Here is a 55,646-nt window from a genome sequence, read left to right on the forward strand (position 1 = left end):
CTGCGCGCGGGCAGCCCGGGAAGTTCGCCGCTTCGCAACCGCCATGGGTCTCACCCTCGCTCGTCGCCACCACGTCGCGGACGTCATGGGGGATGCAAGGTTGCCGGAGACCGTGAAACGCAGGCCCGGGTCCGTGCTGCCGCCGTCCTTCTGGCGGAAGCGGCTAAGGCTCAACCGTGGCGAAAAAGGGCCTCACAAGAGCCCTTTCGCACGTGACCTGACCATTTCTTGCGGAAAAGTGCCGCTTCCGCAGATCTTCTGCGGAATACTTCGCGAGTGTTGCGCGATTACCACCAGCTCCGCGGCTCAGGCCGGGCGAGCTCCGGCGTCCACAGGCCGGGCTCGCCATACACCTCGCTTTCCCGGTGGGGCGCGCGGGGGACGGGCGCGGCCCGCGGGGCGGCGGCACCGGTCGCCTCGCGGCGGATCGTGCGCAATGCCTGCGGCGCCGTCGGGGTGGCGGCGATGTTGCGCTTCGCCTCGGCGGGCGGCTTGGCCTTGGCCATGGCCGGCGTCGCGGGGGCGAGCCCCAGGGCCGCGCGCATCGGCGCGTCGTAGCCGTAGAGGTCCGGCAGCGTCCGGTAGACGCCGTCATCGTCGACATAGGCCGTGAAGTAGGCGAGGTGCACCGGCAGCTTCTCCGGCAGGCGGATCGTGCGCTCGCCCTTGCCGATCAGCGCCTTCAGGCGGGCGTTCGACCAGTTGGGCAGCACCGCATCGGCGAAGCGGAAGGGGTCGTCCACGCGCACGCAGCCATGGCTCATCGCCCGGTAGGAGGCGCTGAACAGCGACCGGTTCGGCGTGTCGTGCAGGTAGACCGCGTGCTGGTTCGGGAACAGGAACTTGATGAAGCCGAGCGCATTGCGCTCCCCCGGCGGCTGGCGCACCGAGATCGAGTTGCCGCGGCGCACGACCTGGTAGCCGCGCCGGGCGGCGTAGTTCGGGTCGCGGGCGAGGCCGGGCAGGAACTCCTTCTTCAGGATCGAGGGCGGCACGAACCAGGACGGGTTCACCACCGCGTATTCCATCAGCCCGGAGAAGGTCGGGGTGGGTGATTCCGGCTTGCCGACGATGACCCGCGTGGTGTCGCGCTCGATCCCGCCGCGGAAGACGCGCAGGCGGAACTCGGGCACGTTGACGAAGACGTAATCCGGCCCGAGCTCGCCCGGCAGCCAGCGCCAGCGCTCCATATTGACGAGGAGATCGGCTTCGCTGCCCCCGCGGGAGGCGGCGGGCGCGTCGTCCAGGGCGAGGGCGACCACGGTGCCCCGCGTCAGCACGCCGTTGGCCGGCAGGCCGCGGCTGCGCTGGAAGTCGGCGACCGCATCGGCCACCGCCTTGTCGTAGGTCTCGGGCTCGCCGGGGCCGGCATCGAGGGTGCCGGCGGCGCGCTCCTCCAGGCCGAAATGCGCGCGCAGGGCGGGCACCCGGCGGTCGTTCATGCCGATCTTCAGCACCGGGCCGGCGGGCAGGCGCAGGCTCTTGGAGGCGGCCACCTGCGGCGCCGGCCCACGCAGGGCGGCGAGGCGGCTCTTCAGGGCGCGATAGCCGGCGGTCTGCGGGTTGTATTCCTGCAGGATCTGGCCGGCCTTGTCCCCGGAGATGGAGACGCGGGCGAGGGTCAGGTCCGCGCCCGGCAGGTCGAGCTGCGGGGTGATCAGCTTCGAGATCGCGGTCAGGTTGACCCGGCCGCCGCGGGCGTCCCGGGCATAGAGCGCCACCGCGGCCGAGAGCTTCAGCTCCGCCTCCGCCAGAGCGGCCTCGGCGCCGGGCTTGTCGAGGTCCTTCAGGGCGGGAACCGGATAGGCGGCGGGATCGAGGCCGTCCTCGCCTGCGGCCTGCAGGCGGGCGATCACCGACTTGGCGGCGGCGTTCCAGGCGCCCTTCTCGATCCAGACCGGCCGGAAATCGACCAGGGCGTAGAAGGCCTTGAGCGCCTCGCGCTCCTTGCCCGGCAGGCGCGCCAGCAGCGGCGCGGCGTCGGAGAGCCGGGCGAACAGGGCGGCGCCCTGCGGATCGGCGGGGGCCTGGGGCGCGGCCGGCTCCGCGACGACGGGCTCCTCCTTGGGCGCGTCCGTGGCGGAGGGATCGAGCGCCGGGCCGGCCGTGGTCGGCACGGCGCCGGGATCCTCGCCGGCGGGCTTCGGGGCCGTGGAGCCCGTCTCGGCCGGCTTGGCGTCGGCGGGTGCGGGTTCGGCCGGCTTCGGCGCGCCGGTTTCCGCTCCAGGCCGGGCCTGGACGGGCGTCGTCTCGGCGGGCGCGTTCGGCTCGACCGCGGCCTTGCGGATCACCTCCGGCGCCGGGGCCGGAGGGGCGGCGGTCTCGGCCCGGGCAAGGGGCGCCATGGCCACGGACGCGGTGAGCATCGCGGCGAGGGCGAGGGTGGACCGGGCGCTCGTGAGGGCGCGCATGACACTGTCTCCCCGGGATTCGGCGGCGCGGACCGAAGCCCTGCTATGACTATCGTCTCAAGCGCGACCGTACGCAATGACACACGCGTCGAGACCGGCCTTGCTCCCGGCCCCGGCGCGAAAGGCCTTCTCGCCGCCAACCGCGTCGGTTTCGCGACGGGAAAGCGGTCAGGCGGCGGCCTCGTCGCCCTTGTCATCGCCTTCGAGGCCGAGATCCTTCAGCTTGCGGTAGAGGGTCGAGCGGCCGATCCCGAGGCGCCGCGACACTTCCGACATCCGGCCCCGGTAGAATTGCAGCGCATAGCGGATCACCTCCGCCTCCACCGCCTCCATGGTCTTCATCTCCCCGGTCTCCTCGAGCACGAGGGACATGGAATGGGGATCGCGCACCTCGACGCGGACGATCTCCCGCACCGGCTCCAGGCCGCCCCCCGGCAGCAGCGGCTGGCTCGGCAGCGGCGGGATGCGCACGTCGAAGCCCTGAACCTGCGCCGCGATCTGCGGGAATTCCGACACGGTCAGCTCGTCGCCGTCGGCGAGCACCACGGCGCGGAACAGGGCGTTCTCGAGCTGGCGCACGTTGCCGGGCCAGGGATAGCGGGTCAGCAGGGCCATGGCCTCGGGGGCGATGCCGCGCAGGCGCTTGCCCTCCTCCGCCGCGAAGCGGGCGCAGAAGGAGCGCACGAGATCCGGGATATCCTCGCTGCGGGCGCGCAGGGGCGGCAGCGTCATCGGGAAGACGTTGAGGCGGTAGTAGAGATCCTCGCGGAACTTGCCCTGCTTCACGAGATCGAGGAGCGAGCGGTTGGTCGCGGAGATCAGGCGGATGTCGACGCGCACGCTGCGCTTGCCGCCCACCGGATCGACCTCGCCTTCCTGGAGGGCGCGCAGGAGCTTCACCTGGGCCTCGAGGGGCAGTTCGCCGATCTCGTCGAGGAAGAGCGTGCCGCCCGAGGCCTCGACGAACTTGCCGACATGGCGCTCGGTGGCGCCGGTGAAGGCGCCCTTCTCATGGCCGAACAGGGTCGATTCGACGAGGTTGTCCGGGATCGCCCCGCAATTGACGGTGACGAAGGGCTTGCCCCGGCGGTCGCCGGAGCCCTGGATCGCCCGGGCCAGCACCTCCTTGCCGACGCCGGATTCCCCCTCGATCAGCACGGGGATGTTCGACTTGGCGGCGCGCTCGGCGAGCCGGATCACCCGGTCCATGTCCGGGCTCTTCGAGGCGAGGTCCTTGAAGCCGAGGGAGCCGGAGGCGCGGCGGCGCATGCGGCGCACCTCCTCTTCCAACTGGTCGACCCGCAGGGCGTTCTTGATCGAGACCTGGAGCCGCTCGGCCCCCGCGGGCTTGACCACGAAATCGACGGCGCCGGCGCGCATCGCGTTGATGACGGCGTCGATCGAGCCGTTCGAGGTTTGCACGATGACCGGGGTGTCGATGCTGCTCTTGCGCATCTCCGCCATCACGGCGAGCCCGTCCATGCCGCCGGGCATGACGAGGTCGAGGAGCACCACGTCGATGCCGTCGCCGGCCCGCAGCATCGCGAGCCCGTCCGTCCCGGATTCCGCCACCCGCGCCTCGAAGCCGAGGCGGCGCACCATGCTCTCGGCGAGCCGGCGCTGCACGGGATCGTCATCCACGATCAGGACGGTCGTCGTCATCAAGGATCCTCGGGCTTCCCGCTCCCGGCGGCCGCCGGTCCGCCCGGAGGAGGGCGGGATCGGGCGGTTCGTTCGGCGAAGCTGTTTCGTTTCGAAGCGCAGGGTCGCCCAAGAGCGTAAAGCACCGCTTAACGACGTTGCAGGATTGCGCGCGGCCACCCCCGGTTTCCTCAAAGGCGGCACGGAAGCGCCGAGCGGCGTGGCATGCGTGTTGAACCGTGGCGGTCCTCGCTCGATATCAGAGAGACAGGTGAGAACGCGGGCCACCCGGACGCCGCGCAGAAGCCGAGGAAGAGAATGCCGATCCGTGCCCGCGAGACCGTTGTGCCCTTCGCAGCCGTGAGCGGCGCCGAGGCCGCGAGGGCGGTCGATCTCGGCGTGCTCCCGGAATGGAACCTGAAGGATCTCTATTCCGGGATCGACGGGGCCGATTTCCGCGACGACCTCGCCAAGGCGGAGGCCGAGTGCCGCGCCTTCGCCAAGGCCTATGCCGGCCGGATCGCCGAGATGGCGGCCGCCCCCGACGCCTCGGACAAGCTCGGCGAAGCGGTGCGGGCCTACGAGGCGATCGAGGACCTGCTCGGCCGCCTGATGTCCTTCGCCGGCCTCGTCTATTCCGGCGACACCACCGACGAGACGCGGGCCAAGTTCTATGGCGACACCCGCGAGCGCCTGACCGCGGCCTCTGCCGACCTGCTGTTCTTCGGCCTGGAGCTCAACCGCGTCGAGGACGCGGCGATGGACCGGGCCACGGCGAGCGGGCCGCTCGCCCATTATCGGCCCTGGATCGAGGATTTGCGCCGGGAGAAGCCGCACCAGCTCGACGACCGCACGGAAAAGCTCTTCCTCGAGAAGTCGGTCACCTCGAACGCCGCCTGGGACCGGCTGTTCAACGAGACGATCGCGGCGCTCCGCTTCCCCGTCCAGGGCGAGAAGCTGACCCTGGAGCCGACCCTCAACAAGCTGCAGGACCCGGACCCGGCTCTGCGCCAGGAGGCGGCCCTCGCGATCAGCGAGACCCTGCGGGCGAATCTGCGCGTCTTCACGCTCATCACCAACACGCTGGCCAAGGACAAGGAGATCTCCGACCGCTGGCGCGGCTTCAAGGATGTGGCGGATGCCCGCCACCTCGCCAACCGGGTCGAGCCCGAGGTGGTCGCCGCCCTGGTCGATGCCGTGCGCGCGGCCTATCCGCGGCTCTCGCACCGCTATTACCGCCTGAAGGCCAAGTGGTTCGGCGCCGAGGCGCTGCCCTACTGGGACCGCAACGCTCCGCTCCCGAAGGTCGAGCAGCGCACGATTCCGTGGACGGAGGCGCGGGATACGGTGCTTGACGCCTACGGCGCCTTCTCGCCGGACATGGCCAACATCGCCAAGCGCTTCTTCGACGGCGGCTGGATCGACGCTCCGACGCGGCCGGGCAAGGCGCCCGGCGCCTTCGCGCATCCGACCGTGCCCTCCGCGCACCCCTATGTGCTGGTGAACTACCAGGGCAAGCCGCGGGACGTGATGACGCTCGCCCACGAGCTCGGCCACGGCGTCCATCAGGTGCTGGCCGCCCCCAACGGGGCGCTGATGGCGCCGACCCCGCTGACGCTCGCCGAGACCGCGAGCGTGTTTGGCGAGATGCTGACCTTCCGCAAGCTGCTCGCCCGCACCACCGACCCCGTCCAGCGCCGGGCCATGCTCGCGGCGAAGGTCGAGGACATGATCAACACGGTGGTGCGCCAGATCGCCTTCTACAGCTTCGAGCGGAAGGTCCATCTCGCCCGCGCCAAGGGCGAGCTCACCGCTGACGAGATCAACGCGCTCTGGATGTCGGTGCAGGCCGAGAGCCTCGGCCCGGCGATCCAGCTGGATTCGGGCTACGAGCCCTTCTGGGCCTACATCCCGCACTTCATCCACTCGCCGTTCTACGTCTACGCCTATGCCTTCGGCGATTGCCTCGTGAACTCCCTCTACGGGGTCTATGCCCGGGCGGAGAGCGGCTTCGTGGAGCGCTACTTCGCCTTGCTCTCGGCGGGCGGCTCGAAGCCCTATGGCGAGCTCCTCAAGCCCTTCGGTCTCGATGCCAGCGATCCGGCCTTCTGGCAGATCGGCTTGGGCATGATCGAGGGCATGATCGCCGAGCTGGAGGCGATGGAGGGCTGAGGCCCCTTCGCCGTCACACCACGTGGTCGGGGGCGAGCGCGCAGGCCGGGCCCCCGGCCTCCTCGATCTGAAGGGTGGCGTGGGCGATGCCGAAGCGCTGCTCGATCAGCGCCGCGCTCTCCGCCAGGAAGGCGTTGCCGGGAAACCCGCCCGCCATCACGAGATGGGCGGTCAGCGCCGTCTCGGTGGTGCTCATCGGCCAGATATGCAGGTCGTGCACCTCGCTCACCCCGGGCCGCTCGGCGAGGAAGCGGCGCACGGCGCGCGCATCGATGCCCGGCGGCACGGCGGCCAGCGACATCGCCACGCTGTCGCGCAGCAGGCCCCAGGTGCCCCAGACGATGAGCGCGACGATGACGAGGCTCACCACCGGGTCGAGCCAGGTCCAGCCGGTCAGCAGGATGACGAGGCCGGCCACCACCACCCCCGCCGAGACCGCCGCGTCGGCCGCCATGTGGAGATAGGCGCCGCGGATGTTGATGTCGCCCTTGCGGCCCGAGGCGAACAGCCAGGCGGTGGCGCCGTTGATGGCGATGCCGATGGCGGCGACCACCATCACGGTCGCCTCCGCCACGGGGGCGGGATCGTGGAAGCGCTGCACCGCCTCCAGGGCGATGGCGCCGCAGGCCACCAGCAGGAAGACCGCGTTGAACAGGGCGGCCAGGATCGAGGAGCCGCGCAGACCGTAGGTGAAGCGGTCGCTCGGCCGGCGCCGGCCCAGCACCGTCGCGGCCCAGGCCACGACGAGGCCGAGCACGTCCGACAGGTTGTGGCCCGCATCCGCCAGCAGCGCCATGGAATTGGCCGCGACCCCATAGCCGGCCTCGATCAGCACGAAGGCGGTGTTGAGCCCGATGCCGAGGGCGAAGGCCCGGCCGAAGCGCGCCGGCGCGTGGGAATGCCCGTGCCCGTGCGCATGACCATGGCCATGGTCATGCGCGTGGTGGTCGTGCCCGCCGTGACCCGCCTGCGCGTGATGGCCGTGTCCCTGTTCCATGCCTTCGCCGACTCCGCGATGCCCCCGGCCGGCCCTCAGGATCAGGGCGCCTCCGGCTTCATACGACTCCGCGCGGCCCGCGCCATCTCGATCAGCTCCCGGGCCGACAGCCCGCGCTCCGGCAGGGGCTGCGGCGCCGTGAGATCGAGGCTCTCGGCGTGACGGGAGCCCGTGATCCGATCCGGCAGCGGGGCGCTGCGACCCGGCTGCCCCGCGACGCTCCTGCTGAGCCTGACTGCCCGTCTCATGGCCGACCTCTCTGCCCGAATCCGATGGCGTTAAGGATAAGCAAGCTGGGCCGTTCCGAACATTCTTGAACTCGGGAATCGCCGCGCTAGCGCCGGCTGCGGCGGGGCCCGGGCACGCGCCGCCAGAAACATGCGCTTCCGTTCCGGAAGCGTCGCCACCATCTCGGTGGGGGATGGGGCGGGCCGGGACTGCAACCGAGCGTTCAGACTCGTCCCTTGACGCGCCCCCGAAACCGCCCCAGAGTTTGCGCGGAAATCCAAAAATTGATCTATGTGTAGGGACGTGTTCCAGGTCGCGGACGCTCGCAACATGGAATGGTTCTAAGATTTTATTCTTTGTTTACATGGAAAAGTTGGTCGATTTGCTACACTTGAATTCGCGAAATGGATCGGTTTCATTGCTCAACTGAGAGTTGGAAATTCTCGCCTCATATGCGGAACGACATCGATGGACGGGCCTGGAGGCGATTTTTCGAAGATGTTTCGATAGTTTTAATGCAGACACAAACAATGCCGAAACATGCACCAAGTATCGATGCTGTAGGGGGCGATTAGAGGCTAGGCTTGATGCGATCCTGCGGACGAAGAGAACCGATCTTGTGCCTCTGCGGCTGGCGAGGGTTGGCATGAGGCAGGATCAAGTGCGGGCCTTCGACCTTTCGTTTCGCGGCGGGATGGCTTCCCGATGGTAAAGTACTTCTTCAGGTTTGGCCCGAGGACTTGGTTTCAGCGTCCGATCGACCTGGACGACAACGAGGTCGACGAGAGCTTCTACGTCTCGCAATACCCGGATGTCGCCGCTTCGTCCGGGCAGCCGCGCGAGCACTTCTATCGCTACGGCTGGAAGGAGGGGCGCAACCCGTCCGCCTCCTTCAACACGCTCTACTATGCCCGGCGTCATCTGCCCGACGGCGCCCTGACGGAAAACCCGTTGCTGCATTATCGCCGGCTCGGCGGCCGGAATTCGGGCCTGGACACGCGGCCGCTCGACGAGATCGCCTGGCTCGCCTTGCAGCGCGCGGTGATCGCCCCGCATTTCGACGCGGTCTATTACGGCCTGCGCTATGCCGACATGATCGGGTCGATGGACGCCCTCGACCACTTCCTGTCGGTCGGCGGCCGGAAGCGGCTCAATCCGCGGCCGGATTTCGACACGGCCTCCTACATCGCCCACCACGAGCATGTGGAGCGCTCGGGGGCGAACCCGTTCTACCACGCGATCGCGGCGGGCACTCTCGACGCGTTCGGCGCCCAGATGGCCCGCGCCTCGGGGCTGCCCACGGGGCGGAGCCCCGCGTCGCTCGACGTCAAGGCGGGCGGTGTCGGCCTCGGCTTGGACAGGCCGCTGCGCCGTGAGGAGATCCTGCGGCAGATCGCGGAGGCCTTCGACCGGGATTTCTATCTGAGGAAATACGCCGACGTCAGGGACGCCCAGTCCGACCCCCTGATCCACTTCCACGATTTCGGCTGGAAGGAGCGCCGGGATCCCTCGGCCTTCTTCAACACCCGCTACTACCTGGACCGGTACGGCGACGAGATTCCCGCCGGCACCAACCCGCTCCACCACTACGTCGCCGTCGGCAAGGCCCTGGGCTATCATCCGAACCCGATCGGCAGCGTGCCGTGGGATCGCCCGGTCGCGCCCGCGCCGGCAGCCTGGCGGGACGCCATCCCGGCCCGCGGCGAGGATGCGGACGTGGTCGTGATCGTGCCCGTCTATCGCGGCCTCGACGATACCCTGGCGACGATCCACGCGGTCCTCACCCACCGGCAGCGGGCGAAGTTCTCCCTTCTCGTCATCAACGATTGCAGCCCCGAGCCGGAACTGACCGATCGGCTCCGCGCGCTCGCCCGCGACCTGCTCTTCATCTATGTCGAGAACGAGCGGAATCTCGGCTTCGTCGGCTCGGTCAACCGCGCCATCGCGATGGTGCCGAAGGCGGACGTGATCCTCCTCAATGCCGACACTCTGGTCTTCGGCGACTGGATCGACCGCATGCTGGCCCATGCCGCCGCCGATCCCCGCATCGCGACGATCACGCCCTACTCGAACAACGCCTCGATCTGCAGCTATCCGAACGCCAACGAGAAGAACGCCCTGAAGCTCGAATGCGCCCTGGCGCAGATCGACGCCTACGCCGCCGCCTGCAATCCCCTGCGCCGCACCGAGCTGCCGACCGGCGTCGGGTTCTGCTTCTACATGCGCCGCTCCGTCATCGACGCGATCGGTCCGCTCGATCCGGCCTTCGGCCGCGGCTACGGCGAGGAGAACGACTTCTGCCTGCGGGCGATCAAGGCGGGATACCGGAACGTCCTGGCCGAGGACATCTTCGTGTTTCACAGCGGCGAGGTCTCGTTCGCCGAGTTCCGGGAGGCGGAGTACATCCCCGGCCAGGAGGTGCTCATCGGCAAGCACCCCGATTACGCCCGCCGCGTGCAGGCCTTTATCGCCGCCGATCCCGGATGGGAGGGTCGGGCACGGCTCGACCTCTACCGGCTGGCGCGGCGCCTGGGGCCCGGGGCGGCGGTGCTGTTCACCTTCAGCGGCAGCGGCGGGATCGCCACCCACGTGAATCACCTGGCCGGCCGCCTGCGCGAGGCCGGCGCCTCCGTCCTGATCGTCACCGTGGACGGCAACGCGGTTTCGCTGAACGTCTTCGATCCCGACCAGGATCTCTACGTTCCCGCCATCGAGAGCCTGCGCATCGAGGCCGGGACGGCCCTGCTGGAGACGTTCCTCCGCTGGCTGGACCCCGCCATCCTCCACGTCCACTCGTTCACGCATGCGAGCTGGCGGGCGACGGAGAACCTGATGCGCCTGCTCACGCGCTTCGGCGACAGGCTCTACGTGACGCTGCACGACTTCAACGCCGTCTGTCACCGCAGCAACATGGTCACGCGGGAAGGCCGCAGCCGCCACGGCATCGATCTCGAAGCCTGTGCGCTCTGCGTGGCGACGGATCGGGACGTGGCCGATCAGGTGCCGCCCCAGATCCGGATGAGAGCCTGGGAGGACTTCCTGTCCCGCACCCGCGCCAACTTCGCCCCCTCCGAGGACACGCGGGCGCGCTTCCGCAGGTTCTTCCCGAACGTCGCCGTCGCGGTGCGCCCGCACGAGGAGGTTTTCCCGGCGGTCGCCCCGTTCGAGGGCCCGCCCGCCAAGGACGGTCCCCTGCGGATCGTGACGATCGGGGCGATCGGCCCGCACAAGGGCAGCGACCTCATCTACAGCCTAGCCCTGGACGCCAAGGCGCGGGACCTGCCGATCGCCTATTCCATCGTCGGATACTCGGCGATCACGCGCGACATGACCGCCCTCGGCGTCATGGAGACGGGGGAATATCGCTCCGAGAAGGAGTGTCTCGAGATGGTCAAGATGATCAACCCGCATTTCGGGTTTTTCCCCTCGATCTGGCCCGAGACCTACTGCTACTCCCTCTCGAGCAGCTTCTTCCTCGGGCTGCCGCCCGTCGCCTTCGACCTCGGCGCCCAGTCGGAGCGTATCCGGGAGAGCCAGTTCGGGGTCGTCCTGCCGACGACGCTGATGGACGAGCCCCAGGCGATCAACGACGCGCTCCTGGCGCTCTCCGTGGAGGACGAGTGGGCCCGGAACCGGGGCGGGTTCTTCACGCGCTACGCGAACTTCCCCGAGGACTATTACGGTCCCCTGGAAGAGGAGCCGGCGCCGCGCGCTCAGGGCTTCCTAAGGCGCCCTCCGCCGAAGGGGAGGCCGGTTCGGTTCCAGGGCTGCCGCGATTGACAGGCGGGGCCTTGCAGACTATCGGACCGCCACAGCGCGCGGCTTCCTCGACGAAGTCCGCGCGTTTCGCGTTCGCGATTCGAGGCCCCGGGCCCCGCACGCGGATGACCTGAACAAGAAGACGGCCCAGGCCCCTCGCGGCGCCGGAGGCCGGCAGAGAACACGAGAGACAACGATGTTCGCAGTCATCAAGACCGGCGGCAAGCAGTATCGCGTTGCCGCCAACGACGTCATCACCGTGGCCACCCTCGAGGGCGAGGCCGGCGCCGCCGTCACCTTCGGCGACGTGCTGCTGTTCGGCGACGGCGAGACCACCCAGGTCGGCACCCCGCTCCTTTCGGGCATCGGCGTCACCGGCGAGATCGTGCAGCACGGCCGCACGCGGAAGGTCATCGCCTTCAAGAAGCGCCGCCGCCAGAACTCGCGCCGCCGCCGCGGCCACCGCCAGGACTTCACGCTCGTGCGCATCACCGAGATCAGCGCCGGCGGCAAGTCCTCCAAGGCCGAGCCGCGCAAGGCCAAGGCGCAGGCCGCCCCGGCCGCCGCTGCCGAGTAATCGCGCCGGCCCCACGACAATCGAGCATTCGGGAGCAATCCAATGGCACATAAAAAAGCAGGCGGCTCGTCGCGCAACGGCCGCGACTCGGAAGGCCGGCGCCTCGGCGTGAAGAAGTTCGGCTCCGAGGCCGTGATTCCGGGCAACATCATCGTGCGCCAGCGCGGCACGAAGTGGCATCCCGGCACCAATGTCGGCATGGGCAAGGACCACACCCTGTTCGCCCTGGTCGAGGGCCGGGTGCGTTTCGAGACCAAGCGCGGCCGCGAGTTCGTAGCGGTGGTACCGCTGCAGCAGGCGGCAGAGTAACGGCGGGCGCCTTCAGACGGCGAAGCGAAGCGTCCCGCCGGTGTCCCACACCGAACCGGCGGATCGACGTGCGCGGCTTGAGCCGTCCAGAGCGATCGGAACTCGGGGGAGGATGGGGCACCATCCTCCCCTTCGTCGTCTCCGGCGGCGGTCACGCCGCTTCGAGGAGCACGCGATGTTTCCCGATCTGACCCGCGACGACGTCTTCCGCATCGAGACCGCGCGCCTCTGGCTGCGCTGGCCGGTGGCCCGGGACGCGCAGACCGTAGCCCGCCTCGCGGGCGAGCCGGCGATCGCCCGGATGACGGCGCGGATCCCGTCGCCCCTGTCCCTGCACGAGGCCGAGGCCTTCGTGATCCGGGCGCGAGCCTGCAACGCGGCCGGGGAGGGGCTCGTCATGGCAATCAGCCGCCGCGCCGCGCCCGCGGGTCTGATCGGCATCGTCTCCATCGAGCCGCGGCCGGAGGATCCCGCCCCGCATCTCGGCTACTGGCTCGGGCAGCCCTATTGGGGCGAGGGGCTGATGACGGAGGCCGCGACCGCCCTGGCCGAGGCCTATTTCGCCTATGCCGGGGGCGGGACGCTCGCCTCCGCCGCCATGGCCGACAACCCGGCCTCCCGACGCGTGCTCGAGAAATGCGGCTTCGCGCCCACGGGGCAGGACGTGCATTTCAGCCTGTCCCGCGGCAGGGCCGTGGCGAGCGACACCTTCCGGCTCGACCGGGCGGGGTGGCTGGCGGGCCGCGAAACGGGAGACCGCCTGTGAGGACCCGATGGCTGGCCGGCCTCGGCGCGGCCGCCACCGCCCTCGGGCTGGCGGCCTTCATCGCCGGTCTCCGGCCGGAGGCGCCCGTGCCGCCGCCCGAGGCGGAGGCCCTGCCGCCGCCGAAGCCGTCGGGGGAACGCCGGCTCTACTGCGAGTTCTATAACTTCGTGGGCCGCAGCCCGAAGGTCGGGTTCTACTTCGCCGCCCCGGATCCCGAGGCGACGGACTATGCCCAGATCTTCCAGCGGGAGGCCGACGGGGCGCAGACGATTTTCGACACGCGGCCGATCTGGACCTACCAACGCTCCGAGGAGACGCCGACCCTGCGCTCCCCGGACGGGGCGATCCAGATCAACCTCTACGGGGATGCCCGCACCCGGGCCGGCGGCGACTGGTTCGAGGCCGGCCTGCGCAGCGTCCAGTACCTGAACCTCGACGGCCAGTGCCGTCGCACCCATGTCTGATCGCTCAGAGGCGATCCCCGAGACGATGAGAGCCGAGCCGTGAAGTTCCTCGACGAAGCCAAGGTCTATGTGCGCTCCGGCGACGGCGGTCCCGGCTGCGTCTCGTTCCGGCGCGAGAAGTTCATCGAGTTCGGCGGCCCGAACGGCGGCGACGGCGGCCGCGGCGGCGACGTCTGGGTGGAATGCGTACAGGGCCTCAACACCCTGATCGACTACCGCTACCAGCAGCATTTCAAGGCCCGGAAGGGCGAGCACGGCATGGGCTCGAACTGCCACGGCGCCAAGGGCGACGACGCCGTGCTGAAGGTGCCCGCCGGCACGCAGATCTTCCTGGAGGACGGCGAGACCCTGATCGCCGACCTCACCGAGGTCGGCCAGCGCATCCGCCTCGCCAAGGGCGGCAATGGCGGCTTCGGCAACGCCTATTTCGCGACCTCGACCAACCGTGCCCCCCGCCACGCCAATCCCGGCCAGGAGGGCCAGGAGATGTGGCTCTGGCTGCGGCTGAAGCTGATCGCCGATGCCGGCCTGATCGGCCTGCCCAATGCCGGCAAGTCGACCTTCCTGGCGAGCGTGACCGCGGCCAAGCCGAAGATCGCGGATTATCCCTTCACCACCTTGCATCCCGGCCTCGGCGTGGTGCGCTCGGATGCCCGCGAATTCGTGCTCGCCGACATCCCGGGCCTGATCGAGGGCGCGCATGAGGGCGTCGGCCTCGGCGACAAGTTCCTCGCCCATGTCGAGCGCTGCCGGGTGCTGCTCCACCTCGTCGAGGGCACCTCGGAGCATGCGGGCAAGGCCTACAAGCTCGTGCGCGGCGAGATCGAGGCCTATGGCCATGGGCTGTCCGACAAGCCGGAGATCGTCGCCCTCTCCAAGGCCGACGCCCTCGATCCCGACACCCTGAAGCAGCAGGTGGCGCGGCTGAAGCGGGCCACCAAGCGCACGCCGCTGGTCCTGTCCTCGGCCACCCGCCAGGGCGTGCCGGAGGCCCTGCGCGCGATCCAGGCAGCGATCGAGGTCGGCGCCGAGGAGGAGAAGGAGGCCGCCGAGCCCGCTCCCGCCTGGCAGCCGTGAGTGACGCAAGCCCGGCGGCGCGCTAGATTTCGCGGCGCCGATGGAGGGCCGCAGGATGGAGACGCTGATCGTCGAGGACGACGAGGCCTACGCCCTGGCCCGCGCGCTCGCGGAGCGCCGCGGCACCAGCATCGACGAGGCCGTCGTGGCCTCCCTCCGGCAGGCCCTCGACGCGGCCCCGCGCCCGGAGCCGATGCCCGCGAAGACGGCAGCGCTGAGCGTCCCGCCCCTCGAGGCGCTGACGCCGGAGCAGCGGGCGAGCTACGAGCGGTTCATGGCGCTCGCGCGGGAAGGCGCGGCGCAGAAGCTGCCCGGCGCCACTTCGAGTCACGACGAGCTTTACGACGAATTTGGCCTGCCCCGCTGACGGACGCGATGGTCGCGCTCGACACCTCCGCGATCGTCGCGGTGCTTCTCGGCGAAGCGGAAGCTCCGGCCTTCGCCCGAGCCATTGCCGCAAGCGGCGCCGTCGTCGGAGCGCCGACGCTGGTCGAGACGCGTCTCGTCCTGGAAGGACGGCTTCCGGGAACGGCGCAGATGCGCCTGGGAGCCTTTCTCGCGGATCCCGCTATCACTATCGCCGCCTTCGATGCCGGGATGTTCGCGATCGCCTCCGAGGCCTTCGCCCGCTTCGGGAAGGGGCGGGGGCATCCCGCCCAGCTGAATTTCGGCGATTGCCTCGCCTATGCGGTGGCCCGCGCCCATGCGTTGCCGCTGCTGTTCAAGGGCGGCGACTTCGTTCAAACGGACGTGGAAGCCGCCCTGTTGCCGGACCGCCCCGCCTGACGCCATGACGCCCGTCCTCGAAGATTTCCGCCGCGTCGTCATCAAGGTCGGCTCGGCCCTGCTGGTGGACCGCAACCGCGGCCGGCTGCGCCATGCCTGGCTCGCCGCCCTCGCCGAAGACATCGCCGAGCTGCATGCCCGCGGCGTCGACGTGGTGGTGGTCTCCTCCGGCTCCGTCGCCCTCGGGCGCACGGTGCTCGGCCTGCCCCCGGGCGCCATGCGGCTGGAAGAGAGCCAGGCCTCCGCCGCCGTGGGGCAGATCGCGCTGGCCCGGTTCTGGAGCGAGGCGCTGGGCCATCACGGCATCGTCGCCGGGCAGATCCTGGTGACGCCGCGGGACACCGAGGAGCGGCGCCGCTACCTCAACGCCCGGGCGACCGTCCAGAAGCTCCTCGACATGCGGGCCGTGCCCGTCGTCAACGAGAACGACACGGTCGCCACCGTCGAGATCCGCTACGGCGACAACGACCGCCTCGCCGCGCGCGTCGCCACCATGATCGGCGCCGACGTGCTGGTGCTGTTCTCCGACATCGACGGCCTCTATACGGCGCCGCCCCACAGCGACCCGGAGGCCCGCCACCTGCCGGTGATCGAGCGGGTGACGGAGGAGATCGAGGCCATGGCCGGCGGCCCGGCCTCTGAGCTGTCCCGGGGCGGCATGCGCACCAAGGTGGAGGCGGGCAAGATCGCGGTCTCGGGCGGCACGCACATGATCATCGCCGACGGGCGCGGCAAGAATCCCCTGCGGGCCATCCGCGAGGGGGCGCGCTGCACCTGGTTCCTGTCGGGCTCGAACCCCACCGCCGCCCGCAAGACCTGGATCGCCGGGTCCCTCGAATCCCACGGCGTGCTCGTCATCGACGAGGGCGCGGTGCGGGCGCTCCAGGGCGGGGCGAGCCTGCTGCCGGTGGGCGTGAAGGCGCTGGAGGGCAGCTTCGGCAAGGGTGACGCCGTGCTGATCCGGGACGAGCGCGGCCGCATCCTCGGCAAGGGCCTCGTCGCCTATGACAGCGCCGAGGCCGCCCGTATCCTCGGGAAGCCGAGCCGCGAGATCGCCGATCTGCTCGGCTATCCCGGCCGCACGGAGATGATCCATCGCGACGATCTGGCGATCGCGGGCGAGTAAACCGACCTGAGCCTGACAGCTTTTCCACGGCCTCGCTTGTCGCTGCCTTGCCGGTCATGCGATGAGGGCCGTGAATACCGGTCGTTAGCCGGTTTCCTGATGACGGGGTCGATACCGTGCCTGTTCTCAACCTGAGGTCCGATCTCGCCGATCCCGACGACCTGCAGTCGCTGATGCTCGGCATCGGTCGCCGCGCCCGCGCCGCCGCGCGGCAGATGGCGCTGGCCTCGGCCCAGACCAAGGACATTGCCCTGCGCACCATTGCCGAGCGCATCCGGCACAATGCGGCGGCGATCCTGCGCGAGAATGCCCGCGACGTCTCCGCCGCGCAGGCCGCCGGCCAGACCAAGGCGCTGATCGACCGCCTGACCCTGAGCGAGGCCCGGCTCGACGGCATCGCCGCCGCCGTGGAGAAGGTCGGCGCGCTGCCCGATCCCGTCGGGCGCCAGCTCGCGGCTTTCGAGCGGCCGAACGGTCTCCTGATCGAGCGCATCGCCGTGCCGCTGGGCGTCGTCGGCGTCATCTTCGAGAGCCGGCCCAACGTCACCGCGGATGCGGGCGCCCTCTGCCTCAAGGCGGGCAATGCCGCGATCCTGCGGGCGGGCTCGGATTCGCACCGCACCGCCACCGCCATCGCCGCCGCCATGAGCGAGGGGCTCGCCGCCTCGGGCCTGCCGGCGGACGCGATCCAGCTCGTCCCCACCCGCGACCGGGCGGCGGTGGGCGCCATGCTCGCCGGGCTCGATGGCGGCATCGACGTGATCGTGCCCCGCGGCGGCCGCAGCCTGGTCGAGCGGGTGCAGGCCGAGGCCCGCGTGCCGGTCTTCGCCCATCTCGACGGCATCTGCCACGTCTATGTCGCGGCCGGGGCCGATCTCGACATGGCCCGCACCGTTCTCCTCAACAGCAAGATGCGCCGCACCGGCATCTGCGGCGCGGCCGAGACGCTGCTCGTCGACAGGGCCGTCGCCGACACGCATCTGACGCCGCTCGTGACCCTACTGCTCGATGCCGGCTGCGCCGTGCGCGGCGATGCCGCCGTGCAGGCGGTCGATCCCCGGGTGACCCCCGCGGATGAGGCCGATTGGCGCACGGAATATCTCGACGCGATCATCTCGGCGAAGGTGGTGGACGGCCTGGACGCGGCCATCGACCATATCGAGACCTACGGCTCGCACCACACCGACGCGATCCTCACGGAGGATGCCGAGCTCGCCACGCGCTTCCTCAACGAGGTCGACTCGGCAATCGTCGTGCACAACGCCTCGACGCAGTTCGCCGATGGCGGCGAGTTCGGCTTCGGTGCCGAGATCGGCATCGCCACCGGCCGCATGCATGCCCGCGGCCCGGTGGGCGTGGAGCAGCTCACCACCTTCAAGTACCGCGTCCACGGCACCGGGCAGACCCGGCCGGTCTGAGTTCCGCCTCGCGCGATGGGGCCGATCGGCCTGCCGCCCTCCGCGCCGGGCCAGCGGATCGGGCTCTATGGCGGCTCCTTCAACCCGGCCCATGCCGGGCACCTGCATGTGAGTCGCATGGCCCTGCGGCGGCTCGGGCTCGACCGGGTCTGGTGGCTCGTCAGCCCGGGCAACCCGTTGAAGGACCGCAGGGCGCTCGCCGGGCTCGACGAGCGGATCGCGCAGGCCGAGGGGATCGCCCGCGATCCCGCGATCGCGGTGACGGGCTTCGAGGCGGGAATCGGCTCGCATTTTACCGTCGAGACGCTGGAATGGCTGAAAGCCCGGCGGCCGGGGGTGAAGTTCGTCTGGATCATGGGCGCGGATTCGCTCGTCAGCTTCCATCGCTGGCGGCGCTTCCGGGCCATCGCCCGGCTGATGCCCATCGCCGTGATCGACCGCCCCGGCTCGACCCTGCGGGCGGTGGCCGCCAGGGGCGCGCTCAGCCTCGCGCCCTATCGCCGCCCCGAGAGCGACGCCGCAATCCTGGCCGACCTGCCGCCCCCGGCCTGGGTCTTCCTGCACGGACCGCGCTCGTCCCTCTCCTCCACGGCGCTCCGCGCCGAGGCATGAGACTGGGGTAATCCTTCCGTGTTGCGGGCACGATGTTGAAATCGCGCGCAAAAGGATACAAGTTTGATTCCCGGCCGGAGAAGTCTTCGGCTGTTCGACCCACTTTTTTGGGAATTGGACCCCTGAGCGAGCAAGCTGTGCAAGGAGCCGTCGCCTCCGAGAGCCCCGATGCGACCTCCGCCGCCTTGAAGGCACTGGCGCTCGGTTGCCTCGACGAGATGAAGGCCGAGGAAACCATCGAGATCGATCTCACGGGCAAGACCTCGCTCGCCGACACGATGATCATCGCCTCCGGTCGCTCGCAGCGCCATGTCGGCGCCATCGCGGACAAGATCGTCCAGGACATGAAGGCCAACGGCTTCGGCACCGCCCGGGTCGAGGGGCTGCCGGCCTGCGACTGGGTGCTGATCGATGCCGGCGACGTGCTGGTCCACATCTTCCGGCCCGAGGTGCGCGGCTTCTACAACCTCGAGAAGATCTGGGGCGCTGACCGTCCCGAGGCGCGCCTGGTCGGCTGATCCCCGCGCGTCACGCGGCCGAGAAGCTGTAGCGCGTCGACGACGCGTAGTGCTCGTCCGGCCGCAGCACGGCGGAGGGGAAGGACGGCTGATTCGGCGCGTCCGGAAATCCCTGCGTCTCGAAGCAGACCCCGTCGCCGGAGCGGTAGATGCGTCCGCTCGGGCCGATGAGCGTGCCGTCGAGATTGTTGCCCGTATAGAGCTGCAGGGCCGGAAGGGTCGTGGCGATGTCGAGCCGGCGCCCGCTGCCGGGCTCGAACACGCTCGCCGCCGGGCGCAGGCCGCCCCCGTCGCCGCGCAGCACGAAGCAATGGTCGTAGCCCTTGGCGATCACCAGCTGCGGGTCGCCGTCGCGCAGGCGTGCGCCGAGCGGCGTCGCCGTGCGGAAATCGAAGGGCGTGCCCGCCACGGGCTGGATCGCCCCGGTCGGAATCTGGGTGGCGTCGGTCGGCAGGAAACCGTCCGCCTCGATCCGCACGACATGGCCGAACACGTCGGCGCTGCCTTCGCCCGCGAGGTTGAAGTAGCTGTGGTTGGTCAGGTTCAGCACCGTCGGCCGGTCGGTCCAGGCGGTGTAGTCGATCCGCAGCGTCCCGTCCTCGGGCAGGCTGTAGGTGACGGTGACGTCCAGATTGCCCGGGAATCCCTCCTCGCCGTCGCGGCTGCGCCGGTGCAGGACGAGGCGGGTCGCCTCCGCCTTCTGGACGCTCCAGAGCCGCTTGTCGAAGCCGTTCGGGCCGCCATGCAGGGTGTTGGGCGGCGTGTTGACCGGCAGGGCGTAGGTCGCGCCGTCGAGGCTGAAGCGGCCCCCGGCGATCCGGTTGGCGAAGCGGCCGGTCAGCGCGCCGAAATGCGGGCTCTTGCCGAGATAGTCCTCGACCGAGTCGAGCCCCAGCACGACATTGGCGAGATGGCCCGCCCGGTCGGGCGTCTCGATCCGGGTGACGATGCCGCCGAGATCGAGCACCTGCACCCGAAGGGGACCGCGCTCCAGCGTATAGGCCGTGACGGTGTCGCCGCCCTTCGTGCGCCCGAAGGTCTCGCCTGCCATGTCGCCCGCCTCCCGCTGCGCTTGCGGGGGCAACTAGGATCGCTCACGCCAGAGGCGAGGGTTCCGGCACGTCCTCGTGGAGCTGGAGCCGGTGCAGGCGGGCATAGGTGCCGCCGCGGGCGATCAGCGCGTCGTGGCGCCCGGTCTCGAGCACCCGGCCCGCCTCCATCACCGCGATCAGGTCCGCGTCGCGCACGGTCGAGAGCCGGTGGGCGATGACGAGGGTGGTGCGGCCCCGCATCAGCCGGGTCAGGGCGTCCTGGACCAGGCGCTCGGATTCGGAATCGAGGGCGCTCGTGGCCTCGTCGAGGAGCAGGATCGGCGCGTCCTTGAGGAAGGCGCGGGCCAGCGCGATGCGCTGGCGCTCGCCGCCCGAGAGCCGCCCGCCGCTCGGGCCGACCCGGAAGTCGTAGCCCTCGGTCAGCTTGCTGATGAAGCCGTGGGCGGCCGCGGCTTCGGCCGCCGCCTCGATCTCGGCCCGGCTCGCCCCTGCCCGGCCGAAGCCGATATTGGCGGCGATGGTGTCGTCGAACAGCACGACCTCCTGCGAGACCACGGCGACATTGGCCCGGAGCGAGGCGATGGTCGCCTGCCGCAGGTCCATGCCGTCGATCAGCACCCGGCCCCCGGTCACGTCCTGCAGCCGCGGCACCAGGTTGAGCAGGGAGGACTTGCCGGAGCCCGAGCGGCCGACCAGGGCCGTGGTGCCCCCGGCCGGGACCACGAGGTCGATGCCCTCCAGGGCCGGCGCGTCGGGCCGGTAGCGGAAATGCACGCCCTCGAAGCGGATCTCGCCGCGGGTCACCCGGAGCGGCGTCGCATCCGGCGCCTCGCGGATCTGCGGCGCCTCGTCCATGATCGCGAAGTAGCGCTGCAGGGCGGCGGCGGCCTCCTGCAGGATCGCGTTGAGGGTGCCGAGCGCCCGGGCCGGCTGGGCCGCCAGCAGCAGGGCCGCGACATAGCCCGTGAAATCGCCCACCGTGCGGTCGCCGGACATCACCCGCTGGCCGACCAGCACCAGCACCGCGGCCACGGCGAAGCCGCCCCCGACCTCGAGCAGCGGGTCGAGCCGGCCGCGGGCATTGGCGGCCTTCATCTTGAGGCGGCGCACGTCGTCCAGGGCCTGGGCCGCCCGGCCCTTGAGATAGCCTTCCAGCGCGTAGGTCTTGGCGACCCGGGCCCCGGCGAGGCTCTCGGAGATCAGGCTGGCGGTCGCGCCCATCTGCTCCTGGGTCGTGGTCGAGACCCGGCGCAGCTTCTTGCCGATGCGGCCGATCGGGCCGGCCACGAAGGGCACGGTGACGCCTGCGACCAGGGTGAGGACCGGGTCCATCCAGATCAGGGCTGCCACCAGCCCGATCAGCATGGCGACGTCCCGCAGGAGCACCGTCGAGATCCGGGTGAGCGCCTCCTTGATGAAGGCGAAATCCGTGGTGAAGCGCTGGGTGAAGGCGGCCGGGCTCTCGCGGCCGAGCTGGGCCAGATCCGCCTCGATCAGGTGGCCGTAGAGGGCCGCCTGCATGTCGGCCTCGACCCGGGTGACGACGCGGTTCGTCAGCACCGTCTGGCCGTAGAGGGCGAAGCCCCGGGCGGAGGTGACGGCGATCACCACCAGCGGCCCGTAGGTGAGGGCGGCCGGGTCCTTGTGGTCGAAGGCGTCGAAGGCGGCCTTGATCAGGGCCGGATAGAGGCCGGTGGCGGCGCCGACGATCGCGATCAGCACGAGCACCACGGCGAGCGTCGCCCGGTGGGGCGAGAGCCAGTCCCGCCAGAGCCGTCCGATCAGGGGGAGGGTGTCGCCCCTCAGGAGCGGGCGGCGCGCCATGTGGTCCGGGTCTTCTCGCGGGCGGCCCGCGGAACTCGGGGGCGCACGGGCTTTTGCCGCCCCCGCCGCGAGGGATCAAGGAAAACCGGGTTCCCGGGGACGACGCGGGGACAAGGCGGCGGTTCTCCGCCGCCCGGATCGGGCAAGTGGTGGAAATCCGCCACCCCCGGCGGTCATTCCTTGCCTGGGAATTCGGAAAAATTCTTGCGAAACAGTTGCTTGTAGGAAGTTTCGTGCATTGCGCATGGCTGGCATGCACGGTGCAAAAGGCGCTATCGTCAATCAGCACCGGCCGGAGAGCCGGCTATTCGGGAGAAGCGCCTTGCTCAGACCCCTCCGTCTCGCCGTGGCCGCCGCTGCGGCCCTCGCCGCGGGACTCACCGTGCACAACGCCGCCGCGCAGGAGGTGATCCGCGTCGGCAACCTCAAGCTCGCGCATTTCGCCGGCGTCTCCTACGTCAAGGAGATCGCCTCCTCCTGCGGCATCACCGTCGACCTCAAGATCTTCGCCAAGGGGCCGGACATCATGCAGGCGATGCTCGCCGGCGAGCTCGATGTCGGCGCCACCGCCTCGGAGGCCGCCATCTCCGCGCGGGGCAACGGCGCCCCGGTCTATATCGTCGGCGGCTTCGCCAAGGGCGGCGCCCGCCTGCTGGCGACGCCGGAATCCGGCATCAAGTCCGCGGCCGACCTCAAGGGCAAGAAGGTCGGCGTCACCCGCGGCTCGATCCAGGAGGTGCTGCTCGGCGCCGAGATGGCCAAGCACGGCCTGAAGGCCAAGGACGTGAACCTGATCTATCTCGGCTATCCGGACCTGAACCAGGCGCTCCTGCAGAAGCAGGTCGACGCGATCATGCAGACGGAGCCGCAATCGGCCCAGGCCATCGCCCGCGGCTTCGGCGTCGAGGTGGTCAAGCCCTACGACACCCCGGTCGGCACGCCGATCCGCACCCTGGTGATGACCGAGAAGTTCTACACCGAGCACGCGCCGGCCGCGGCCAAGTTCATGGCCTGCTTCGTGAAGGCCCAGAAGACCTTCATGGACGAGCCGAAGACCGCGGAGAAGTTCGTCACCCAGGAGGTCTTCAAGGGCCAGGTCACTCCGGCCGAGTTCCAGGAGGCGCTCGCCAACTCGCCCTACACCCTGGAGATGAGCGCCGACCACATCCAGAAGACCACCGACGTCATGGCCGAACACGGCATCGGCAAGATGGCCAAGCCCGCCAAGGCCGCCGACTGGGTGAAGCTCGACCTGCTCGAGACCGCCAAATCCGCCGCCGGCGCGAAGTGAGGGGACGACCATGACGACTTCCCGCGTGAGGGCGCTGACCGAAGGTCTCGCCGTCCCCGTCGCCATCCTGGCGCTCTGGCAGATCGCCTGCTCGGCGGGCCTCGTGAACCCCCTCGTGCTGCCTTCGCCCGCCGCGGTCGCCGTGCGCTGGTGGGCCTATCTCGCCCCGCTCGAAGCCTATGACCCGGCCCAGGGCTCCTGGCTCGCCTGGGCGGTCTCGGGCGAGATGCCGCACGACGCCCTCGCCTCGCTCTACCGCGTGGTCGTCGGCTTCGTGGTCGGCGCCGGCCTCGCCCTGCCGCTCGGCCTGTTCATGGGGTCGAGCGACCTGATCTACCGCCACGTCAACCCGCTGATGCAGGTGCTGCGGCCGATCCCGCCGATCGCCTACATCCCGCTCTCGATCCTCTGGTTCGGCCTGGGCAACGCCCCGGCGGTGTTCCTCATCGCCATCGGCGCCTTCTTCCCCGTCCTGATGAACACCATCGCCGGCGTGCGGCACGTGGACGGCATCTATATCCGCGCCGCCCGCAGCCTCGGGGCCAGCCGGATGACGATCTTCCGGCGGGTGATCCTGCCGGCCGCCACCCCCTACATCCTGTCGGGGGCGCGGATCGGCATCGGCACCGCCTTCATCGTGGTGATCGTGGCCGAGATGATCGCGGTCAACAATGGCCTCGGCTTCCGCATCCTGGAGGCGCGCGAATACTTCTGGTCCGACAAGATCATCGCTGGGATGCTGACCATCGGCGCCCTCGGCCTGCTGATCGACATGGGCGTCAGCCGCCTCAACTCCCATCTGCTCCGCTGGCATCGCGGCCTGGAATCGTGAGGTCCGACATGTCCGTCCAACCCCATCCCCTCGAAGCCCTCACGGAGCGTGCCGTGCCTGTCGAGGCTACCCTGCCATCCGCCGCCACGCCCCACATCGTGGTCACCGGCGTGGACAAGGTCTTCGGCGTCCCGGGCGGCGAGGTCGTCGCCCTCAAGGACATCGACCTCACCATCAATCGGGGCGAGTTCGTCTGCCTGCTCGGGCCCTCGGGCTGCGGGAAGTCGACGCTGCTCAACGCCATCGCCGGCTTCTCGCACCCGACCCGCGGCGGCATCGCCGTCGAGGGCAAGCCGGTGGCCGAGCCCGGCCCCGACCGCGGCATGGTCTTCCAGGAATATGCCCTGTTCCCCTGGATGACGGTGGCGCAGAACATCGCCTTCGGCCTGGAGATCAAAGGCCAGAAGCGCAGCCAGATCGAGGAACGGGTGAACGGCCTCCTCGACATGCTCAAGCTCACCGACTTCCGCGACCGCTTCCCCAAGGACCTGTCCGGCGGCATGCGCCAGCGCGTGGCCATCGCCCGCGTGCTCGCCCTCGACAGCCCGGTCATGCTGATGGACGAGCCCTTCGGTGCGCTGGACGCCCTGACCCGGCGCTCGCTGCAGGACGAGCTGCTGCGCATCTGGGCGGCCACCGGCAAGACCATCGTGTTCGTGACCCACTCGATCGAGGAATCGATCTACCTCGCCGACCGCATCGTGGTGCTCACCTACCGCCCGGGCACGATCAAGCGGGACCTGCGGGTCGAGCTGCCGCGCCCCCGCGACAGCGCCTCGACCGCCTTCAACGAGCTCAAGCGCGAGCTCTCCGCCCTCGTCACCGCCGAGCAGCACCGCTTCGAGCAGGTGGAGATGAAGGGCCTGACGACGGATTGAGGCCGGCCGGACGGCGCGGCTCGCGGGCTGTTCCCCTCCTCCCTGCGGGGAGGGGACACGCGCTTCGAGCGTCTCCCGTACCCCCACGGCCCCGTGAAGACGATGCCCGTCCCTTTCACCGCCACCCTGCGCGCCTTCTTCCTCGCCGCCCTGAGCGGGGCGACGCTCTTCGCCGTGCTCGCGGCCGGGGAGATCGCGGAGACGCGCGTGGGCGCGAGCCTGGCCGGGGATGCCCGGCAGCGGGCCGAGATCTATGCCCGGAGCCTGGAGGGGGCGATCGAGCGCTTCGGCTACCTGCCGGCGGCAGCCGCCCTCGACCTCAACGTGCGCCGTCTGCTCGAACACCCGGAGGACCCCACCCTCATCGCCACGGTGAACGGCTATCTGGAGACCCTGAACGGGGCGGCGGGGGCCACGGTGCTCTACCTGCTCAAGCCCTCCGGGCTCACCATCGCCGCGTCCAACTGGAACACGTCGCAGAGCTATGTCGGGGTCGATTTCAACTACCGGCCCTATTTCACCGAGGCCATGCAGGGCCGCATCGGGCGCTTCTACGCCGTCGGCACCCTCACCGGCATTCCCGGCTACTTCATCGCCGCCCCCGTCGTGATCGACGGCCAAGTCCGCGGCGCGGTGGCGACCAAGGTCACCCTCGACGCCCTCGAGGCGGTCTGGCGGGAGGGGACGGACCGGGTGCTGGTGACGGATGCCAACGGCATCGTCTTCCTCGCCTCGGACCCGGCCTTCAAGTTTCGCGCGACCCGCCCCGTCGAGGCGGAGGCGCGGCAGGCCATCGCGCGGACGCGGCAATACGAGCGGGAGGACTTTGCCCGCCTGCGCCTGGGCGAGGCCGAGGCGGGCGGCGTGCCCCTGGTGACGAACTCGGACGTCGCGCCCAAGGCGCGGCTGATCGCCGAGGAGAAGGCGCTGCCCCTCTACGGCTGGCGCCTGCTGCTCTTCGCCGATGCCGCCCCGATGGCGCTGGCCGGCCGCAGCGCCCGGCTCGGCATGACCCTCGCCCTGGTCTTGCTCGGCCTGATCGGCCTGTACTGGCGCCAGCACCTGCGCCGCGCCCGGGAGAGCCGGGCGGCCCGCACCGCCCTGGAGGCGGCCCAGCGGGAGCTCGAAGCCAAGGTCGCCGCCCGCACCGCCGATCTCAGCGCCGCCAACGCGAAGCTCGCCGGCGAGATCGAGGAGCGCCGCCGGGCCGAGGGCGAGTTGCGGGCCGCCCAGGACGAGCTGGTCCAGGCCGCCAAGATGGCGACGCTCGGCCAGATGGCCGCCGGCATCACCCACGAGCTGAACCAGCCGCTCACCGCCATGCGGGGGCTTGCCGAGAATGCCGGCGCCTTCCTGCGCCAGGGGCGCACGGAGGAGGCGGAGGCCAATCTCGGCCGCATCACCACCCTGGTGGACCGGCTGGGCAAGATCACCGGGCAATTGCGCGGCTTCGCCCGGCGCTCGGCCCCGGAGAAGGTCGGCGTCGACCTCGCGGGCACCTTGAGCGAGAGCCTCGCCATCCTGGCCCCCCGCATCCGCGCCTCCGGCGCCCGGGTGACGACCGACCTCGATCCGGAGGCCGCGCGGGTCGCCTTCGAGCCGATCCGGCTCTCGCAGATCCTGGTGAATCTCGTCGGCAACGCCCTCGACGCGGTGAAGGGCCGGCCGGGGGCGGAGGTGGCGGTGCGCTCCCGGCGCGAGGGCGGGCGCGTCGTGCTCACCGTTGCGGATAACGGCCCCGGCCTGCCGCCGCCGACGCTCGCCCGGGTGTTCGACCCGTTCTTCAGCACCAAGCCGGCGGGGGAGGGGCTCGGCCTCGGCCTGCCGATCTCCCTCGCCATCGCCCGCGAATTCGGCGCGACCCTCCAGCCGCGCGTCCGGCCGGAGGGCGGCCTCGCCTTCGACCTGACCCTGGAGGCCGAGGCGCCCTCCCATCCCGAGAGGCTCCGCCATGTTTCCTGAGGAGGCCGGGCGCCTGCCGGCGCGGCCAAAGGTGGTGCTCGTCGACGACGAGGAGATGATCCGCCTCACCATGGAGCAGACGCTCCAGCTCGCCGGCCTCTCCGTCGAGACCTTCGCCAGCGCCGAGGAGGCCCTGCCCGCCATCGGTCGCGATTTCCCCGGCGTGGTGGTGAGCGACGTGCGCCTGCCCGGCCGCGACGGACTCGAACTGCTCGCCGACGTGCGCCGGCGCGACCCCGAATTGCCGGTGGTGCTCATCACCGGCCACGGCGACATCGCCATGGCGGTCTCGGCCATGCGCGAGGGCGCCTACGACTTCATCGAAAAGCCCTTCGTCGGCGAGGCCTTCGTCGAGATCGTCCGGCGCGCCCTGGAGAAGCGGGCGCTGGTGATGGAGAACCGCCGCCTGCGCACGGCCCTGGACCGGGGGGACGCCGTCGAGCGCTGCCTCGTCGGCCAGTCCCCGGCCATGCGGCGCCTGCGCGACGACGTCACCTCGCTCGCCTTCACCGCCGCCGACGTGCTCGTGCTCGGCGAGACCGGGGCTGGCAAGGAGCAGGTCGCCCGCGCCCTGCACGAGGGCGGCAACCGCCGGGACAAGCCCTTCGTCGCCGTCAATTGCGGCGCCATCCCGGAGAGCATGTTCGAGAGCGAGATGTTCGGCCACGAGGCCGGCGCCTTCACCGGGGCGGGCAAGCGCCGGATCGGCAAGATCGAGCATGCCAGCGGCGGCACGCTCTTCCTCGACGAGGTCGAGAGCATGCCGCTCTCGATGCAGGTGAAGCTCCTGCGCGTGCTCCAGGATCGGCGGGTCGAGCGCCTGGGCTCGAACACCCCCGTCCCCGTCGATCTGCGGGTGGTGGCGGCCACCAAGGAGGATCTCAGCGCCCTCGCCGAGGCGGGGCGTTTCCGCAAGGACCTGTTCTTCCGCCTCGACGTGGTGAAACTGACTCTGCCGCCGCTCCGCGAGCGGCGGGAGGACGTGCCCCTCCTGTTCGAGCTGTTCCTCGTCCAGGCGGCGGTGAAGTACCAGCGCCCGGTGATCGAGGTGCCGCCGTCGCTTCGCCGCTCCCTGATGCTCGCCGACTGGCCGGGCAACGTGCGCGAGCTCAAGAACGCCGCCGAACGCTTCATGCTCGGCTTTCTCGGCCCCGATTTTGCGGGAGGCACCGCGCCGGCCCCCGGCCTCGACGCCCTGCTCGACCGGGTGGAACGCCTGGTCATCGAGGACGCGCTCAAGGCCGCGGGCCAGCGCGTCGCCGAGGCGGCGCGGACCCTCGGCCTGCCCCGCAAGACCCTCTCCGACCGCATGAAGCGGCTCGGCCTCACCCAGAACGACTGATCGAAATGACGACCACGAAGCAGAGCCCCGTTAGCTGGCAGCCCCTCATCCTGGCCAACGCCCCGAACGGCGCGAGCCGCGGCAAGGCGGACCATCCGAACCTGCCGATCACCCCGGCGGAGCTCGCCCGCACGGCCTCGGAGATCCTGGAGGCGGGTGCTTCCCTCATCCATGTCCATGTCCGCGACCGGGACGGGCGCCACCTCCTCGATGCGGAGGCCTACCGGGAGGCGAGCGCCGCCATCCGCGCCGAGGTCGGCGACCGCCTCGTTCTCCAGATCACCTCCGAGGCGGGGGGGCGCTACGCCGCCCCCGAGCAGATGGCGGTGGTGCGTGCCGTGCGGCCGGAAGCGGTCTCGCTCGCCCTGCGCGAGCTGGTGCCGGATGCCGCCTCCGAGCCGGCGGCGGCGGATTTCTTCGCCTGGGCGCGGCGGGAGCGCATCTTCCTGCAGGTCATCCTCTACAGCGCAGAGGAGGTGACGCGGTACCGCGCGCTGAAGGACCGCGGCGTGCTGGGGGAGGGGCAGGACTTTCCGCTCTTCGTGCTCGGCCGCTACACCGCCGGACAGGTCTCGCAGCCCTCCGACCTGCTGCCCTTCCTCACGGCGGCCGGGGAGGGGACGGCGCCGCTTTGGTCGATGTGCGCCTTCGGGCCGAAGGAGAATGCCTGCGCCCTGGTGGCGGCGGGGCTCGGCGGCCATACCCGCATCGGCTTCGAGAACAACCTGTTCGCGCCGGATGGCCGCCGCGCCGAGGGCAATGCCGACCAGATCCGCCGCGCGGCGGAGGGCGCCCGCCTCCTCGGCCGGCCCCTGGCCTATGCGGATGCGGCCCGCGCGCTGATGGCGTGAAGGGCATTCCGCCCGGCCATTCCCCCGTGCTAGGCTGGCCCCGATGAGCCCGGAGCGCCCCCTCGCACGTCTTCTGGCGGCGGTGATCGTGATGATCGCCGCCTGTCTCGGCGTATCCGCGGCGCAGGCCCATGACGGGCATGTTCATCAGGGCCACGCCCATCACCCGCCCGTGCCGGCCGTGGCTTCCGCGCCGCTCGCCGGTTCGACGCTCGCGGCGCAGGAGACCGTCACGCGCGCCGCGCCGCGCTTCGCCGAGGCGGCTTTGCGCGACGGCCGCGAGGCCGGCGACGATCAGCCCTGCGGCGGTCAATGCTGCAGCCGCGGCATGACCTGCTGCCATTCGGCCCTGACGCCGGGCCTCCTCGTCACCGGCCCGGCGCCGACCCCGTCCGCCCCGGTCGCTGCCCTCCAGCAGGCCCAGCCTCCGGGCCTGCCGCCCGAGGCGCTGCCCAAGCCCCCCCGATCCCTCGCCTGACACCGTTTCCGGCTGCCACGCGCGGTTGAAGCGCACGCTCCGTCATGGCGAGCGGCGCGGCCGCTCCGCGCAGGGCCGTGTCCCCGCGCCCGCGGGGACGCCGCCCCACCGGAAACCCCGTGAGACCCCTGCGCGCCATCGTGTGCGGCCGTCCGCTCCTCCGGCGAGAGATCCCGTTCCATGTCCGTTTTCCTGGCCGCCCGCTGCGTGCCGGTCCTGGCCCTGGCCCTGTTCCTGGCGGGCCTCGCCCCGTCGCGTGCTCATGAGGGGCACGACCACGGCGCCCCCCCGCCGCCCCTGACCGCCAACCTCGCGCCCCGCGGCGAGGCGGCCTCGGAAGCCTTCGAGCTGGTCGCGATCCTGCGCGGCGGCGCCCTCACGCTGTTCCTCGACCGCTTTCGCACGGCCGAGCCGATCGCGGATGCGACCGTCGAGATCGACACGCCGGAGGGTCCGCGGCGGGCCGAGCCCATGGCGGAGGGCAGCTACCGGCTGCCGGCGCCCTGGCTGCGGCCCGGCCGTCACGACCTCGTGGTCACGGTGACGGCGGGGGAGGAGATCGACGTCCTGCCGGTGAGCCTCACCGTCCCGGAGCCCGCCGCGGAGACCGGCTCGGCCGCCTCGCCCCTGTCGCAGGGCGGCCCAAGACGAATCGCGACCCGCGACCCCGTCCTGCTCGCCGTCGCCTCGGGCAGCTTCCTGCTCGGCCTCGGCGCCATGCTGCTGGCGGTGCGCCGCCGGCGCGGCACGGCCCTGGCGCTCGTCGTCTTCGCCGGGACCGTGCTCGCCTCCGCCGCGGCCTTCGCCCATGGCGACGATGATCACGATCGCGGGGCCATGCCCGCCGCCCTGAGCCGGCCGGGGGAGGGGGCGGCGGATCTCGCCCGGCGCCTGCCGGACGGGGCGGTGTTCGTGCCGAAACCCACCCAGCGCCTGCTCGCCCTGCGCACCGCGGTCACCGAGATCGGCCGCTTCCGGCGCAGCGTCGGCCTGCCGGGCCGCGTCATCCCCAACCCGAATGCCAGCGGCGTGGTCCAATCCTCCGTGGGCGGGCGGCTGTCGCCCCCGGCTTCGGGGCTGTTCCCCCGCCTCGGCAGCGTCGTCGCGAAGGGGGAGGTGCTCGCCAGCGTGACCCCGCCCGTGCAGCGGGTCGACGTTTCCGACATGCGCCAGCGCCAGGGCGAGCTCGACCAGCAGATCGCCATCGTGAAGCGCCGGGTCGAGCGCTATGCCCGCCTCGCCCAGTCCGGCGCCGTCGCCCAGGTGCAATACGAGGAGGCGCAGGACGAGCTGAAGGGATTGCAGGACCGCCGCGCCGCCCTCGACGCGATCCGTGCCGAGCCCGAGCCCCTGATCGCGCCGGTGGATGGGGTGATCGCCGAGGCCTCCGCCACCGCCGGCCAGATGGCGGCGCCGGGCCAGATGGTGTTCCGCATCGTCGATCCGAAGAATCTCTGGGTCGAGGCCCTGAGCTTCGACGCCCTGATCCCGGGGCAGCAGGCCAGCGCCCGCCTGCCCGATGGGCGCAGCGTCGCCCTGACCTATCAGGGCGCGGGTCTGGCCGACCGCAACCAGGCGATTCCCGTGCAATTCGCGATTCAGGGCGATACCGCGGGCCTGCGCCTCGGCCAGTTCCTCACGGTGCTCGCCGCCACCGATGCCGAACTCTCCGGGCTCGCCCTGCCGCGGGCGGCGGTGGTGCGCACCGGCAACGGGCAGGACGTAGTCTACGAGCATGTCGCGGCCGAGCGCTACGAGGCCCGGCCCGTGCGCGTCGATCCCCTCGACGGCGAGCGCGTGCTCGTCGCCGGCGGCCTCGGCCCGGGCCGGCGCGTGGTGGTGCAGGGCGCCGAGCTTCTGGATCAGGTCCGGTAGGGGCGCCGCGATGTTCGAAGCCATCGTCCGCCTCGCCCTGCGCAACCGCATGCTGGTGCTGGCGCTCGCCGCCGTGCTGGTCGTCGCCGGCGCCTTCTCGGTCGGCCACCTGCCCGTGGACGTGTTCCCCGACCTCAACCGGCCCACGGTCACGATCATGACGGAAGCCGAGGGCTATGCCCCCCAGGAGGTCGAGCAGCTCGTCACCTTCCCCCTGGAGACCCGCATCAACGGCCTGCCCGGGATCAGCCGGGTGCGCTCCGTCTCCGGCGTCGGCCTCTCCATCGTCACGGTGGAGTTCGACTGGGGCACCGACCTCTACCGCAACCGCCAGCAGGTGGCCGAACGGCTCGCCCTGGCCCGGGACCAGCTGCCGCCGAACGTGACCCCGCAGATGGGGCCGGTCTCCTCGATCATGGGGCAGATCCTGCTCGTCGCGGTCACGGGCGAGCAGGCGAGCCCGATGGAGGTGCGCGAGGCGGCGGATTTCGTGATCCGCCCGCGGCTCCTCACCCTCCCCGGCGTCGCCCAGGTCATCCCCATCGGCGGCGAGGTGCGCCAGTTCCGCGTGAGCCCGAATCCGCCGGCCATGCGGGCGCTCGGCGTCACCAATGCGCAGCTGGAGGCCGCCCTGCAGGCCTTCGGCACCAATGCCGGCGGCGGCTTCACCGATCTGCACGCCCGGGAATACCTGATCCGCAACATCGGCCGCACCATGAGCCTCGACGACCTGAGGAGCCTCGTCGTCGCGCAGGTCGGCGGGGCGCCGGTCTATCTGCGCCAGATCGCCGACATCGCCTTCGCCGCCAAGGTGAAGCGCGGCGAGGCCGGCAGCCAGGGCCGGCCCGCGGTGATCGTCTCGGTCGAGAAGCAGCCCGACATCGACACCGTGGCCCTGACCCGCTCCCTCGAGGCGGCGCTGAAGGATCTCTCCGCCGCCCTGCCGCACGGCATCCGCGCCGATACGGTTCTGTTCCGCCAGGCGGATTTCATCGAGACCTCGATCCGCAACGTCGAGCGCGTGCTCGCGGAGGCCATGCTCGTCGTGGCGGTGGTGCTGTTCGCCTTCCTGCTCAACGGACGCACCACGGCGATCTCGCTGGTGGCGATCCCGGTCTCGATCCTGGCCACCGCCCTGGTCTTCCGCTTCGCCGGGCTCTCGATCAACACGATGACCCTGGGCGGCCTCGCCATCGCCGTCGGCGAGCTGGTGGACGACGCCGTGGTCGACGTGGAGAACATCTTTCGGCGCCTCGGCGAGAACCGGCGGGCCGGCAGCCCGAAGAGCGTGTTCGCCGTGGTGGTGGAGGCCTCTGGCGAGGTCCGCTCCGGCATCGTCTACGCGACGGCGATCATCGTCCTCGTCTTCGTGCCGCTCTTCGCCCTCTCCGGCATCGAGGGGCGGCTCTTCGCGCCGCTCGGCCAGGCCTACATCGTCGCGATCCTGGCGAGCCTCGTCACCGCCGTCACCCTCACGCCGGTCCTGGCCTTCTGGCTGCTGCCGGGGCTGAAGAGCCTGGAGCAGCACGACAGCCGGCTCCTGATCGCGCTCAAGCGCGGCAATGCGGCCCTGCTCGGCCTCGCCTTCCGCCACCCGGGGATCCTCGTGGGAAGCGTCGCCCTCGCGGTGCTCGCCGCGGGCCTTGCCGCCTGGAGCCTGCCGCGGGCCTTCCTGCCGCCCTTCAACGAGGGCAGCTTCACCGTGAACATGACCTTCACCCCGGGCATCTCGCTGGCCGAGAGCCACCGGGTCGGCCTGATCGCGGAGCGGCTGCTCCGCGACATCCCGGAGGTCGCCAGCGTGGGCCGCCGCACCGGCCGGGCCGAGCTCGACGAGCATGCCGAGGGCGTGCACGCCTCCGAGATCGACGTGGCTTTGAAGCCCGGGGCGGCCCGCCCCAAGGAGGTCCTGGTAGCCGAGATCCGGGGCCGGCTCGCGCAGCTTCCCGTCGCGGTCAATGTCGGCCAGCCGATCTCGCACCGGCTCGACCACATGCTCTCCGGCGTGCGCGCGGAGATCGCCCTGAAGGTCTTCGGCGAGGATCTCGACCAGCTCCGCGCCACCGCCGACGCCCTGCGGGAGCGGCTCGCCAAGATTCCCGGCCTCGCCGACCTCCAGGTCGAGCGGCAGGTGCGCATCCCGCAGCTCGACATCCGGGTCGATTACGCCCGGGCGGCCCTCTACGGCGTCCAGCCCGCGGCAATCATCGACCAGATCAGCCGCCTCTCGAACGGCCGCGTGGTCTCGACGGTCGTCGACGGCTATCGCCGCTTCGACGTGCTGATCCGCCTGCCGGAGGACCGGCGCACGACCACGGGCCTCGGCGACCTCCTGCTGGAGACGCCCTCCGGCTGGGTGCCGGCCCGGCAGGTCGCCGATATCCGCGAGACGGACGGTCCCAACCAGATCCTGCGGGAGAACGGCCGCCGCCGCATCGTGGTCCAGGCCAATACGGACGGCACGGTCGACACCCGCCGGATCGTCGAGGCGATCCGCGCCGGCATCGCGGCCGAGCCGCTGCCGCCGGGGGTGTTCACCAGCCTGGAGGGCACCTTCCAGGCGCAGGAGGACTCGGCCCGCACCATCGGCCTGCTCTCCGGCCTGTCCCTCGCCCTGGTCTTCGCGATCCTGTTCAGCCGCTACCGCTCCGCGGCCCTGGCGCTGATCGTGATGGGCAGCATCCCGCTCGCCCTGATCGGTGCGGTGATCGCCCTGTGGTGGGCCGGGCAGCCGCTCAGCGTCGCCTCGATGATCGGCTTCATCACCCTGACGGGGATCGCCGCGCGCAACGGCATCCTCAAGATCAGCCACATGCTGAACCTGTCGCTGCACGAGGGCGTGCCCTTCGGACCGGATCTGGTGCTGCGCGGCAGCCAGGAGCGGCTGACCCCGGTGCTGATGACCGCGCTCTCGGCGGGTGTCGCCCTGGTGCCCTTGCTCCTCGACGCCGCGAGCCCGGGCAAGGAGATCCTGCACCCGGTCGCGGTGACGATCTTCGGCGGCCTCGTCAGCGCGACCCTGCTCGACGCGGTGCTGACGCCGGTCCTGTTCCTGCGCTTCGGCCGCACGCCCCTGGAGCGCCTGCGCGCGGCGCAGGCCGGCGAGGGCGCCGAACCGGCCGCGCGGGCCGCCTTCTGAGACTGTTTCGCCCACCGACAAGGAGACCGACCATGCGTCCCCCGCTTCCCGCCCTCGCCCTGTTGCTCGCGGCCGGCCCGGCCCTCGCCCACGAATCCGGCGGCCAGCATGGCGGCCGCATCGCCGATGCCGGGCCCTACCACCTCGAACTGGTGACCCGGGACGCCACGGTCGAGCTCTACATCCTCGATGGGCGGGCGAAGCCGCTTCCCGCGGCCGGCTTCAAGGGCCGCGCGACGCTCGTCGCCGACGGCAAGGCCGCCCGCATCCCCCTCGCGCCCAGCGAAGACGGCAGCCGGCTGACCGGCCAGGCCGGATCCCCGCTCCCCGCCCGGCCGAAGGGCGCCGTGCAGGTCACCGCCCCGGACGGCGCCACCGCCACCGGCACCTTCAACTGATCGAGACCAGGACGATGTCACCCATGAACAGCAAGCGCCTTGCCCTCGCCGCCCTCCTGGCCGCCGGCCTGGCCGGGGCCGCCCTGGCCCAAGATGCGCACGAGCACGCGCACGAGCATATGGACCATGCCGGCCACCATCCTTTGCCCGCCGCCCCGGGCGACAGCTCGGCGACCAAGGCCTTCCGGGACATCGACGGGCAGATGCACCGGGCCATGGACATCCGCTACACGAACGACGTCGACGTCGATTTCGTGCGGGGCATGATCCCCCATCACGAGGGCGCCATCGGCATGGCCAAGGTCGCCCTGCAATACTCGAAGGATCCGGAGATCCGGAAGCTCGCCGAGGACATCGTCAAGGCGCAGGAGGCCGAGATCGCCCAGATGCAGGCCTTCCTGAAGCGCAAGGGGCCGTAACCCTTCGCAACCACCGTTGGCAACGAGGCGCTAGCGCGCGTCGCCGAGCACCGCCTGGACCAGGGCCAGCACCGCCACCGCGGCGGTGTCGGCCCGCAGGATGCGCGGGCCGAGCGACAGGGCGACGGTGTTCGGGCGCGCCGCGATCAGCGCGCGCTCCTCCTCGGCGAAGCCCCCCTCCGGACCGACCAGCACGGCGAGCGGCGGCGGCGCGGCGGGGTCGGCCGCCCCGCGCAGGGCCGCCACCGGATCGGCGACGGGGGCGTCCTCGTCGCAGAAGACAAGGAGGCGGCCCGCATCGAGGGCGGCCAGGGCCTCGGACAGGCGGGCCGGCTCGGCGATCTCCGGCACCGCCAGGATGCCGCATTGCTCCGCCGCCTCGATGGCATTGGCGCGCAGACGGTCGAGCTTGATCCGTTCCCCTTGCGTGAAGCGGGTGAAGACCGGGCGGATCGTGCCCGCGCCCATCTCCACCGCCTTCTGGGCCACGTAGTCGAGCCGCCCGGTCTTGAGCGGCGCGAACAGGTAGTGGAGGTCGGCGGGCTCCGGCTGGGCACGCGTGCGCTCGACGAGTTCGAGATCGGCGCTCTTGCGCCCGTTCGGCCGCAGCCGCCCCCGCCACTCGCCGTCGCGGCCGTTGAACAGGAGGACCGGATCCTCCTCCGAGCGGCGCAGCACCGTGAGCAGGTAATTGGCCTGGGCCCGGTCGAGGGGCAGCACGGCGCCCTGCGCCAGGTCCGATTCGACGAAGAGGCGGGGAGCGGTGAAGTCGTAGGCGGCCATGCCGGCTCGTCGCCCGCGTCTTGTCCGCTGTCAACGCGGGAAAGGTGGTGCCTGCCTGCAACAAGGGCAAGCATTCGGGAAACTATCCGCAATCCTTGCCGATGGGAGCGGAACCGTTCGATTGACGCCACAATCCTGTGCGGACTCCCTCTGATCGAACGAACACGCCACGGTGAGCGCCACGGCCAGCCCGGATGCGGTCGCGCAACCGTCGGCAGAGCGGGCCGGGAGAGGGACTACAGGATGCCGACCAGACAGAGCCAGATCGCCGCGGCCGTGCTGAGCGCCGCCCTTCTCACCAGCGGGGCCGCCTTCGCCCAGGGCGCCTTCTCCACCGCGCCCTCGCCGACCATGTCGATCCCGGCCGAGACCGCTCCGGCGCCCGCGGTGCCGGCCCCCGCCATTCCCGCGCCCGCCGCGCCGGCGGCCACCGCGCCGGTGCCGCAGGCCCAGGCCGTGCCGCAGGGCGGCTCGGATTGCGGCAGCATCCAGAAGACGCTGATCGAGCGGAAGAACCTCGTCGCCAAGGCGAACGCGGCCTCGAACTCGAAGAAGAAGATGACCCCGCAGGAAGCCTGCGCCCTGTTCGGCAAGCTCCAGGCCAACGGCGCCGAGGGCGTGAAGTGGATCGCCGCCAACAAGGAATGGTGCTCGATCCCCGATTCCTTCGCCGAAGGCTTCAAGGCCGACCACAGCAAGGTCGCGCAGATCCGCACCAAGGTCTGCGGCATGGCCGCCCAGGCGACCAAGATGGAAGCCCAGGCCCGCGCCCAGGCCCAGAACGGCGGTGGCGGCGGCCTCCTCGGCGGCCCCGGCCTGACCGGCTCCTTCAAGATGCCGCAGGGCGCCCTCTGAGGATGTCCGCTCGGTCCGCCGGCTCTTCCTCCCCCATCGGGGGAGGGGCCGCGCAGCGGACGGAGGGGGCGGCACTGAAGTGGCCGGCATAAAGGCTCGCGTTCCCACGCCGCCGCCTTGCGCGCGGTCCCCCTCGCCCGGGGCGAGGGGCGGCACGGCGACCGCTTCCATCGTCCGGAAACGGTATGAGACCCCGCGGTACCCCGAGTGATTCCATGAACGGCAACGTCGCCGATGCGGTGGCCGGCCACTGGGCGGACCGGATCGCGCCCGCGCGGTTGCGGCCCTATCTGCGCCTCGCGCGGATCGAGCGGCCGATCGGCTGGTGGCTGCTGCTGCTGCCCTGCTGGTGGTCGGCGGCGCTCGCGGCGGATGCGGCGGGCCGCGCCTTCCCCCATCCCGGCCATCTCACCCTGTTCTTCGTCGGCGCCGTGGCCATGCGCGGGGCGGGCTCGACCTACAACGACATCGCCGATCGGGATCTCGACGCCAAGGTCGAGCGCACCCGCTCGCGCCCGCTGCCCTCGGGGCAGGTGAGCACCAAGGCGGCGGCCGCCTTCCTGGTGCTCCAGGCGCTGATCGGCCTCGCGGTGCTCCTCCAGTTCAACGGCACGGCGATTCTCGTCGGCATGGCCTCGCTGCTGCCGGTGGCGATCTACCCCTTCATGAAGCGGGTGATGCCGCTGCCCCAGCTCGTGCTGGGGCTCGCCTTCTCCTGGGGGGCGCTGATGGGCTGGGCCGCCCTGTTCGGGCGCCTCGAAGCCCCGGCCTACTGGCTCTATGCCGGCACCATCGCCTGGGTGGTGGGCTACGACACGATCTACGCGGTGCAGGACATCGAGGACGACGAGATCGCCGGCATCCGCTCCTCGGCCCGCTTCTTCGGCGAGCGCCTCCGCCTCGCGGTCGGGCTCTGCTACGGGCTTGCCGCTGCGCTGATGCTCGGGGCCCTGGTCACGGCCAAGGCCGGTCCGGTGGCGCTGGTCGGGCTCGGCCTGTTCGCGGCCCATCTCGGCCGCCAGGTCCTGCGGCTGCATCCGCGGGACGGGCACGGGGCGCTTGCCCTGTTCCGCTCCAACCGCGATGCGGGGCTCATCCTCTTCGCGGGCCTCGTCCTCGACGGGCTGGTCCGCGCGGTCCTCGCGTAAGCGCCTCGTTCAGCTGCGGGCGATGATCTCGTTCTCGCCGCGGTGGATCTGCGGGCGCGCCGGGAGGCGGGCGGTCTTGCGGCGCACCAGGAAGCGGGGGCGGCGGCCGTTGAGCAGGCCGACCCGGCGGCGCTGGCGCGAGCGGCCGAGGCTGAGCCGGCCGATCTGCCGGGAAACCTCGGCGAACTGGCCGTCCTCGCGCAGGATCATCCGGGGCAGGCCGGTGCGGGCGGCACAATCGCGCCAGATCGCCACCACGTCCTCCTCCGCGAAGGGCCCGAGGCGGGCGAGCACGCCGTCCTGCGCGTCGACGAGGAGCAGCGCGAAGCGGTCCTCGCCGCAGGCGTCGCTCTCGTCCTCGGCGAAGGCCAGAGCCACGCCGACGGCCTGGGCGGCCCCCGTGATTCGGCCGATCATCGGCAGCGCGGTCGCCACGAAGGAGAACCCGCGGATCTGAACGCCGTCCTGCACCGGAGCCTCCTGCGACGAAGCGGGGAAATCCGTGTTCATATTCGCGAAAGTAATCATCTGATTGACGCCCTGTTGCAAGTGGCGGCCTCTGTCGGGCCGTCCGTTATGCCAAGCAGAATTGCGTCTAGACTCCTCGTAGCGCCTTAATTGGCAGCGTTAAGCGAATCTGGATGCCGGAGATGCTCAACGGATCCTTGCCGCGATCCGTGAAAGTGCGGGATATGCCGCAGCGGCGCCGGACGCGCCGCCTTGTGGTCGTGCCCTTTCGCGCTCTACAACGGGATCTCTTCCCGCGCGTCCCCGCACGGGCGCCCAGCTTTCTCAAGAGCGCATGCCCGATCCCGTTTCACCTGCCGGCCGGCAGGGCCCCGACGCGCTGCTCGGCCCCCTGCGGGAGGCGATCCGCGAGGCGGCCGCCCTGGCGATGCCCTTCTTCAATGCGGGGGATCAGACCAGCGCCCGGGTCTGGTCGAAGGCCGGCGGCTCGCCGGTGACGGAGGCCGACGTCGCCGTCGACACCTTCCTGAAGATCCGGCTGAGCGAGATCGACCCCTCCGCCGCTTGGCTCTCGGAGGAGACGAGCGACGATCCGGTGCGGCTGAACAGTGACCGGGTCTGGATCGTGGATCCGATCGACGGCACGCGCGCCTTCCTCTCGGGGCACCCGGACTGGTCGATCGCGGTGGCGCTGCTGGAACGGGGGCAGCCGCTGCTCGGCTTCGTGCATGCCCCGGCGCTCGGCATCTTCTACGAGGCGGCGTCGGGCCGCGGGGCCACGCGCAACGGCGCCGGGATCGCGGTCTCGCCGCGCACGGCTTTGCCCGGCGCCGGCATCACCGGGCCGAAGCCGATGGCCGACCGCTTCGTGCGCGGTGCCGGGCAGGACGATTTCACCCGCATCCCGCGGGTGCCCTCCCTGGCCCTGCGCGTGGCGCGGGTGGCCGAGGGGGCGATCGATATCGGATTGGTCTCGCGGGATTCGCGGGATTGGGATCTCGCTGCCGCCGACCTGATCCTGCGGGAGGCGGGCGGCACGGTCTGCACCCTCGACGGGGCGCCGGCGGTCTACAACCGGCCGGAGCCCAAGCACGGCGAGCTGATCGCCGTGCCCAATGCCTTGAAGGCCGCCACTCTGACGGCGCTGGCGGCCGGCTGAGCCGGCCGCGTTCCGTCCTCAGGCGTGCTCGCGCACGGAGACCTTGGCCGGCGCGAGGCCGAACCGGTCGGCGAGGTGCCAGCGCAGCTCACGCGGCGACTGGTACTCGTAGGACGGGTCGATCAGGTGGCTGAGGTCGGAGCCCTTGCGCTCCGAAATGCCCGTCAGGCGCTTGACCCGGAAGGTCGCGGCGCCGGTCACGGGGGAAAGCGCGCCGGAACGGCGCGTGTACTCGAACTGCATCGTTTCTTGTTTCTCTGTTCTGGTCCGTGATCCCGCACGCAGCGGGGCCCGGAGTCGTTTCTGGTTGTTGTCACATCGGGCGCCGCGATCCCCGGAGACCGGGAATCGCGGCCGCCGACGCCCTCCCGGGGCGCCTGCTGGCATCGGCCGCTCGTTGGAAGAGCCGATGCTGAAAAGCGACGGTCAGGCCGTCTGCAGGTTGCCGGCGGCGTCCTTGCCGCTGCGCTTGTCCGTGAGGATGTCGTAGGTGATCTTCTGACCTTCGACGAGGTTGCGAAGCCCAGCGCGCTCGACGGCCGAGATATGGACGAACACGTCCTTGCCGCCATCGTCGGGCTGGATGAAGCCGTAGCCCTTGGTTTCGTTAAACCACTTTACGGTTCCGGTATTCACGCAATCGTCCTTAGTGCGAGTTCTCGAGGCAACAGGCATCGTTGCGGATGCCGGCCGCCTGTTCTCTTTCCGCTGATGTGACGGATCGAAGCGGGACCTTTTCGGGACGTGCGATCTATCCACGCTCCCGTCGTCTCGATGCCCGCGAATCCCTATGTAGGCCGAGGATGGGGCCGCAACAAGGCAGCCGGTTGTGTTTGTGCCGGGGCGCCCTGTGGCCTTCCGTCCTCCGGATGCGTATTAAAAGTGAAGCTCCAGGCGGTTAGGCAATCCATGGCCGGTATCTCGGTTTCTCTCGAAGGCGCCAACATCCAGCTCTCCTTCCAGAAGGACGACCAATCGACGGCCGTCGTGATGGATGCGCGTGCGGCCCGTGCCCTGGTGCGCGCGGTCGGCCAGCTGCTCACGGCGATCGACGACGGGGAGGAGCCGGATCTGCCGGAGGAGATGGGCGACGAGGACATCGCCATGCTCGACGTGACCTCCTCGGCGATCGAGGTCGGCACCGACGAGCAGGGCCAGGCGGTGGTCGCCCTCCAGGCCGGCGCGCTGCCTCCCTTCCAGCTCCGCCTCACCGACGAGGAGGCCCGCCACGTCGCCGCCTCCCTCGCCGAGATCCTCGCCTCGCCCCGGGACGTGCGCACGTCCCACGGGGGGCATTGATCCGGTCTCAGGCCGCCGCAGAGGCCGGGAGAGGGTGGCCCGTCCCCCTGAAACCGCCTTCAAAGAACGACGTTTTGTCGTTACATTCTGACCATGGGCTTCCAGTGGGATCCGGAGAAGGATGCAGCCAATCAGGCCAAGCACCTCGTCGGCTTCCGGCAGGCCGCCGAGATCTTCCGCGGGTTCCGACTGACCCGGCCGGATACGCGGCGCGATGACGGCGAGGACCGGTTCATCGCCCTGGGCGTCTACGACAACGAGGTGCTGCGGGTGGTCTGCACGCTCCGCGACGGGGACATCCGCAGCATCTCCGCATGGAAGGCGAGCCGACATGACCGACAAGCCTACGCGCAAGCGTGCCAAGCTCGTCCGGTTTGACAGCCTGGACGAGATGCCCCCGGCTGAGCCGCTGAGCCGGGCCTTCAAGACCCTGGGCGAGGAGGAGGCCGAGCGCCGCGCCGCGGACGATCCCGATGCGGGCCTGATTCCCGCCGGCTTCTGGGACACGGCGGAGCCCGTCGCGGCGGAGAACAAGGAGCAGATCACGCTGCGGCTCGATGCCGACGTGCTGCGCCATTTCCGCAGCGCCGGCAAAGGCTACCAGTCCCGGATCAACGCGGTGCTCAAGAGCTACGTGCGCGCGAAAGAGAACGCGGACTGAGCCCCCACAAGAAAGACACGCCCGCATCCTCTGCGGGCGTGCCGAAATCCGTTCTGGAAAAATCGATCCTAGAGCCGGATGCCCGGGTCGGTCGGGCCGCCGGGGAGGTAGTCGGGCTCCGAGCCCGGGCCCTTGGGCTCGTCGATATCGGGATCGTCGACGGGGTAGGGCGAGCGCGGGCCGGTCGGGCCGATATCCGGCAGCTCGTCCGGCTGCGGCGGGGGTGGCAGGTCGCCCGGAATGTTTCCGCCGGGCCCCGGATCGGGGTTCGGGATGCCGGGATTGGCCATGGGCCGCCTCCTTGGCTGGTTGCGGGGATGCTGGACCAACACAGCCCCGGCCGGAGTGTTCCGCTCCCGTTCCGCCTCCGGCCCGCGCCTTCCGGACGCGGGTGCGGCCGGCGTCTCGCCAAGCGGGCCGGCATTCGTTAGAGCGCGTTCAGGCTGTAAGAATTCCAGATCGCGCGGCCGCGGCCGCGCCCGCGAAAGACACGAACCGATGCGGATCGGGCTGTTCGTCCCCTGCTATGTCGACGCCTTCGAGCCGGAGGTGGGCATCGCCACCCTGGAGCTGCTGGAGCGCCTGGGCCTCACGGTCGAATATCCCTACGACCAGACCTGCTGCGGCCAGCCCATGACCAATACCGGCTGCCACGCCGAGGCGGCGGCGACGGAAGCTCTGTTCGTGAAGAACTTTTCGGGCTTCGACTACGTGGTGGCCCCCTCCGGCTCCTGCGTGCACCAGGTCCGGGCCCATCTCACCGCGATCCCGCAGACGGACGAGGTCCGAAGGGTCCGCGCGAGCACCTACGAGCTCGTGGAATTCCTGCACGACGTCCTGAAGATCGACGCGCTGCCCTGGGCGGAATTCCCGCACAAGGTCGCCTATCACTCGAACTGCAACGCCCTGCGCGGCATCCACCACGCCAAGCCCTCGGAGCTGAACGCGCCGTACTTCTCCAAGCCCCTCAACCTCCTCAAGAAGGTGAAGGGCCTGGAGCTGGTGGAGCTGGCACGGCCCGACGAGTGCTGCGGCTTCGGCGGCACCTTCTCGGTGTTCGAGCCCGCGGTCTCGGCCAAGATGGGCTATGACAAGGTCACCGATCAGGCGAAAGCCGGCGCGGATTACGTCGTCTCGGCGGATTCCTCCTGCATGATGCACCAGAAGGGCTGCGCCGAGCGCCTCGGCCTGCCCCTCAAGTACATCCACATCGCCCAGGTGCTGAACGGAGCCGCCGCATGAGCGCCTCGGATCTGAACCAGGACCTGAACCCGCGCGAGGACCGGCTCCACCCGGAGGTTCGCCCGCCCGACGACGAGAGCGAGCGGAGCCAGGACGGCGAGCGCCTGCAGCATGCGGAGGCCGCCTCGCGGCCGGTCCGCGCGCCGGCCCCCCGCGAGCCGCAGCCCCGCGGCGCCAGGATCCGCGGCGACAAGCCGATCGACCAGGCGGAGGCCGCCGAGCGCTTCATCGCCGCGCCGCTGCACCAGGCCGCCCACGATGCGAGGCTCTGGGACGTCCGGCGCAAGCGCGACGCCGCGACCCAGGCCATCCCCGAATGGGAGGCGCTGCGCGACCTCGCCTCCCGCATCAAGACGCACACGCTCAGCCATCTCGACCGCTACCTCGAGCAGTTCGAGGCGGCGGCCAGGGCGAACGGCGTGCACGTGCACTGGGCCGAGGACGGGGCCGCGCATAACCGCATCGTCCTCGACATTCTGAAGAGCCACGGCGCGAAGCGGCTCATCAAGTCGAAGTCGATGCTCACCGAGGAATGCGGCTTCCGCCACTTCATGGCCGCCCACGACATCGAGATCATCGAGACCGATCTCGGCGAGCGCATCCAGCAGCTCGACGAGGAGGAGCCGAGCCACGTGGTGATGCCGGCGGTGCACAAGACCCGGCTCGACGTGGCCGAGGTCTTCGCCCGGACGCTGGGCACCGATCCCGAGAACGACGACGCCCATTACCTCGCCGAGAGCCAGCGCGAGACCACCCGGCCGCTGATCCTCTCGGCGGATGCGGGCATGACCGGCTGCAACTTCGCCATCGCCGAGACCGGCACCGTCGTCACCTGCACCAACGAGGGCAATGCCGACCTCTCCGGCAACGTGCCGCCGCTCCAGATCCACTCGATCGGCATCGAGAAGCTGATCCCGCGCATGGCGGATCTCGGCGTGTTCCTGCGGGTGCTCGCCCGCTCGGCCCTGGGCTCGCCGATCACCCAGTACACCTCGCATTTCACCGCGCCCCGCAAGGGCTCGGAGATGCACATGGTGCTGGTCGATAACGGCCGCTCCGCCCGGCTCGGCATGGAGGCGTTCTGGACCTCGCTGAAATGCATCCGCTGCGGGGCCTGCATGAACACCTGCCCGGTCTACCGGCGCTCCGGCGGCCTCTCCTACGGGGCGACCTATTCCGGCCCGATCGGGCTCATCATCGACCCGACCTACAACAAGCGGAAATACTCGACGCTGCCCTTCTCCTCGACGATGAACGGCTCCTGCACCAATGTCTGCCCGGTGAAGATCAACATTCACGAGCAGATCTTCGCCTGGCGCAAGGTGCTGGCCGAGGAGCACCAGATCCCGCTCCTGAAGCAGGGCATGATGAAGGCCGCCGGCGCGGTGCTGAGCCGGCCCGCGGCCTATCGCGCGGCGATCGGCGCGGCGGATTCCGCCCTGAAGGTGCTGCCGCGCTTCGCCGTCTACAATCCGGCCAACACCTGGGGGAAGGGCCGCGAGATGCCCGACGCCCCGCGCCAGAGCTTCCATGCCTGGTACAAGCAGAACCGCATGAGCAAGGACGGCGCGAAATGAGCGCGCGCGAGTCGATCCTAGCCGCGATCCGGGCGAACCGCCCCGCCGGCGACTTCCCCCTGCCGGAGGTGCCGGATTTCGCTCCCCTCGTCGGGGACGACCGCGTCGAGGCCTTCGGCGAGACCCTGAAGCGCATGGGCGGGCGCATCGAGCGCCCCGCCCCGGGCGCCGACCCGCTCCTGCCGGTGCGCGAACGCATCGCTGGCGCCAGGGTGCTGGCCTCCGCCGTGCCGGAGGTGACCGGAAACCGCGACCTCTCCACAGTGGCGAGCCCGCGCGACCTCGCCGATGTCGACGTGGCGGTGGTGCGGGCGGTCTTCGGCATCGCCGAGACTGGCTCGGTCCTGTTCACCCAGGCCGAACTGATCGTGAATGCCGTGGCCTATCTCGCCCAGCACCTGATCGTGCTGCTCGACCCGGCCGACATCGTCGTGAACGTGCAGGCCGCCTATCGCCGCCCGGATTTCGGCCGAGCCGCCTATGCGGTGCTCCATACCGGCCCCTCGGCCACCGCGGATATCGAGGGCGTGCTGATCCACGGTGCGCAGGGCGTGCGCTCCCTCACGGTGGTGCTGCTGCCGCGGGGATAGGGCGCCCGGTGAAGCGCTCCGCCCGGCCGGTCCCTATCCGACCCGTGGCGTCGCGCCGAGGATCCGGGCGAGGGAGCCGACGATCTGCTGGTAGTCGGCCGGCTTCTGCAGGCGTGTCACGCCCTCGAACTCGGCCGGGATCGCCTCGTCGTCGTAGCCGGTGATGAACACGAAGGGCGTGCCGCGCGCCCTCAGGATGCGCGCGAGGCCGAAGGACGGGCCGTCGCCGAGATTGATGTCGACCACGGCGGCGGTGGGCGTCGCCTGCTCCATCTCGGCGCGCGCCGCCTCCTCGCTCGGACAGGGACCCAGGATGTCGGCGCCGGCACGCTGGAGGGCGCGGGCCGTGTCGGTGGCGAGGAAGTAATCGTCCTCGACCACCAGGATGCGGTGACCGCGCAGGTCGGCTTCGCCAATCATGTCGAGCGCTCCTCTCGGGTCCCCGCGACACGGCGCGGCGTCGACCGTCCGAGGATACGCTCTCGGGCTGCGGGCGAAAACTCCGGGCGGGGTCAGCGCGGCCGGCGGCTCGGGCGCGGGTCCCAGCGCCGGGATCCCTCTCTCTCCAGCCTGTCGCGCACGGCGCCGAGGGCGGCCGCGTTGGCGAGCGAGAGGCCGAACAGCGCCAGCCCGGTATAGAGGGAGAAGGTGGTCGGAAACAGCATGGATCCTCGTGCGGGCGGGGGCGGCCGGCCTTGCGGGCGGCGCTCTGGGTCTCCGGGAAGCGGTCCGTCGCGGCGGCGCCGCCGCGGCGGGCCTGGGGTTTCGGGCCGAACTTGCGCGGGAAGCGGAGCCGGCGTCGGTTTCCTTGCGCACGAGCGGATCGGCCCGCCCGCAATCCCGGCTGTGGTCTTCGGTCGCGGCCCAGGGCGTCGCAGCGAGGGCGGCGCGGCGAGGGCAGGCGGGACCATGGAAAAAGGCCCGGCGTCGCCGCCGGGCCAGTCGCTTCTGGAGTTTCCAAAAAGGCACCTGGACGCTGGGGGCTCCCCGCCGTTGGAAGGGCGCGGAGGTGGGACCCGTCCAAGCGATTCCGGATCCCGGTGCGGCGGGAGCCGGAATGGGGGTCGGGCCGCGCCGTCAGAAGTCGCGTTGCACGCGGAAGCGGGCCTGGAAGGTGTCCTCGGCGCTCACGGGATAGAGCGGGACGCTGACGCCGTTCACCGTGACGGTGCCGGTCTTGTCGGCGTTGTAGGCCTTGCCGCTCTTGAGGGCCGTGCGGATGTACTGGCCCTCCACGCCGATATCGAGGTCCTTGACCGGCGACCAGATCAGGCTGGCGCCGGTCACGATCTGGCTCGTGTCGCGCAGGGCCGCGCTGTAGCCGTAGCCCAGGGCGTTGGTCAGGTAGGAGGCCGGCGCCACGGTGTTGGCGGCGCCGATCAGGGCGGCGGTCTGGCTCACCGCCTGCCGCGCGGCCTGGCTGAAGGCGATCTCGCCGTAGCTGCCGTAGAAGGCCGAGCGCCATTCTGGCGCCCAGTAATGCAGGTAGGACGCGACCACCGTGAAGCTCGTCGAGAGTTCGAGCTTGCCGGTCAGCGGGTTCACGATCGCGTCCGACAGATACTGGTTGAAGGCGTTGCCCGGGAAGACGGTGGCGTTGCTGAGATAGCTGCCGGTGAAGGAGGTGATGCCGGTATACATCGCCGAGCCTTCGCCATAGGCGCCCTGCAGGTAGAGGCCGTCGCCGGGGGCGATGAAGGGCAGGTTCAGCTTCAGGCCGCCCTGGATCGCCCAGCCGTAATCGGTCTGCGCGCCGGAGCTGATGCCGCGGGCGGCGTAGAGCGCCGCGGCCGTGGCGCTGGAGAGCGTCGTCGCCGTGGCGTAGGTGCCGCTCGCCGAGGAGAGCGTCTGCCCGGTGAAGCCGCCGATGCTGATCGCCCGCACCGCGCCGGAGATCTGGGCCGAGCCCCAGGGGGCGTCGTAGCGCAGGGCGCCGACGAAATCCGGCATGCGCGTGCGCTCGACCGCATCGACGAAGGCGACCGCCGTGGCGTTGCCGGCGGCGTTGGTGCCGAGGATGATCGGCGTCGGCGCAGTGGTCGCCGTCAGGGCGCTCGCGGCCGAGCCGGCGGTGGTGCTCGCCGCGTAGGAGGCGGAATAGACCGGGTTCTTGCGGAAGCTCGGATCCTCCATCGAGACGGTGGCCGAGAAGCCCTCGCCGAAGAGCTGCGTGTAGGCGAGCAGGTTGGTCGAGGCGACGTCGGAGCCCAGCGACGAGCCGATGATCTCGTAATCGTGGGCGTAGAAGTCGAAGAAGGACGAGGCCCGGCCGGCGGTCAGCCCCGCGAACTGCACGAAGGCCTTGTCCGGCACGATGTAGGTCTGGGTCCGGCCGTACTGGTCCTGGCCCGTGGCGGTGTAGGCGTTGCCGATGCGCAGCTGCGTGCCGGAGGCCATCTTGCTCTCGCCGGTGCGGCTCGCCGCCTCCAGGCGCAGGAAGGCGCGCAGCGTGCCGTAGCTGGTCTGGGTGCGGGCATCGAGGCTGAAGCGGGCGAGGCCGCGATACTGCGTGGTGTCGCCCGCCCCGGCGGCGTTGCGGCTGCCGGGGGAGAGGTAGCCCATCTCGTAGCGGGCGCGGCCCGAGACGCGCAGGCAGGTCTCGGTGCCGGGGATGTAGAAGAAGCCGGCGCCGTAGGCGGTGCAGACCCTGACATACTCGATCGGCACGGCGGCCTTGATCGGGAGATCGGCGGCCCGCGCGACGCCCGTGGCGGCGAGCAGGGCGGTGGATCCCAGAAGAACGCGCTGGATGTCGCGCATGGGTGGAAACCTCCGAAACGAGACCCTCGGGACCGGGCTCTGCCCGGGCGTCCCCGCTCGCCCCCGGCTTTGGCGAGGCCTCTCGCCGCCCGGGATGTCCGGAGGACCGGGCCGCTATGCGACGCCGGTGTTTCCCAATTTTGTGGGAATATTGCCCACATGTTGCTCCGGACGCTTCGCCCCGCCGCGGAGCGCGCCCGTGGGCCGGTGTGGTCCGCGGGGCACACTGTCCGGATCCGCCCCGGCGTGGCATGTCCCGCCGGACGCGTTCGGAACCGTGACGGCAAGGAGACCCCATGACCCAGGAGATCCGCGGCACCCGCCTCGTCCATGACGGCTGGTGCCGCCTGCTCCTGGCGGAGATCGGCCTGCCGGACGGCACGCGCATGACCCGGGAGATCGAGGATCACGGCCGCGCCGTCTGCGTTCTGCCCTACGATCCCGTGCGCCGGGTCGCCCTGCTGATCCACCAGTTCCGGGTGCCGCCCTTCTACGCCGACGGCACCCGCGACCTGATCGAGGCGCCGGCCGGCCTACTCGACGAGGAGGACCCGGAGGAGGGCGCCCGGCGCGAGGCCTTCGAGGAGGCGGGGGTGCGGCTGTCGCGGCTGGAGCCGGTGGCGAGCGCCTGGGCCATGCCGGGCATCTCGACGGAGCGGATGGACCTCTATCTCGGCGCCTATGCGCGCGAGGACCGGCACGGTCCCGGCGGCGGCCTGGCGGAGGAGGGCGAGGACATCACGGTGCTGGAGATGCCGCTGGCCGAGCTGGCGGCCCGGTCCGATGCGGGGCAATTGCCCGACCTGAAGACCCTGACCCTGGTGCTGGCCCTGCGCCTGCGCCACCCGGCTCTGTTCCAGCCGGCCTGAGGAGAGCCGCGCCCTAGCGGGCCAGGATCTCGCGCATGCGGGCGGCGAGGGTCTCCACGCCGAAGGGCTTGGTCAGCACCGACATGCCGGGTTCGAGGCGGCCGTCCCGCAGCAGGGTGGTCTCGGCGTAGCCGGTGATGAACAGCACCTTCAGGTCCGGGCGGCCCACCCGGGCGGCGTCGGCGAGCTGGCGCCCGTTCATGCCCCCCGGCATGCCGACATCGGTGACGAGGAGATCGATCCGCGCCTCCGTCTGCAGCAGCTTGAGGCCGGCGACGCCGTCCGCGGCCTCGATCGCCCGGTAGCCGAGATCCTGCAGCACGTCCGACACCAGCATGCGCACGGTCGGCTCGTCGTCCACGATCAGGACGGTCTCCCCGGAGCCGATGGGGGCGACGGGGGCGCCCTCCGCGCCGCCGGCCTCCGTCTCGGCCGCGCCGTGGAAGCGCGGCAGGTCGATGGTCACCGTCGTGCCCCGGCCCACCTCGGAGCGGATCCAGACCTGCCCGCCGGATTGCTTGGCGAAGCCGTAGATCATCGAGAGCCCGAGGCCGGTGCCCTCGCCGAGGGGCTTGGTGGTGAAGAAGGGGTCGAAGGCCTTGGCCATCACCTCGGGGGTCATCCCGGTGCCGGTGTCGCGCACGCTGAGCGACATGTAGGGCCCCTCGGCCAGCTCGCCCTGCCGGGCGGCGGCCCCGTCGATCCAGCGGTTCCGGGTCTCGATGACGATGCTGCCGCCCTCCGGCATCGCGTCCCGGGCATTGATGCAGAGGTTGAGCAGGGCGTTCTCGAGCTGGGAGGTGTCGACCAGCGTGGTCCAGAGCCCCGGAGCGGCGACGCTGTCGACGCGGATCCCCGGCCCCACGGTCCGCTGGATCAGGTCGAGCATGCCGCCGACGAGGTGGTTGGTGTCGGTGGGCTTCGGGGCCAGGGTCTGCCGGCGGGAGAAGGCGAGCAGGCGGTGCGTCAGGGCGGCGGCGCGCTTCGTCGCCCCCTGCGCGGCGCGCATGTATTTGTCGATCTCGGTGACCCGCCCCTGCCCGATCCGCGTGCCGATCAGCTCCAGGCTTCCGGAGATGCCGGCGAGCAGGTTGTTGAAGTCGTGAGCGAGGCCGCCGGTGAGCTGGCCCACCGCCTCCATCTTCTGCGACTGGCGCAGGGCCTCCTCCGCCCGCTCCCGCTCGGCGATGGCGGAGGCGACGCGGCTCTCCAGGGTCTCGTTGAGTTCCCGCAGCCGCGTCTCGGCCTCGTGCTGGCGCGTCACGTCGCGGGAGACGGCCAGCAGCTTCTCGGGCTGGCCGTCGGGGCCGTTGATGGGCGTCACCGCCACGTCCCACCAGCGCGGGCTGCCCTTCATCGTGCAGGCGAAGCCCTCGAAGCGGGCGATGCCGCCGGCGCGCCCCGTCTCCAGGGCGGCCAGGACCTTGCCCCGCTCGTCGCCCTGCCAGAAATCCGCCCAGCAGGCGCCGGCGATGGCGCCGTAATCGTCCACCTCCATCACGCACATGCCGCCTTCCGACATGAATTCGAGATGGCCGTCGAGGGAGATCACCTTGATGCAATCGGCGGAGCTCTCGATGATCCGCCGGCCCAGCTCCTCGCTGGCGCGCAGGGCCTGCTCCGCCCGCCGCCGCGGCGTGACGTCGTCGAACAGGATCGCCACGCGCCGGTCCTGCGGATCGCCGGTGCGGAAGGCATAGACCTCGAACCACCGGCCCAGGGCCTCGGACCCCGCCTCGAACCGCGCCGGCTCGCCCGTCAGCGCCACCCGGCCGTAGGTCTGGTACCAGTGCTCCTCCAGATTGGGCGCGAAGGTGCGCAGCCACCGGCCCCGGGCGCCGATCAGCCCGGTCTGCCGCTCGAAGGCCGGATTGGCCTCCACCACCCGGTAGTCGATCGGGTACTCCGCCGCGTCGAACTTCACCTCGACGATGCAGAAGCCGGAATCGATCGAGTCGAACAGGGTCCGGTAGCGCTCGTCGCTCTCCTGCTGCTTGATGACCTCCGCCGTGGTCTCCCGGCAGATCACGAGCACGCCGCCGATGCCGTTCGGCGCGGCCTCGTCCTCGATCGGGCTGCAACCATAGGTCCACCAGGTCGGCTGCTGCGCGCCGTGGCGGAAGACGGGCATGCACTGGTCCTGGTGCCAGGTCGCCGCGCCGCCGGCGAGGACCTGGTCGATCTGCGGGCCGATCAGCTCCCAGATCTCGGGCCAGGTGTCCTGCGCCCGCGTGCCGAGGGCGGCGGGGTGCTTCTCCGGGCCGAGGGAGGCGGCATAGGCGTCGTTGTAGAACTGGATGTGGTCCGGCCCCCACCAGATCAGCATCGGATGCCGGGTGTTGAGGAGCAGGCGGAGCGCGCCGATCAGGCTCTGCGGCCAGCGCTCCATCGGCCCCAGCGGCGTCGCCGCCCAGTCCCGGGCGCGGACGAGCGCGCCCATGGCTCCGCCGTTGCGGATCACGGGGCTCAGGCCCGGCCGCGCGGGACCGGGCTCGACCCGGGCATCGCTGGGAGGGTGCGGAGGGGCAGGCTCGACATGCGGGTCGCGCTCACACGGGGCACCGGGATTGTCAAACCGGAATGTCATCCAGGCCAGAAAGCATTCGCCCCGTGAAGGTTCCAGACGAAGAGGCCCTCTCACCAAAAAAACAGCGCCGCATGACGGCACAGGCCCGGTCCTTTACGATCACAGATGCGATAGTTGTTTATTATAAAAACTATAGGTTGCCGAAGCGATCCTGTCGGGCGACGCGTCGGGACATGATGGGAGGTGCCGGGAAGATCAGACCGAGACCCGTTCCGGTCGTATGGTAAAGAGAACCTGTCGCTGTCGCTGTCCTCGTGACGCGACAACGAGGCGATCGGCCGGACATCGTAAGAGAGGGATTGGAAGAGGCCCGGACTCAGCGCGTCCGGGCTCCAGGCACGCGAAGACGTGGCGACGGCTCCCTCAGTTCCGGAAGAGGCTGGCGACGTTCTTCTTGAGGAACTTGACGATGATGTCAGGCGCCTTCGGCCGATAATCCGGCGGCTTCGGCGTTTTTCTCCTATGAGCAGCAACGTCGAAGAAATTTTCTTCAAGCTTGGACATATCGGTCCAGAAGCCGCCGTTGATGACCGCGAGATCCTCGTCCTTCAGGCGGATCGGTGCGACTTGCCCGGCAGATTGGGGCGTCATAGCAAAACTCCTGGTTGATGTTTCCAGGAATGCAGATTTTGCATCCGGGACACGGGGTCGATCCTGAAGAGTTTCAGGTTCCGGCCTGCGTCGGATGGATTTCTATTGATTATGGACGTATCGATTCCGTGTGTGTCGACACGCCGGGCCGGCGGCGGCTCTCGATTCGCGCGACACCGCGCCATCCTCCGACGAATCGGGGTCACTTCGCCGGAAGGCACCCCGACAGAGCGCCTATACCGCCTCCGGCCTCGGCCCGTATGCGGGTTCCTGCGTCACGGGAGACGGTGCGCGGAAAAAATCGCCCGGCGGCGGGGGCCGGCGAGGATCCAGAGGAAACGCCAGGAGCGCAGGAAGTAGCGCGCGAAGAGCCGCCGCGGGGCACGGGCGAAGCGGAACAACCATTCGAGGCCGATAGGCTGCATCCAGGCCGGTGCGCGCGCGGCGAGCCCCGCCGCGCCGTCGAGGGCCTCCCCCACGGCGAGCACCACGGGATCGCCGAGGAGCGCCCCGTGCCGGTCGACCCAGATCTCGGATTTCGGGGCGCCGACGCCCATCACCAGAAGCGTGGTGCCATGGTCCGCGATCCGGGCGGCCAGCGCCTTGGAATAGGCCTCGTTCGCCTCGAAGCCGAAGGGCGGCACCTCCCAGGCGATCGCCTCCGGCGGCAGCCCCTTGTCGACGAAGCGGCGCGCCAGCGCCTCCGCGCCCGCCGCCGAGGCGGCGATCAGGAAGATCCGGCGGCCGGGTGCCTGGGGCTGCGCCAGGGCGCTCGCCATCAGGTCGTGCCCCGTGATCCGTTGGGCGCCGGTCGCGCCCTTCAGCCGGGCGAGCCAGACCAGGGGCATGCCGTCGAGGGTGCGCAGGGTCGCGCCGGCATAGGCCCGGCGGAAGGCCGCGTTCTCGGACAGGACGACGATGTGGTCGACATTGGCGGTCACGATCAGCCGCGGGCGGCTGCTGCGGCCGGAGGCGGCCAGGGCGAGCGCCTCTTCGGCGGAGCCGGTGAAGAAGCTCGCCCCGAAGAGAGACAGGCCCAGGCCGGCGGGGCGCCGAACAGACCAGGCCGGGGAGGCCGCTGCCGGGCCGGCCGCGGCGCTCCGTTCCACCCGCGTGCCGCCGGGGAGGGCGAAGTCGGGCATCGCCTCGTCAGACATCGGCGGCCCGCAGGCTGCGCGCCGCGGGAACCGGCCGCTTCTGCGGGCGGGCGCGGCGGCGGTCCCGGTCCGCCCCGAGCATCAGGGCGATCCCCGCGCCGAGGCCGAGGCCGAGCACCAGGGCGAGGGGCAGGATCAGCTTCGGGCTCGGCGGCCAGGAGCGCTGCCGGGCCGGGGTCGCGCTGGAGATGATGCGCACGTTGGTGTTGTTGAGGCGTTCCTGCTCGCCCGCCTCGCGGGAGCGGCGCAGGAAGGTTTCGTAGACGGATCGGCGGGAATCCACCTCGCGCTCCAGTTCGCGCAGCCCGACGGTGGCGCGCTCGTTCACGGCCATATCCGTCTTCACGCGGTCAAGGTTCCGGCGGATCGCCGTCTCGCTCGCGGCGGCCCGCTCGTAATCCTTCTGCGAGGTGTCGATGATGCGCTCCTTTTCCCGCTGGATCAGGCGCTGCAGGTCGCGCTGCTGCGCGTATTGCTCGGCCATGGCCGGGTGCCGGGCGCCGAGCCGGGTGGCGAGCTCGGCGGTGTTGCGCGAGAGCGTGGCGTATTGCTGCCGCAGGGCCTGCATCTCCAGGGATTGCAGCATCTCGGGCAGCGCCGTGCTGGCATCGCCCGCCCGCATCGCCCGGGCCTGGTCGAGCCGGGCCTTGGCCTCGGCGGCGCGGATCTGCGCGGCGACCAGCTGCTGGTTCAGGTCGCCGAGCTGCTGGTCGTTGAGCAGGCGGCCGCTTGAGGTGGTGAGGCGGTTCTCCTCCCGGTACTTCACGACCTTGCCCTCGGCCTCCTCGACGCCCTGGCGCAGGGCCGCGAGCCGGGAGGACAGGGCGTCGGAGGCGCGGCGGGCGGCCTCGGTGCGGGCGGCGGTCTCCTCGGCGAAATAGGCGTCGCCCACCGCATTGGCGATGTCGGCGGCCTTCTGCGGGTCCTTGGACTGGACGGAGACGTCGATCACGAAGGTGCGCTCGGGCCGGCGCACGGTCATCTTGGTGCGCAGGGTGTCGAGGGCGATGTTCACGGGGTCGCGGCTCGCCGGGGGCGGCATCATGCCGAGGGCGTGCTTGACCGCATTGACCACCGGGTTGGTGCCGTCGGGCTTGGCGAATTCGTCGTCCTTGTCGAGGCCGAGGCGCTCGACCACTCGGCGCAGCACGTTGTCGGACTGGATCACGCGGACCTGGCTCTCGGCCAGAGACACGCCGGCATCGGCCTGGGGGGCGCGGGCGGTGACCTCGTTGTCGACGACGCGCAGGTCGGACGGGTCGATCAGCACCTGGATGCCGGAGGTGTAGGACGGGGTCATGAGCCCCAGCACCGCCACCGCGGCGGCGACCATGAACAGCGCGCCGAGGACGACGAAACCCGCCCCCGCCCAGAGGCGGCGCAGGAGCGTGGCCGCGTTCGGGCCGGCTTCGCCCTCCACCACCTCGATCCGGACCGGCTCGCCCCGGAAGGGGCTCGCGAAGTCGAACATCTGTCTCGTCCTTCATGGCCCGAGGCCGGGCCCGGGAAACGCTCTCTCCCCGGGTCGCCGTCCCGCTCCGGCACAGCGGCGCAAGGAATGGGTAACCAACCGCAACCGCGATGCCAGATGCCGGCCCCGCGTCCTCCGACATATCCACCAAATCCGCGTGCCGTTGCATGCCGCAGATCAGGTCTCAGCCGATTTACCTCTCGGTAATCTTAATGTTCGCACCGGAGGCGGCCCCGTTCAGCGCGACTTGTTGGCGAAATCAGGACCGGAGGCGCGGTTGCGGCGTCCATCCACCGCGACCGTCGGTAGCAGAACGGGACGGCGGGGCGGTCAGCGGCGCTGGCTGTCCCGCGGCGGAACGCTTGCTGCGGGATCCTCCCCGTAGACGGAGGGGCCCCGGCTCAGGAAGGCGCGGAAGCGTTCCGCGTCGGCGGCGGCGAGCGCGTTCCAGCGGGCGACATTGGCCCGCGCCGCCCGCCCGTGGCCCGGGGCGCCGGCGAAGGCGAGGAGCGCCGCGGCGCTCGCCGCCGGGTCGCGCGGGTCGATCAGCAGGCCCGACCGGTCCAGCACCTCGGCGAAGACGGCACCGCGGGGCGCCGCCACCGGCAATCCGCCATGCTGCACCTCGAGCAGGGGCAGGCCGAGCCCCTCCGCCTTCGAGGTCGAGAGCAGGAGATGCGACCGGGCGACCAGCGCCCGCAACGCCGCATCCGCCAGGTAGCCGTGATGGTGCAGGAAGGGCGGCGGCGCATCGAGGAAATCCGCCGCGCCCCAGCCCCGCCGTCCGACGATGTGCAGCTCCGCCTCCACGCCGCCGGCCCGGAGCGCCGCGGCGATGGCGAGGGCGGCGGGATAGTCCTTGCGCGGCTCCACCGTGCCGATGGCGAGGAGGCGCAGGGTCTCCCCGGGCCGGTGGGGCGCGGGGTCGGGCAGGTCCGCGAGGCCGAACACGTCGCGCACCGGCGGGCGCAGCAGCGCCACCAGCGCGTCGGCCCGGCAGCGCGCCCGCAGGGCCTCGCCGGTGGTGCGCGAATTGACCAGGAAGCGCTGGCCGAACCGCATCGCGAGGGCGAAGCTCGGCGCCATATAGGCCCTGGCCCGCCAGTTCAGCTCGTCCGGCCGGTCGAGCAGGAAGGTGTCGTGGACATAGGTCAGGCAGCGCGCGCCCAGGAGCAGCGCCAGCGGCCCCGGCGGGAAGCCGGGGAAGACCAGGGCCGCCGCCCGGTC

At 70.8% G+C, this 55,646-nt stretch carries 53 protein-coding genes and 1 pseudogene (2 of these 54 only partly in view); 34 read left to right on the forward strand and 20 right to left on the reverse strand.

Going from position 1 to position 55,646, the window contains the following annotated elements; all coding sequences use genetic code 11:
- From MFF21_RS03440 to MFF21_RS03450, 3 genes are all read right to left on the reverse strand, one after another.
- Positions 1-45 carry the 5' end (the start) of a peptidoglycan L,D-endopeptidase MepK gene (locus tag MFF21_RS03440; RefSeq protein ID WP_238309806.1) on the reverse strand. It extends 1,437 nt beyond the left edge of the window, so only the first 45 of its 1,482 coding nucleotides appear in the window; it begins with the start codon at positions 43-45; its stop codon lies off the left edge, out of view.
- A 242-nt stretch (positions 46-287) separates the two neighbouring features.
- On the reverse strand, positions 288-2,411 hold the full coding sequence (locus MFF21_RS03445; protein ID WP_238309807.1) for a L,D-transpeptidase family protein: 2,124 nt from the start codon (positions 2,409-2,411) through the stop codon (positions 288-290).
- A gap of 168 nt (positions 2,412-2,579) precedes the next feature.
- A complete protein-coding gene (locus MFF21_RS03450; RefSeq protein WP_238309808.1) occupies positions 2,580-4,073 on the reverse strand; it encodes a sigma-54-dependent transcriptional regulator in 1,494 nt (497 codons plus the stop codon).
- Positions 4,074-4,370: 297 nt separating this feature from the next.
- On the opposite strand from MFF21_RS03450, the gene MFF21_RS03455 reads away from it, so the two are divergent.
- Positions 4,371-6,224: a M3 family oligoendopeptidase gene (locus tag MFF21_RS03455; protein ID WP_238309809.1), complete on the forward strand. Its 1,854-nt coding sequence runs from the start codon at positions 4,371-4,373 to the stop codon at positions 6,222-6,224.
- A 13-nt stretch (positions 6,225-6,237) separates the two neighbouring features.
- Here MFF21_RS03455 and MFF21_RS03460 read toward each other — a convergent pair whose 3' ends face one another.
- Together MFF21_RS03460 and MFF21_RS03465 are read right to left on the reverse strand one after the other, a co-directional pair.
- Entirely contained in the window at positions 6,238-7,221 is a 984-nt protein-coding gene (locus MFF21_RS03460; protein WP_238309810.1) for a cation diffusion facilitator family transporter, read from the reverse strand.
- Positions 7,222-7,262: 41 nt separating this feature from the next.
- Positions 7,263-7,469: a hypothetical protein gene (locus MFF21_RS03465; RefSeq protein ID WP_238309811.1), complete on the reverse strand. Its 207-nt coding sequence runs from the start codon at positions 7,467-7,469 to the stop codon at positions 7,263-7,265.
- Positions 7,470-8,154: 685 nt separating this feature from the next.
- On the opposite strand from MFF21_RS03465, the gene MFF21_RS03470 reads away from it, so the two are divergent.
- The 12 genes and pseudogenes from MFF21_RS03470 (at position 8,155) to rsfS (ending at position 18,861) form a co-directional block, all read left to right on the forward strand.
- Positions 8,155-11,229, forward strand: coding sequence for a glycosyltransferase (locus MFF21_RS03470; RefSeq protein WP_238309812.1), 3,075 nt, complete (start codon positions 8,155-8,157; stop codon positions 11,227-11,229).
- 175 nt (positions 11,230-11,404) lie between these two features.
- Positions 11,405-11,713, forward strand: a pseudogene (rplU, locus tag MFF21_RS03475) (50S ribosomal protein L21); the annotation flags it as partial.
- A gap of 114 nt (positions 11,714-11,827) precedes the next feature.
- Positions 11,828-12,094: a 50S ribosomal protein L27 gene (gene rpmA / locus MFF21_RS03480; protein ID WP_238309813.1), complete on the forward strand. Its 267-nt coding sequence runs from the start codon at positions 11,828-11,830 to the stop codon at positions 12,092-12,094.
- A gap of 175 nt (positions 12,095-12,269) precedes the next feature.
- Positions 12,270-12,860, forward strand: a complete 591-nt coding sequence (locus MFF21_RS03485; protein ID WP_238309814.1) for a GNAT family N-acetyltransferase — start codon at positions 12,270-12,272, stop codon at positions 12,858-12,860.
- Complete coding sequence (locus MFF21_RS03490; RefSeq protein WP_238309815.1) at positions 12,857-13,324, forward strand: hypothetical protein; 468 nt, start codon at positions 12,857-12,859, stop codon at positions 13,322-13,324. The genes MFF21_RS03485 and MFF21_RS03490 overlap by 4 nt, the downstream gene beginning before the upstream one ends.
- Before the next feature lie 39 nt (positions 13,325-13,363).
- The gene (obgE, locus tag MFF21_RS03495; RefSeq protein ID WP_238309816.1) at positions 13,364-14,401 is read left to right on the forward strand and encodes a GTPase ObgE; all 1,038 of its coding nucleotides are present in this window, start codon (positions 13,364-13,366) and stop codon (positions 14,399-14,401) included.
- Positions 14,402-14,456: 55 nt separating this feature from the next.
- Positions 14,457-14,768, forward strand: coding sequence for a type II toxin-antitoxin system VapB family antitoxin (locus MFF21_RS03500; RefSeq protein WP_238309817.1), 312 nt, complete (start codon positions 14,457-14,459; stop codon positions 14,766-14,768).
- A gap of 8 nt (positions 14,769-14,776) precedes the next feature.
- On the forward strand, positions 14,777-15,187 hold the full coding sequence (locus tag MFF21_RS03505; RefSeq protein WP_238309818.1) for a type II toxin-antitoxin system VapC family toxin: 411 nt from the start codon (positions 14,777-14,779) through the stop codon (positions 15,185-15,187).
- 4 nt (positions 15,188-15,191) lie between these two features.
- Positions 15,192-16,313, forward strand: coding sequence for a glutamate 5-kinase (gene proB / locus MFF21_RS03510; protein ID WP_238309819.1), 1,122 nt, complete (start codon positions 15,192-15,194; stop codon positions 16,311-16,313).
- Between the two features lie 116 nt (positions 16,314-16,429).
- Entirely contained in the window at positions 16,430-17,731 is a 1,302-nt protein-coding gene (locus MFF21_RS03515) for a glutamate-5-semialdehyde dehydrogenase (protein WP_238309820.1), read from the forward strand.
- A gap of 15 nt (positions 17,732-17,746) precedes the next feature.
- The gene (locus MFF21_RS03520; RefSeq protein WP_238309821.1) at positions 17,747-18,343 is read left to right on the forward strand and encodes a nicotinate-nucleotide adenylyltransferase; all 597 of its coding nucleotides are present in this window, start codon (positions 17,747-17,749) and stop codon (positions 18,341-18,343) included.
- A gap of 137 nt (positions 18,344-18,480) precedes the next feature.
- Positions 18,481-18,861 carry a ribosome silencing factor gene (gene rsfS / locus MFF21_RS03525; protein WP_238309822.1) on the forward strand — a complete coding sequence of 127 codons (381 nt, stop codon included), beginning with the start codon at positions 18,481-18,483 and terminating at the stop codon, positions 18,859-18,861.
- Between the two features lie 10 nt (positions 18,862-18,871).
- On the opposite strand, the gene MFF21_RS03530 is transcribed toward rsfS, so the two are convergent.
- Both MFF21_RS03530 and MFF21_RS03535 read right to left on the reverse strand, forming a co-directional pair.
- Positions 18,872-19,912, reverse strand: coding sequence for an aldose epimerase family protein (locus MFF21_RS03530; RefSeq protein WP_238309823.1), 1,041 nt, complete (start codon positions 19,910-19,912; stop codon positions 18,872-18,874).
- A 43-nt stretch (positions 19,913-19,955) separates the two neighbouring features.
- Entirely contained in the window at positions 19,956-21,737 is a 1,782-nt protein-coding gene (locus MFF21_RS03535; RefSeq protein ID WP_238309824.1) for an ABC transporter ATP-binding protein, read from the reverse strand.
- 322 nt (positions 21,738-22,059) lie between these two features.
- Between MFF21_RS03535 and MFF21_RS03540 the strand changes: the two genes are divergently transcribed.
- From MFF21_RS03540 to copM, 11 genes are all read left to right on the forward strand, one after another.
- The gene (locus MFF21_RS03540) at positions 22,060-23,028 is read left to right on the forward strand and encodes an ABC transporter substrate-binding protein (protein WP_373324907.1); all 969 of its coding nucleotides are present in this window, start codon (positions 22,060-22,062) and stop codon (positions 23,026-23,028) included.
- A gap of 10 nt (positions 23,029-23,038) precedes the next feature.
- Positions 23,039-23,860 carry an ABC transporter permease gene (locus MFF21_RS03545; RefSeq protein WP_238309825.1) on the forward strand — a complete coding sequence of 274 codons (822 nt, stop codon included), beginning with the start codon at positions 23,039-23,041 and terminating at the stop codon, positions 23,858-23,860.
- 8 nt (positions 23,861-23,868) lie between these two features.
- Positions 23,869-24,738, forward strand: a complete 870-nt coding sequence (locus tag MFF21_RS03550; protein ID WP_238309826.1) for an ABC transporter ATP-binding protein — start codon at positions 23,869-23,871, stop codon at positions 24,736-24,738.
- 102 nt (positions 24,739-24,840) lie between these two features.
- Positions 24,841-26,700, forward strand: a complete 1,860-nt coding sequence (locus MFF21_RS03555) for a sensor histidine kinase (RefSeq protein ID WP_238309827.1) — start codon at positions 24,841-24,843, stop codon at positions 26,698-26,700.
- Positions 26,690-28,042, forward strand: coding sequence for a sigma-54-dependent transcriptional regulator (locus MFF21_RS03560; protein WP_238309828.1), 1,353 nt, complete (start codon positions 26,690-26,692; stop codon positions 28,040-28,042). Before MFF21_RS03555 ends, MFF21_RS03560 begins: the two co-directional genes overlap by 11 nt.
- A gap of 5 nt (positions 28,043-28,047) precedes the next feature.
- Positions 28,048-28,893, forward strand: a complete 846-nt coding sequence (locus MFF21_RS03565; RefSeq protein ID WP_238309829.1) for a beta-keto acid cleavage family enzyme — start codon at positions 28,048-28,050, stop codon at positions 28,891-28,893.
- 43 nt (positions 28,894-28,936) lie between these two features.
- Positions 28,937-29,371 (forward strand): hypothetical protein, encoded by a 435-nt coding sequence (locus MFF21_RS03570; RefSeq protein ID WP_238309830.1) that lies wholly within the window; start codon positions 28,937-28,939, stop codon positions 29,369-29,371.
- 180 nt (positions 29,372-29,551) lie between these two features.
- Positions 29,552-31,246, forward strand: a complete 1,695-nt coding sequence (locus MFF21_RS03575; RefSeq protein WP_238309831.1) for an efflux RND transporter periplasmic adaptor subunit — start codon at positions 29,552-29,554, stop codon at positions 31,244-31,246.
- Between the two features lie 10 nt (positions 31,247-31,256).
- Positions 31,257-34,385, forward strand: a complete 3,129-nt coding sequence (locus MFF21_RS03580; protein ID WP_238309832.1) for an efflux RND transporter permease subunit — start codon at positions 31,257-31,259, stop codon at positions 34,383-34,385.
- 32 nt (positions 34,386-34,417) lie between these two features.
- Positions 34,418-34,783 (forward strand): hypothetical protein, encoded by a 366-nt coding sequence (locus MFF21_RS03585; protein ID WP_238309833.1) that lies wholly within the window; start codon positions 34,418-34,420, stop codon positions 34,781-34,783.
- Positions 34,784-34,806: 23 nt separating this feature from the next.
- Complete coding sequence (gene copM, locus MFF21_RS03590; protein WP_238309834.1) at positions 34,807-35,202, forward strand: CopM family metallochaperone; 396 nt, start codon at positions 34,807-34,809, stop codon at positions 35,200-35,202.
- Between the two features lie 30 nt (positions 35,203-35,232).
- On the opposite strand, the gene MFF21_RS03595 is transcribed toward copM, so the two are convergent.
- Positions 35,233-35,985 carry a 16S rRNA (uracil(1498)-N(3))-methyltransferase gene (locus MFF21_RS03595; protein WP_238309835.1) on the reverse strand — a complete coding sequence of 251 codons (753 nt, stop codon included), beginning with the start codon at positions 35,983-35,985 and terminating at the stop codon, positions 35,233-35,235.
- A gap of 243 nt (positions 35,986-36,228) precedes the next feature.
- Between MFF21_RS03595 and MFF21_RS03600 the strand changes: the two genes are divergently transcribed.
- Both MFF21_RS03600 and ubiA read left to right on the forward strand, forming a co-directional pair.
- Positions 36,229-36,840 carry a hypothetical protein gene (locus MFF21_RS03600; RefSeq protein WP_373324909.1) on the forward strand — a complete coding sequence of 204 codons (612 nt, stop codon included), beginning with the start codon at positions 36,229-36,231 and terminating at the stop codon, positions 36,838-36,840.
- 215 nt (positions 36,841-37,055) lie between these two features.
- Positions 37,056-37,988, forward strand: coding sequence for a 4-hydroxybenzoate octaprenyltransferase (gene ubiA, locus MFF21_RS03605; RefSeq protein ID WP_238309836.1), 933 nt, complete (start codon positions 37,056-37,058; stop codon positions 37,986-37,988).
- Positions 37,989-37,997: 9 nt separating this feature from the next.
- Here ubiA and MFF21_RS03610 read toward each other — a convergent pair whose 3' ends face one another.
- Positions 37,998-38,516 carry a DUF6101 family protein gene (locus MFF21_RS03610; RefSeq protein WP_373324910.1) on the reverse strand — a complete coding sequence of 173 codons (519 nt, stop codon included), beginning with the start codon at positions 38,514-38,516 and terminating at the stop codon, positions 37,998-38,000.
- 274 nt (positions 38,517-38,790) lie between these two features.
- Here MFF21_RS03610 and MFF21_RS03615 point away from each other — a divergent pair, with 274 nt between their 5' ends.
- Positions 38,791-39,615, forward strand: coding sequence for a 3'(2'),5'-bisphosphate nucleotidase CysQ (locus MFF21_RS03615; protein WP_238309837.1), 825 nt, complete (start codon positions 38,791-38,793; stop codon positions 39,613-39,615).
- 18 nt (positions 39,616-39,633) lie between these two features.
- Here the strand turns inward: MFF21_RS03615 and MFF21_RS03620 are convergent, their stop codons facing one another.
- Complete coding sequence (locus MFF21_RS03620) at positions 39,634-39,858, reverse strand: AsnC family transcriptional regulator (protein WP_238309838.1); 225 nt, start codon at positions 39,856-39,858, stop codon at positions 39,634-39,636.
- Between the two features lie 183 nt (positions 39,859-40,041).
- Positions 40,042-40,251, reverse strand: coding sequence for a cold-shock protein (locus tag MFF21_RS03625; protein WP_238309839.1), 210 nt, complete (start codon positions 40,249-40,251; stop codon positions 40,042-40,044).
- 273 nt (positions 40,252-40,524) lie between these two features.
- Here MFF21_RS03625 and MFF21_RS03630 point away from each other — a divergent pair, with 273 nt between their 5' ends.
- The 3 genes from MFF21_RS03630 to MFF21_RS03640 all read left to right on the forward strand — a co-directional run bounded on the left by MFF21_RS03630 (position 40,525) and on the right by MFF21_RS03640 (position 41,575).
- A complete protein-coding gene (locus MFF21_RS03630; RefSeq protein WP_238309840.1) occupies positions 40,525-40,914 on the forward strand; it encodes a hypothetical protein in 390 nt (129 codons plus the stop codon).
- A gap of 93 nt (positions 40,915-41,007) precedes the next feature.
- On the forward strand, positions 41,008-41,292 hold the full coding sequence (locus MFF21_RS03635; RefSeq protein ID WP_238309841.1) for a BrnT family toxin: 285 nt from the start codon (positions 41,008-41,010) through the stop codon (positions 41,290-41,292).
- Entirely contained in the window at positions 41,246-41,575 is a 330-nt protein-coding gene (locus MFF21_RS03640) for a BrnA antitoxin family protein (RefSeq protein ID WP_238309842.1), read from the forward strand. Before MFF21_RS03635 ends, MFF21_RS03640 begins: the two co-directional genes overlap by 47 nt.
- A gap of 68 nt (positions 41,576-41,643) precedes the next feature.
- On the opposite strand, the gene MFF21_RS03645 is transcribed toward MFF21_RS03640, so the two are convergent.
- Positions 41,644-41,865, reverse strand: coding sequence for a hypothetical protein (locus tag MFF21_RS03645; RefSeq protein WP_238309843.1), 222 nt, complete (start codon positions 41,863-41,865; stop codon positions 41,644-41,646).
- Positions 41,866-42,073: 208 nt separating this feature from the next.
- Here MFF21_RS03645 and MFF21_RS03650 point away from each other — a divergent pair, with 208 nt between their 5' ends.
- The 3 genes from MFF21_RS03650 to MFF21_RS03660 are packed head-to-tail and all read left to right on the forward strand — an operon-like array spanning position 42,074 to position 44,984.
- Positions 42,074-42,817, forward strand: coding sequence for a (Fe-S)-binding protein (locus MFF21_RS03650; RefSeq protein ID WP_238309844.1), 744 nt, complete (start codon positions 42,074-42,076; stop codon positions 42,815-42,817).
- The gene (locus MFF21_RS03655) at positions 42,814-44,394 is read left to right on the forward strand and encodes a lactate utilization protein B (protein ID WP_238309845.1); all 1,581 of its coding nucleotides are present in this window, start codon (positions 42,814-42,816) and stop codon (positions 44,392-44,394) included. Before MFF21_RS03650 ends, MFF21_RS03655 begins: the two co-directional genes overlap by 4 nt.
- Entirely contained in the window at positions 44,391-44,984 is a 594-nt protein-coding gene (locus MFF21_RS03660; protein WP_238309846.1) for a LutC/YkgG family protein, read from the forward strand. The genes MFF21_RS03655 and MFF21_RS03660 overlap by 4 nt, the downstream gene beginning before the upstream one ends.
- A 33-nt stretch (positions 44,985-45,017) precedes the next feature.
- Here MFF21_RS03660 and MFF21_RS03665 read toward each other — a convergent pair whose 3' ends face one another.
- From MFF21_RS03665 to MFF21_RS03675, 3 genes are all read right to left on the reverse strand, one after another.
- Complete coding sequence (locus MFF21_RS03665) at positions 45,018-45,404, reverse strand: response regulator (RefSeq protein WP_238309847.1); 387 nt, start codon at positions 45,402-45,404, stop codon at positions 45,018-45,020.
- Positions 45,405-45,496: 92 nt separating this feature from the next.
- A complete protein-coding gene (locus MFF21_RS03670) occupies positions 45,497-45,649 on the reverse strand; it encodes a hypothetical protein (RefSeq protein ID WP_238309848.1) in 153 nt (50 codons plus the stop codon).
- A gap of 412 nt (positions 45,650-46,061) precedes the next feature.
- Positions 46,062-47,744, reverse strand: a complete 1,683-nt coding sequence (locus MFF21_RS03675) for a porin (protein WP_238309849.1) — start codon at positions 47,742-47,744, stop codon at positions 46,062-46,064.
- A 296-nt stretch (positions 47,745-48,040) separates the two neighbouring features.
- Here MFF21_RS03675 and MFF21_RS03680 point away from each other — a divergent pair, with 296 nt between their 5' ends.
- The gene (locus MFF21_RS03680; RefSeq protein WP_238309850.1) at positions 48,041-48,613 is read left to right on the forward strand and encodes an NUDIX domain-containing protein; all 573 of its coding nucleotides are present in this window, start codon (positions 48,041-48,043) and stop codon (positions 48,611-48,613) included.
- Between the two features lie 13 nt (positions 48,614-48,626).
- Here MFF21_RS03680 and MFF21_RS03685 read toward each other — a convergent pair whose 3' ends face one another.
- The 5 genes from MFF21_RS03685 to MFF21_RS03705 form a co-directional block, all read right to left on the reverse strand.
- Complete coding sequence (locus tag MFF21_RS03685; protein WP_238309851.1) at positions 48,627-51,053, reverse strand: ATP-binding protein; 2,427 nt, start codon at positions 51,051-51,053, stop codon at positions 48,627-48,629.
- A 510-nt stretch (positions 51,054-51,563) separates the two neighbouring features.
- The gene (locus tag MFF21_RS03690) at positions 51,564-51,791 is read right to left on the reverse strand and encodes a hypothetical protein (RefSeq protein ID WP_238309852.1); all 228 of its coding nucleotides are present in this window, start codon (positions 51,789-51,791) and stop codon (positions 51,564-51,566) included.
- Between the two features lie 275 nt (positions 51,792-52,066).
- Complete coding sequence (locus MFF21_RS03695; protein WP_238309853.1) at positions 52,067-52,933, reverse strand: WecB/TagA/CpsF family glycosyltransferase; 867 nt, start codon at positions 52,931-52,933, stop codon at positions 52,067-52,069.
- Positions 52,934-52,940: 7 nt separating this feature from the next.
- Positions 52,941-54,419 carry a GumC family protein gene (locus MFF21_RS03700; RefSeq protein ID WP_238309854.1) on the reverse strand — a complete coding sequence of 493 codons (1,479 nt, stop codon included), beginning with the start codon at positions 54,417-54,419 and terminating at the stop codon, positions 52,941-52,943.
- Positions 54,420-54,749: 330 nt separating this feature from the next.
- Positions 54,750-55,646, reverse strand: partial view of a glycosyltransferase gene (locus tag MFF21_RS03705; RefSeq protein ID WP_238309855.1) — the 3' portion only. The gene runs 201 nt beyond the window's last position; the window shows 897 of its 1,098 coding nt (coding positions 202-1,098); the start codon falls outside the window, past its right edge — the gene reads right to left on this strand; it ends in the stop codon at positions 54,750-54,752.

It is taken from the genome of Methylobacterium organophilum (assembly GCF_022179465.1).
GTDB classification, from domain to species: Bacteria; Pseudomonadota; Alphaproteobacteria; order Rhizobiales; family Beijerinckiaceae; genus Methylobacterium; species Methylobacterium organophilum.

Bases quoted from the DNA above. Each gene is read 5' to 3' on its own strand.
- MFF21_RS03445 (WP_238309807.1), bottom strand. From the start codon at position 2,411: ATGCGCGCCCTCACGAGCGCCCGGTCCACCCTCGCCCTCGCCGCGATG.
- MFF21_RS03450 (WP_238309808.1), bottom strand. From the start codon at position 4,073: ATGACGACGACCGTCCTGATCGTGGATGACGATCCCGTGCAGCGCCGG.
- MFF21_RS03455 (WP_238309809.1), top strand. From the start codon at position 4,371: ATGCCGATCCGTGCCCGCGAGACCGTTGTGCCCTTCGCAGCCGTGAGC.
- MFF21_RS03460 (WP_238309810.1), bottom strand. From the start codon at position 7,221: ATGGAACAGGGACACGGCCATCACGCGCAGGCGGGTCACGGCGGGCAC.
- MFF21_RS03465 (WP_238309811.1), bottom strand. From the start codon at position 7,469: ATGAGACGGGCAGTCAGGCTCAGCAGGAGCGTCGCGGGGCAGCCGGGT.
- MFF21_RS03470 (WP_238309812.1), top strand. From the start codon at position 8,155: ATGGTAAAGTACTTCTTCAGGTTTGGCCCGAGGACTTGGTTTCAGCGT.
- rpmA (WP_238309813.1), top strand. From the start codon at position 11,828: ATGGCACATAAAAAAGCAGGCGGCTCGTCGCGCAACGGCCGCGACTCG.
- MFF21_RS03485 (WP_238309814.1), top strand. From the start codon at position 12,270: ATGTTTCCCGATCTGACCCGCGACGACGTCTTCCGCATCGAGACCGCG.
- MFF21_RS03500 (WP_238309817.1), top strand. From the start codon at position 14,457: ATGGAGACGCTGATCGTCGAGGACGACGAGGCCTACGCCCTGGCCCGC.
- MFF21_RS03505 (WP_238309818.1), top strand. From the start codon at position 14,777: ATGGTCGCGCTCGACACCTCCGCGATCGTCGCGGTGCTTCTCGGCGAA.
- proB (WP_238309819.1), top strand. From the start codon at position 15,192: ATGACGCCCGTCCTCGAAGATTTCCGCCGCGTCGTCATCAAGGTCGGC.
- MFF21_RS03520 (WP_238309821.1), top strand. From the start codon at position 17,747: ATGGGGCCGATCGGCCTGCCGCCCTCCGCGCCGGGCCAGCGGATCGGG.
- MFF21_RS03530 (WP_238309823.1), bottom strand. From the start codon at position 19,912: ATGGCAGGCGAGACCTTCGGGCGCACGAAGGGCGGCGACACCGTCACG.
- MFF21_RS03535 (WP_238309824.1), bottom strand. From the start codon at position 21,737: ATGGCGCGCCGCCCGCTCCTGAGGGGCGACACCCTCCCCCTGATCGGA.
- MFF21_RS03545 (WP_238309825.1), top strand. From the start codon at position 23,039: ATGACGACTTCCCGCGTGAGGGCGCTGACCGAAGGTCTCGCCGTCCCC.
- MFF21_RS03550 (WP_238309826.1), top strand. From the start codon at position 23,869: ATGTCCGTCCAACCCCATCCCCTCGAAGCCCTCACGGAGCGTGCCGTG.
- MFF21_RS03555 (WP_238309827.1), top strand. From the start codon at position 24,841: ATGCCCGTCCCTTTCACCGCCACCCTGCGCGCCTTCTTCCTCGCCGCC.
- MFF21_RS03560 (WP_238309828.1), top strand. From the start codon at position 26,690: ATGTTTCCTGAGGAGGCCGGGCGCCTGCCGGCGCGGCCAAAGGTGGTG.
- MFF21_RS03565 (WP_238309829.1), top strand. From the start codon at position 28,048: ATGACGACCACGAAGCAGAGCCCCGTTAGCTGGCAGCCCCTCATCCTG.
- MFF21_RS03570 (WP_238309830.1), top strand. From the start codon at position 28,937: ATGAGCCCGGAGCGCCCCCTCGCACGTCTTCTGGCGGCGGTGATCGTG.
- MFF21_RS03575 (WP_238309831.1), top strand. From the start codon at position 29,552: ATGTCCGTTTTCCTGGCCGCCCGCTGCGTGCCGGTCCTGGCCCTGGCC.
- MFF21_RS03580 (WP_238309832.1), top strand. From the start codon at position 31,257: ATGTTCGAAGCCATCGTCCGCCTCGCCCTGCGCAACCGCATGCTGGTG.
- MFF21_RS03585 (WP_238309833.1), top strand. From the start codon at position 34,418: ATGCGTCCCCCGCTTCCCGCCCTCGCCCTGTTGCTCGCGGCCGGCCCG.
- copM (WP_238309834.1), top strand. From the start codon at position 34,807: ATGAACAGCAAGCGCCTTGCCCTCGCCGCCCTCCTGGCCGCCGGCCTG.
- MFF21_RS03595 (WP_238309835.1), bottom strand. From the start codon at position 35,985: ATGGCCGCCTACGACTTCACCGCTCCCCGCCTCTTCGTCGAATCGGAC.
- MFF21_RS03600 (WP_373324909.1), top strand. From the start codon at position 36,229: ATGCCGACCAGACAGAGCCAGATCGCCGCGGCCGTGCTGAGCGCCGCC.
- ubiA (WP_238309836.1), top strand. From the start codon at position 37,056: ATGAACGGCAACGTCGCCGATGCGGTGGCCGGCCACTGGGCGGACCGG.
- MFF21_RS03610 (WP_373324910.1), bottom strand. From the start codon at position 38,516: ATGATTACTTTCGCGAATATGAACACGGATTTCCCCGCTTCGTCGCAG.
- MFF21_RS03615 (WP_238309837.1), top strand. From the start codon at position 38,791: ATGCCCGATCCCGTTTCACCTGCCGGCCGGCAGGGCCCCGACGCGCTG.
- MFF21_RS03620 (WP_238309838.1), bottom strand. From the start codon at position 39,858: ATGCAGTTCGAGTACACGCGCCGTTCCGGCGCGCTTTCCCCCGTGACC.
- MFF21_RS03630 (WP_238309840.1), top strand. From the start codon at position 40,525: ATGGCCGGTATCTCGGTTTCTCTCGAAGGCGCCAACATCCAGCTCTCC.
- MFF21_RS03635 (WP_238309841.1), top strand. From the start codon at position 41,008: ATGGGCTTCCAGTGGGATCCGGAGAAGGATGCAGCCAATCAGGCCAAG.
- MFF21_RS03640 (WP_238309842.1), top strand. From the start codon at position 41,246: ATGACCGACAAGCCTACGCGCAAGCGTGCCAAGCTCGTCCGGTTTGAC.
- MFF21_RS03645 (WP_238309843.1), bottom strand. From the start codon at position 41,865: ATGGCCAATCCCGGCATCCCGAACCCCGATCCGGGGCCCGGCGGAAAC.
- MFF21_RS03650 (WP_238309844.1), top strand. From the start codon at position 42,074: ATGCGGATCGGGCTGTTCGTCCCCTGCTATGTCGACGCCTTCGAGCCG.
- MFF21_RS03655 (WP_238309845.1), top strand. From the start codon at position 42,814: ATGAGCGCCTCGGATCTGAACCAGGACCTGAACCCGCGCGAGGACCGG.
- MFF21_RS03660 (WP_238309846.1), top strand. From the start codon at position 44,391: ATGAGCGCGCGCGAGTCGATCCTAGCCGCGATCCGGGCGAACCGCCCC.
- MFF21_RS03665 (WP_238309847.1), bottom strand. From the start codon at position 45,404: ATGATTGGCGAAGCCGACCTGCGCGGTCACCGCATCCTGGTGGTCGAG.
- MFF21_RS03670 (WP_238309848.1), bottom strand. From the start codon at position 45,649: ATGCTGTTTCCGACCACCTTCTCCCTCTATACCGGGCTGGCGCTGTTC.
- MFF21_RS03675 (WP_238309849.1), bottom strand. From the start codon at position 47,744: ATGCGCGACATCCAGCGCGTTCTTCTGGGATCCACCGCCCTGCTCGCC.
- MFF21_RS03680 (WP_238309850.1), top strand. From the start codon at position 48,041: ATGACCCAGGAGATCCGCGGCACCCGCCTCGTCCATGACGGCTGGTGC.
- MFF21_RS03685 (WP_238309851.1), bottom strand. From the start codon at position 51,053: ATGGGCGCGCTCGTCCGCGCCCGGGACTGGGCGGCGACGCCGCTGGGG.
- MFF21_RS03690 (WP_238309852.1), bottom strand. From the start codon at position 51,791: ATGACGCCCCAATCTGCCGGGCAAGTCGCACCGATCCGCCTGAAGGAC.
- MFF21_RS03695 (WP_238309853.1), bottom strand. From the start codon at position 52,933: ATGCCCGACTTCGCCCTCCCCGGCGGCACGCGGGTGGAACGGAGCGCC.
- MFF21_RS03700 (WP_238309854.1), bottom strand. From the start codon at position 54,419: ATGTTCGACTTCGCGAGCCCCTTCCGGGGCGAGCCGGTCCGGATCGAG.